The sequence below is a fragment of the Pseudofrankia sp. DC12 genome (genome assembly GCF_000966285.1).
Lineage (GTDB): Bacteria > Actinomycetota > Actinomycetes > Frankiales > Frankiaceae > Pseudofrankia.
The window spans coordinates 1,561,721-1,616,185 of record NZ_KQ031391.1 but is presented as its reverse complement, the minus strand read 5'-3'; the positions used below and the strand labels follow the sequence as shown (position 1 = coordinate 1,616,185).

The 54,465-nt window shown below is 71.8% G+C and carries 58 protein-coding genes, 1 tRNA gene and 1 pseudogene (2 of these 60 only partly in view); 25 read left to right on the top strand and 35 right to left on the bottom strand.

Translation table 11 applies throughout. The features are described from left to right. Positions 1-279, top strand: partial view of a hypothetical protein gene (locus FRADC12_RS06570; RefSeq protein WP_045875975.1) — the end only. Its footprint begins 1,056 nt before the window's first position; only the last 279 of its 1,335 coding nucleotides appear in the window; its start codon lies beyond the left edge, outside the window; the stop codon is at positions 277-279. Between the two features lie 65 nt (positions 280-344). Further along, positions 345-1,199: a patatin-like phospholipase family protein gene (locus FRADC12_RS06565; protein ID WP_045875974.1), complete on the top strand. Its 855-nt coding sequence runs from the start codon at positions 345-347 to the stop codon at positions 1,197-1,199. Between the two features lie 3 nt (positions 1,200-1,202). On the opposite strand, the gene FRADC12_RS06560 is transcribed toward FRADC12_RS06565, so the two are convergent. From FRADC12_RS06560 to FRADC12_RS06525, 8 genes are all read right to left on the bottom strand, one after another. Next, positions 1,203-1,979, bottom strand: a complete 777-nt coding sequence (locus FRADC12_RS06560; protein WP_045875973.1) for a tryptophan 2,3-dioxygenase — start codon at positions 1,977-1,979, stop codon at positions 1,203-1,205. Beyond that, a complete protein-coding gene (locus tag FRADC12_RS06555) occupies positions 1,976-3,322 on the bottom strand; it encodes an FAD-dependent oxidoreductase (RefSeq protein WP_045875972.1) in 1,347 nt (448 codons plus the stop codon). The genes FRADC12_RS06560 and FRADC12_RS06555 overlap by 4 nt, the downstream gene beginning before the upstream one ends. Further along, entirely contained in the window at positions 3,315-4,598 is a 1,284-nt protein-coding gene (gene kynU / locus FRADC12_RS06550) for a kynureninase (RefSeq protein WP_045875971.1), read from the bottom strand. Before kynU ends, FRADC12_RS06555 begins: the two co-directional genes overlap by 8 nt. Next, positions 4,595-5,710 (bottom strand): amidohydrolase family protein, encoded by a 1,116-nt coding sequence (locus FRADC12_RS06545; RefSeq protein WP_232303649.1) that lies wholly within the window; start codon positions 5,708-5,710, stop codon positions 4,595-4,597. The genes kynU and FRADC12_RS06545 overlap by 4 nt, the downstream gene beginning before the upstream one ends. A 9-nt stretch (positions 5,711-5,719) precedes the next feature. After that, positions 5,720-6,241, bottom strand: a complete 522-nt coding sequence (locus FRADC12_RS06540) for a 3-hydroxyanthranilate 3,4-dioxygenase (protein ID WP_045875970.1) — start codon at positions 6,239-6,241, stop codon at positions 5,720-5,722. After that, positions 6,238-6,675 (bottom strand): RidA family protein, encoded by a 438-nt coding sequence (locus tag FRADC12_RS06535; RefSeq protein WP_045875969.1) that lies wholly within the window; start codon positions 6,673-6,675, stop codon positions 6,238-6,240. Before FRADC12_RS06535 ends, FRADC12_RS06540 begins: the two co-directional genes overlap by 4 nt. Then, positions 6,668-7,501, bottom strand: a complete 834-nt coding sequence (locus tag FRADC12_RS06530) for a 2-keto-4-pentenoate hydratase (RefSeq protein ID WP_052710733.1) — start codon at positions 7,499-7,501, stop codon at positions 6,668-6,670. Before FRADC12_RS06530 ends, FRADC12_RS06535 begins: the two co-directional genes overlap by 8 nt. A gap of 182 nt (positions 7,502-7,683) precedes the next feature. Then, a complete protein-coding gene (locus FRADC12_RS06525; RefSeq protein WP_157488731.1) occupies positions 7,684-9,231 on the bottom strand; it encodes a 2-hydroxymuconic semialdehyde dehydrogenase in 1,548 nt (515 codons plus the stop codon). An 84-nt stretch (positions 9,232-9,315) separates the two neighbouring features. Here FRADC12_RS06525 and FRADC12_RS06520 point away from each other — a divergent pair, with 84 nt between their 5' ends. Continuing rightward, positions 9,316-10,272: a LysR substrate-binding domain-containing protein gene (locus FRADC12_RS06520; RefSeq protein WP_084010494.1), complete on the top strand. Its 957-nt coding sequence runs from the start codon at positions 9,316-9,318 to the stop codon at positions 10,270-10,272. 84 nt (positions 10,273-10,356) lie between these two features. Here FRADC12_RS06520 and FRADC12_RS06515 read toward each other — a convergent pair whose 3' ends face one another. The 3 genes from FRADC12_RS06515 to FRADC12_RS06505 all read right to left on the bottom strand — a co-directional run bounded on the left by FRADC12_RS06515 (position 10,357) and on the right by FRADC12_RS06505 (position 13,236). Next, positions 10,357-11,439 carry an ABC transporter substrate-binding protein gene (locus tag FRADC12_RS06515; protein WP_045875967.1) on the bottom strand — a complete coding sequence of 361 codons (1,083 nt, stop codon included), beginning with the start codon at positions 11,437-11,439 and terminating at the stop codon, positions 10,357-10,359. Between the two features lie 67 nt (positions 11,440-11,506). Then, positions 11,507-12,385 carry an ABC transporter permease gene (locus FRADC12_RS06510; RefSeq protein ID WP_045875966.1) on the bottom strand — a complete coding sequence of 293 codons (879 nt, stop codon included), beginning with the start codon at positions 12,383-12,385 and terminating at the stop codon, positions 11,507-11,509. After that, entirely contained in the window at positions 12,382-13,236 is an 855-nt protein-coding gene (locus FRADC12_RS06505; RefSeq protein WP_045875965.1) for an ABC transporter ATP-binding protein, read from the bottom strand. Before FRADC12_RS06505 ends, FRADC12_RS06510 begins: the two co-directional genes overlap by 4 nt. A 176-nt stretch (positions 13,237-13,412) precedes the next feature. Between FRADC12_RS06505 and FRADC12_RS06500 the strand changes: the two genes are divergently transcribed. From FRADC12_RS06500 to FRADC12_RS34005, 5 genes are all read left to right on the top strand, one after another. Continuing rightward, the gene (locus FRADC12_RS06500) at positions 13,413-15,047 is read left to right on the top strand and encodes a sensor histidine kinase (protein ID WP_045875964.1); all 1,635 of its coding nucleotides are present in this window, start codon (positions 13,413-13,415) and stop codon (positions 15,045-15,047) included. Continuing rightward, on the top strand, positions 15,044-15,742 hold the full coding sequence (locus tag FRADC12_RS06495) for a response regulator (protein ID WP_045875963.1): 699 nt from the start codon (positions 15,044-15,046) through the stop codon (positions 15,740-15,742). The genes FRADC12_RS06500 and FRADC12_RS06495 overlap by 4 nt, the downstream gene beginning before the upstream one ends. Positions 15,743-16,193: 451 nt before the next feature. After that, positions 16,194-17,345, top strand: coding sequence for an acetyl-CoA C-acetyltransferase (locus tag FRADC12_RS06490; RefSeq protein WP_045875962.1), 1,152 nt, complete (start codon positions 16,194-16,196; stop codon positions 17,343-17,345). A 34-nt stretch (positions 17,346-17,379) separates the two neighbouring features. Next, entirely contained in the window at positions 17,380-18,189 is an 810-nt protein-coding gene (locus FRADC12_RS06485) for an SDR family oxidoreductase (protein ID WP_045875961.1), read from the top strand. Positions 18,190-18,414: 225 nt separating this feature from the next. Further along, positions 18,415-18,789 carry a ClpX C4-type zinc finger protein gene (locus FRADC12_RS34005; protein WP_045875960.1) on the top strand — a complete coding sequence of 125 codons (375 nt, stop codon included), beginning with the start codon at positions 18,415-18,417 and terminating at the stop codon, positions 18,787-18,789. Positions 18,790-18,848: 59 nt separating this feature from the next. Here the strand turns inward: FRADC12_RS34005 and FRADC12_RS06475 are convergent, their stop codons facing one another. Continuing rightward, the gene (locus FRADC12_RS06475; protein WP_045879172.1) at positions 18,849-19,376 is read right to left on the bottom strand and encodes a VOC family protein; all 528 of its coding nucleotides are present in this window, start codon (positions 19,374-19,376) and stop codon (positions 18,849-18,851) included. A 271-nt stretch (positions 19,377-19,647) separates the two neighbouring features. Here FRADC12_RS06475 and FRADC12_RS06470 point away from each other — a divergent pair, with 271 nt between their 5' ends. The 3 genes from FRADC12_RS06470 to FRADC12_RS06460 all read left to right on the top strand — a co-directional run bounded on the left by FRADC12_RS06470 (position 19,648) and on the right by FRADC12_RS06460 (position 22,073). Continuing rightward, on the top strand, positions 19,648-20,103 hold the full coding sequence (locus tag FRADC12_RS06470; RefSeq protein WP_045875959.1) for a hypothetical protein: 456 nt from the start codon (positions 19,648-19,650) through the stop codon (positions 20,101-20,103). A gap of 64 nt (positions 20,104-20,167) precedes the next feature. Further along, positions 20,168-20,971: a L,D-transpeptidase gene (locus FRADC12_RS06465; RefSeq protein ID WP_045875958.1), complete on the top strand. Its 804-nt coding sequence runs from the start codon at positions 20,168-20,170 to the stop codon at positions 20,969-20,971. Positions 20,972-21,182: 211 nt separating this feature from the next. Beyond that, positions 21,183-22,073 carry a CLIPPER-2 domain-containing protein gene (locus tag FRADC12_RS06460; protein WP_045875957.1) on the top strand — a complete coding sequence of 297 codons (891 nt, stop codon included), beginning with the start codon at positions 21,183-21,185 and terminating at the stop codon, positions 22,071-22,073. Positions 22,074-22,514: 441 nt separating this feature from the next. On the opposite strand, the gene FRADC12_RS06455 is transcribed toward FRADC12_RS06460, so the two are convergent. The 5 genes from FRADC12_RS06455 to FRADC12_RS06435 form a co-directional block, all read right to left on the bottom strand. Beyond that, the gene (locus FRADC12_RS06455) at positions 22,515-23,414 is read right to left on the bottom strand and encodes an enoyl-CoA hydratase (protein WP_045875956.1); all 900 of its coding nucleotides are present in this window, start codon (positions 23,412-23,414) and stop codon (positions 22,515-22,517) included. After that, positions 23,411-24,559 carry an acyl-CoA dehydrogenase family protein gene (locus tag FRADC12_RS06450; protein ID WP_045875955.1) on the bottom strand — a complete coding sequence of 383 codons (1,149 nt, stop codon included), beginning with the start codon at positions 24,557-24,559 and terminating at the stop codon, positions 23,411-23,413. The genes FRADC12_RS06455 and FRADC12_RS06450 overlap by 4 nt, the downstream gene beginning before the upstream one ends. Before the next feature lie 26 nt (positions 24,560-24,585). Further along, on the bottom strand, positions 24,586-25,773 hold the full coding sequence (locus FRADC12_RS06445) for an acyl-CoA dehydrogenase family protein (protein ID WP_045875954.1): 1,188 nt from the start codon (positions 25,771-25,773) through the stop codon (positions 24,586-24,588). Further along, positions 25,773-26,564, bottom strand: a complete 792-nt coding sequence (locus tag FRADC12_RS06440) for an enoyl-CoA hydratase family protein (RefSeq protein ID WP_045875953.1) — start codon at positions 26,562-26,564, stop codon at positions 25,773-25,775. Before FRADC12_RS06440 ends, FRADC12_RS06445 begins: the two co-directional genes overlap by 1 nt. A 260-nt stretch (positions 26,565-26,824) precedes the next feature. Continuing rightward, positions 26,825-27,385: a GNAT family N-acetyltransferase gene (locus FRADC12_RS06435; RefSeq protein ID WP_198152804.1), complete on the bottom strand. Its 561-nt coding sequence runs from the start codon at positions 27,383-27,385 to the stop codon at positions 26,825-26,827. Positions 27,386-27,472: 87 nt separating this feature from the next. Here FRADC12_RS06435 and FRADC12_RS28175 point away from each other — a divergent pair, with 87 nt between their 5' ends. Continuing rightward, the gene (locus tag FRADC12_RS28175) at positions 27,473-27,955 is read left to right on the top strand and encodes a P-loop nucleotide/nucleoside kinase family protein (protein WP_198152803.1); all 483 of its coding nucleotides are present in this window, start codon (positions 27,473-27,475) and stop codon (positions 27,953-27,955) included. Between the two features lie 162 nt (positions 27,956-28,117). Here FRADC12_RS28175 and FRADC12_RS06425 read toward each other — a convergent pair whose 3' ends face one another. Further along, the gene (locus FRADC12_RS06425; RefSeq protein ID WP_502685231.1) at positions 28,118-28,693 is read right to left on the bottom strand and encodes an FAD-dependent monooxygenase; all 576 of its coding nucleotides are present in this window, start codon (positions 28,691-28,693) and stop codon (positions 28,118-28,120) included. 50 nt (positions 28,694-28,743) lie between these two features. On the opposite strand from FRADC12_RS06425, the gene FRADC12_RS06420 reads away from it, so the two are divergent. Continuing rightward, positions 28,744-30,222, top strand: a complete 1,479-nt coding sequence (locus tag FRADC12_RS06420) for an ATP-binding protein (RefSeq protein WP_084010491.1) — start codon at positions 28,744-28,746, stop codon at positions 30,220-30,222. A gap of 151 nt (positions 30,223-30,373) precedes the next feature. Here FRADC12_RS06420 and FRADC12_RS06415 read toward each other — a convergent pair whose 3' ends face one another. Next, positions 30,374-30,847, bottom strand: coding sequence for a DEAD/DEAH box helicase family protein (locus FRADC12_RS06415; RefSeq protein WP_045875951.1), 474 nt, complete (start codon positions 30,845-30,847; stop codon positions 30,374-30,376). Between the two features lie 459 nt (positions 30,848-31,306). Between FRADC12_RS06415 and FRADC12_RS06410 the strand changes: the two genes are divergently transcribed. Next, positions 31,307-32,038 (top strand): hypothetical protein, encoded by a 732-nt coding sequence (locus FRADC12_RS06410; protein ID WP_157488730.1) that lies wholly within the window; start codon positions 31,307-31,309, stop codon positions 32,036-32,038. Positions 32,039-32,129: 91 nt separating this feature from the next. Here FRADC12_RS06410 and FRADC12_RS06405 read toward each other — a convergent pair whose 3' ends face one another. The 8 genes and pseudogenes from FRADC12_RS06405 to FRADC12_RS29325 form a co-directional block, all read right to left on the bottom strand. Beyond that, a complete protein-coding gene (locus FRADC12_RS06405; RefSeq protein ID WP_045875949.1) occupies positions 32,130-32,762 on the bottom strand; it encodes a MerR family transcriptional regulator in 633 nt (210 codons plus the stop codon). A 270-nt stretch (positions 32,763-33,032) separates the two neighbouring features. Then, on the bottom strand, positions 33,033-33,230 hold the full coding sequence (locus tag FRADC12_RS29335) for a DUF4236 domain-containing protein (RefSeq protein ID WP_084010490.1): 198 nt from the start codon (positions 33,228-33,230) through the stop codon (positions 33,033-33,035). Between the two features lie 181 nt (positions 33,231-33,411). Next, positions 33,412-34,092, bottom strand: coding sequence for a class I SAM-dependent methyltransferase (locus FRADC12_RS06400; protein WP_045875948.1), 681 nt, complete (start codon positions 34,090-34,092; stop codon positions 33,412-33,414). Between the two features lie 224 nt (positions 34,093-34,316). Next, positions 34,317-34,823, bottom strand: a complete 507-nt coding sequence (locus FRADC12_RS06395; RefSeq protein WP_232303647.1) for an SRPBCC family protein — start codon at positions 34,821-34,823, stop codon at positions 34,317-34,319. Between the two features lie 53 nt (positions 34,824-34,876). After that, positions 34,877-35,077: pseudogene (locus FRADC12_RS34810) on the bottom strand (aromatic ring-hydroxylating dioxygenase subunit alpha); the annotation flags it as partial. Positions 35,078-35,087: 10 nt separating this feature from the next. Continuing rightward, a complete protein-coding gene (locus tag FRADC12_RS06390; RefSeq protein ID WP_045875947.1) occupies positions 35,088-35,315 on the bottom strand; it encodes an FAD-dependent oxidoreductase in 228 nt (75 codons plus the stop codon). Then, on the bottom strand, positions 35,312-36,826 hold the full coding sequence (locus FRADC12_RS06385) for a GMC family oxidoreductase (protein ID WP_045875946.1): 1,515 nt from the start codon (positions 36,824-36,826) through the stop codon (positions 35,312-35,314). Before FRADC12_RS06385 ends, FRADC12_RS06390 begins: the two co-directional genes overlap by 4 nt. Before the next feature lie 726 nt (positions 36,827-37,552). Next, positions 37,553-38,074 carry a PASTA domain-containing protein gene (locus tag FRADC12_RS29325; RefSeq protein ID WP_198152802.1) on the bottom strand — a complete coding sequence of 174 codons (522 nt, stop codon included), beginning with the start codon at positions 38,072-38,074 and terminating at the stop codon, positions 37,553-37,555. Between the two features lie 157 nt (positions 38,075-38,231). Here FRADC12_RS29325 and FRADC12_RS06375 point away from each other — a divergent pair, with 157 nt between their 5' ends. The 3 genes from FRADC12_RS06375 to FRADC12_RS33770 all read left to right on the top strand — a co-directional run bounded on the left by FRADC12_RS06375 (position 38,232) and on the right by FRADC12_RS33770 (position 40,006). Then, positions 38,232-39,230 carry an IS30 family transposase gene (locus FRADC12_RS06375; RefSeq protein ID WP_045875091.1) on the top strand — a complete coding sequence of 333 codons (999 nt, stop codon included), beginning with the start codon at positions 38,232-38,234 and terminating at the stop codon, positions 39,228-39,230. Positions 39,231-39,548: 318 nt separating this feature from the next. After that, positions 39,549-39,836 carry an SDR family oxidoreductase gene (locus tag FRADC12_RS32900; protein ID WP_052710732.1) on the top strand — a complete coding sequence of 96 codons (288 nt, stop codon included), beginning with the start codon at positions 39,549-39,551 and terminating at the stop codon, positions 39,834-39,836. Positions 39,837-39,877: 41 nt separating this feature from the next. Beyond that, positions 39,878-40,006 (top strand): hypothetical protein, encoded by a 129-nt coding sequence (locus FRADC12_RS33770; RefSeq protein ID WP_255355175.1) that lies wholly within the window; start codon positions 39,878-39,880, stop codon positions 40,004-40,006. 53 nt (positions 40,007-40,059) lie between these two features. Here the strand turns inward: FRADC12_RS33770 and FRADC12_RS06365 are convergent, their stop codons facing one another. The 4 genes from FRADC12_RS06365 to FRADC12_RS06350 all read right to left on the bottom strand — a co-directional run bounded on the left by FRADC12_RS06365 (position 40,060) and on the right by FRADC12_RS06350 (position 44,843). Then, entirely contained in the window at positions 40,060-41,130 is a 1,071-nt protein-coding gene (locus FRADC12_RS06365) for a hypothetical protein (protein WP_045875944.1), read from the bottom strand. A 645-nt stretch (positions 41,131-41,775) separates the two neighbouring features. Then, a complete protein-coding gene (locus tag FRADC12_RS32895; protein ID WP_232303646.1) occupies positions 41,776-42,873 on the bottom strand; it encodes a histidine phosphatase family protein in 1,098 nt (365 codons plus the stop codon). 8 nt (positions 42,874-42,881) lie between these two features. Beyond that, on the bottom strand, positions 42,882-43,592 hold the full coding sequence (locus FRADC12_RS32045; RefSeq protein WP_045875943.1) for an alkaline phosphatase family protein: 711 nt from the start codon (positions 43,590-43,592) through the stop codon (positions 42,882-42,884). 342 nt (positions 43,593-43,934) lie between these two features. Continuing rightward, positions 43,935-44,843, bottom strand: a complete 909-nt coding sequence (locus FRADC12_RS06350; RefSeq protein WP_232303645.1) for an alpha/beta fold hydrolase — start codon at positions 44,841-44,843, stop codon at positions 43,935-43,937. Between the two features lie 457 nt (positions 44,844-45,300). On the opposite strand from FRADC12_RS06350, the gene FRADC12_RS06345 reads away from it, so the two are divergent. From FRADC12_RS06345 to FRADC12_RS06335, 3 genes are all read left to right on the top strand, one after another. Further along, positions 45,301-46,668, top strand: coding sequence for a phosphoribosyltransferase family protein (locus FRADC12_RS06345; protein WP_045875941.1), 1,368 nt, complete (start codon positions 45,301-45,303; stop codon positions 46,666-46,668). A gap of 134 nt (positions 46,669-46,802) precedes the next feature. Continuing rightward, positions 46,803-47,114 (top strand): hypothetical protein, encoded by a 312-nt coding sequence (locus FRADC12_RS06340; protein WP_045875940.1) that lies wholly within the window; start codon positions 46,803-46,805, stop codon positions 47,112-47,114. Continuing rightward, positions 47,111-48,214, top strand: coding sequence for a baeRF2 domain-containing protein (locus FRADC12_RS06335; RefSeq protein WP_045875939.1), 1,104 nt, complete (start codon positions 47,111-47,113; stop codon positions 48,212-48,214). Before FRADC12_RS06340 ends, FRADC12_RS06335 begins: the two co-directional genes overlap by 4 nt. Before the next feature lie 327 nt (positions 48,215-48,541). Here the strand turns inward: FRADC12_RS06335 and FRADC12_RS06330 are convergent. Next, positions 48,542-48,614, bottom strand: a tRNA-Asn gene (locus tag FRADC12_RS06330). Between the two features lie 367 nt (positions 48,615-48,981). On the opposite strand from FRADC12_RS06330, the gene FRADC12_RS06325 reads away from it, so the two are divergent. The 3 genes from FRADC12_RS06325 (at position 48,982) to FRADC12_RS06315 (ending at position 50,015) form a co-directional block, all read left to right on the top strand. Next, complete coding sequence (locus FRADC12_RS06325; protein ID WP_045875938.1) at positions 48,982-49,197, top strand: hypothetical protein; 216 nt, start codon at positions 48,982-48,984, stop codon at positions 49,195-49,197. A gap of 7 nt (positions 49,198-49,204) precedes the next feature. Continuing rightward, positions 49,205-49,588 carry a winged helix-turn-helix transcriptional regulator gene (locus FRADC12_RS06320; RefSeq protein WP_084010488.1) on the top strand — a complete coding sequence of 128 codons (384 nt, stop codon included), beginning with the start codon at positions 49,205-49,207 and terminating at the stop codon, positions 49,586-49,588. A gap of 109 nt (positions 49,589-49,697) precedes the next feature. Beyond that, on the top strand, positions 49,698-50,015 hold the full coding sequence (locus tag FRADC12_RS06315; RefSeq protein WP_045875937.1) for a GNAT family N-acetyltransferase: 318 nt from the start codon (positions 49,698-49,700) through the stop codon (positions 50,013-50,015). Between the two features lie 53 nt (positions 50,016-50,068). Here FRADC12_RS06315 and FRADC12_RS06310 read toward each other — a convergent pair whose 3' ends face one another. The 3 genes from FRADC12_RS06310 to FRADC12_RS06300 all read right to left on the bottom strand — a co-directional run bounded on the left by FRADC12_RS06310 (position 50,069) and on the right by FRADC12_RS06300 (position 51,836). Further along, positions 50,069-50,500, bottom strand: coding sequence for a sulfotransferase (locus tag FRADC12_RS06310; RefSeq protein ID WP_198152801.1), 432 nt, complete (start codon positions 50,498-50,500; stop codon positions 50,069-50,071). Positions 50,501-50,686: 186 nt separating this feature from the next. Next, positions 50,687-50,887, bottom strand: coding sequence for a TetR family transcriptional regulator (locus tag FRADC12_RS06305; RefSeq protein ID WP_198152800.1), 201 nt, complete (start codon positions 50,885-50,887; stop codon positions 50,687-50,689). Between the two features lie 133 nt (positions 50,888-51,020). Then, positions 51,021-51,836 (bottom strand): siderophore-interacting protein, encoded by an 816-nt coding sequence (locus FRADC12_RS06300; protein WP_045875934.1) that lies wholly within the window; start codon positions 51,834-51,836, stop codon positions 51,021-51,023. A 180-nt stretch (positions 51,837-52,016) separates the two neighbouring features. Between FRADC12_RS06300 and FRADC12_RS06295 the strand changes: the two genes are divergently transcribed. Together FRADC12_RS06295 and FRADC12_RS06290 are read left to right on the top strand one after the other, a co-directional pair. After that, positions 52,017-54,149 carry an NAD-binding protein gene (locus tag FRADC12_RS06295; RefSeq protein ID WP_045875933.1) on the top strand — a complete coding sequence of 711 codons (2,133 nt, stop codon included), beginning with the start codon at positions 52,017-52,019 and terminating at the stop codon, positions 54,147-54,149. 262 nt (positions 54,150-54,411) lie between these two features. After that, positions 54,412-54,465 carry the 5' end (the start) of a DUF4389 domain-containing protein gene (locus FRADC12_RS06290; RefSeq protein ID WP_232303644.1) on the top strand. Its footprint extends 741 nt past the window's final position, so only the first 54 of its 795 coding nucleotides appear in the window; its start codon is at positions 54,412-54,414; its stop codon lies beyond the right edge, outside the window.

Below are 54,465 nucleotides of genomic sequence, written 5' to 3'. Positions count from 1 at the left end.
GTGCTGCCGGACCGGCTCACCCCGCTGGACCCGCGCCGCCCGGCCGTCGACCTGCTGGAGGACCTGCTCGCCGGGATCCACGGCTGCTGGCTGCTGTACCGCGAGTTCGCCGACCCGCCGGCCGTCCCGCGCCCGCCTGAGCCGGCCGCCGTCAGCGCCGTCGCGCCGACCGCCGAGACCGTCGCCGCGGCCCGCCGGCTGCGGCGCGAGCAGCTGCGGCACGCGTTCGACGACGAGGTGCGCGCCGCGGCCGCCACCCTGCGCGACCAGCTCGTCTAGCCCGTGGTACGCAGGCATGGCAGTGTTCGGCGAGGCCGGTAGGCCGGCGTAGGAGGCTGGGGCGCATGTCGCGGGCGCTGGTGCTCGGTGGCGGCGGGCTCGCCGGGCTGGCCTGGGAGATCGGGCTGCTCGCCGAGCTCACCAGCGGTGGCTCGGACCTGGCCGCGGCCGACACGGTGATCGGGTCGTCGGCCGGCTCGGTGGCCGGCGCGCTGCTGCGGACCGAGCCGACCCTCCAGACTTCGCTCGCCTTCCAGCTGGCGGCGCACGAGGCGGGCACCGAGCTGTCGGTCAAGCTCGACCCGGAGCTGCTGTGGACCATGTTCGGCGAGGCCGTCAGCGGCGCCCGTGACCTGGAGTCCGCGCTGTCCCGGATCGGCGCGATGGCCCTGGCCACCCCGACCGTCGCCGAGGCCGAGCGCCGCCGCGTCATCGAGTCCCGGCTGCCCAGCCACGACTGGCCGCCGGCCCGGCTGCTCGTGACCGCGATCGACGCGGAGCGCGGCACGCTGCTCGCGTTCGACAAGGACGCGGGCGTGCCCCTGGTCGACGCGGTCACGGCCAGCTGCGCCGTGCCCGGGGTCTGGCCGCCGGTGACGATCGGCGACCGGCGCTACATCGACGGCGGCTCCGGCTCGCCGACGAACGCCACCCTCGCCGCCGGCCACGACGTGGTGCTCATCGTCGCGGCCATGACGATGCCCGCCCGCGGTCCGTTCCTCGGCCTCGACGACGAGGTCCACGAGTTGGAGTCGGCCGGCAGCCGGGTGATGGTGATCGGGACCGACGACGCGGCCCAGTCCGCCTTCGGCGTGAACCCGCTGGACCCGAGCGTGCGCCCGGCCTCGGCCCGCGCCGGCCGCCGCCAGGGCCGCTACCTCGCCTCCACCGTCCGCGCCTTCTGGACCGGCACGCCGTAGCGGTCAGGGCCGGGACCGGACCTGCCAGAGGTCGGGGAAGCTGGGCCGAAAGAGGGTCGAGCGCAGGTAGGCGCTGCCGGCCGAGCCGCCGGTGCCGGCGCGCGGGCCGATGATGCGTTCGACCATCTTGAGGTGGCGGTAGCGCCATTCCTGGATGCCCTCGTCGATGTCGACGAGGCCCTCGCAGACCCCGGCCGGGGCGGCCCGTTCGTCCTGGTAGACCTCCACGAGCGCGGCCTGGACCGCGTCGTCGCCCGGCCATGGCTCGCTTGGGTCCCGGTCCAGGATCTCGGCGGGGAGCTGCCAGCCGGCGGTGGCCAGGTAGCGCAGCAGCGAGTCGAAGACGGACCGGCGGCCCACGATCGCGTCGAGCGTCGCGTCGCCGGTGGGGTGTGGGAAGTCGCGCCGGCCGAGCGTCGCCTCGATCCAGCGGAACTGGGACGACTGGAACCCGCTGGACGAGCCGAGCTCCGGGCGGAAGCCCGCGAACTGGCGCGGGGTCATCGTCTCCAGGACGTCCAGCTGCCCGACGACCGTCTTGAGGATCTTCGCGACGCGCCCCGCGGTGTGCATGGAGCCGACGCCGTCCCCGGCTTCCAAACGGCGCTGCAGCAGGGCCAGCTCGTGCAGGATCTGCTTGAACCACAGCTCGTACACCTGGTGGATCACCACGAACAGCAGCTCGTCGTGCTCGGCGGTGCGCGGGTGCTGGGCCGCGAGCAGCTCGTCGAGGTGCAGGTAGCTGCCATAGGTGAGTTCGTCGTGGCCCGGCCCGGTCATCGGCGCCCGCCGCGGCTGGCGCCGACGACGGTGGCGGCCCCGAGGCCCGCGATCCCGGCCGCGGCCAGCGCCGTGAGCCGGGCCTGCCGGCGCATCCGGGGCGGGATCTCGGCGTAGGGCATCGTGGTGAAGCTGACCAGCTCGTAACGGGAGACGAAGCGGCCGGGCAGCCGGCGCTCCAGCCAGTGCCCGGCGGCGGCCTTCGCCTGGAACGCCTTCGAGCTCACCCGGTCGCGCATCTCGACGAAGTTGTCCAGGGCCATCTCGGCGATCGCGTCGCAGTTCGCCTTGCGGCGGCGTTCGTACGCGGCCAGCGCGCCCGGCCAGCCGTTCCCGCTCTCGGCCAGGCAGCGGTCGATCTCGACGCAGTCCTCGAACGCGCAGTTCGCGCCCTGGCCGAAGAACGGCACGATGGCGTGCGCGGCGTCGCCGACGAGCGCGAGCGTCGCCGCCGCGCCGCCGTGCACCCACGGCCAGGCGCGGATCGTCGCCAGGGAGCCGAGCGGGTTGTGCAGGTAGTCCTCGACCAGGTCCGGAGCCAGCTCGGCGACGTCGGGATAGTGCGCCTGGAAATGCTCGGCGATCTGGGCCGGGGACCGCAGCGCCGCGAACTGCTCGGACGTCCAGAAGAGGGTGCAGGTGAACGACCGGTCGAGGTTGGGCAGGGCGATCATCATCGACTCCCCGCGTGGCCAGATGTGCAGCGCGTCCGGGTCCAGCGCGAACTCGCCGTCCCTGGCCGGGATCGTCAGCTCCTTGTACCGGTGGTCCAGGTAGTCCTGGCCGAACGTGAAACCGGTACGGAAGGTGACCGTGCGCCGTGCCGCGCTGAAGGCGCCGTCGCAGGCCAGCACGAGGTCGGCCTGGGCCAGCCGCGGCCCTTCGTCGGTGGCGAACCGCAGCTCTCCGGTGTCCAGATCCAGGTGGGTGAGCCGGCAGCCGAACGCCACGTTCACCCCGGGGGTCTTCACGGCGACGTCGAGCAGCGCGAGGTTCAGCTCGGACCGGCTGATCGAGTTGATCGCGCGGCGGCCGTCGGCGCTGTACGGCCGGAAGCTGCGCCCGCCCGCCGGGTCGTGGACCATCCGCCCGTGCATCGGCAGCGCCCGGGACAGTGCCTGCTCCCGCAGCCCGACGTGGTCGAGCGCGGCCAGCCCTCGCGCGGAGATGGCCAGGTTGATCGAGCGCCCGCGTTCCGGCGGCGCGGCGCGGGGATCCTCGCGCCGCTCGTAGACGTTCACCTGCATCCCGCGCCGGCCCAGCAGGGTCGCCAGCAGGCAGCCGGCCAGCCCGGCTCCGATGATCACGACCCGCGGCTCGTCGGCGGTGGGCCACTCAGGCATCGAGCACCTCCGCGAGCGCGCCGGCGGCCCGCCAGCAGTCGTGGAAGGTGCAGTACATCGGCGCGGGGGCCAGCCGGATGACGTCCGGGCGGCGGGCGTCGGCGACGACGCCGTGGGCGTGCCGCAGCCGCTCGGTCACTGGGCCGGCCTCACGGCCGCGGACGCGGACCGAGAGCTGGGCGCCCCGGCGCTCCGGTTCGCGCGGGGTGATGATCTCGGCGGCCCGCGCCGCGCAGACCTCGTCGAGCAGCGACTCCAGGTAGGCGGTCAGCCGCACGCTCCTGGCCCGCAGCGCCGTCATGCCGGTCTGGTCGAACATCTCCAAGGAGAGCAGCACCGGGGCCAGCGCGAGGATCGGCGGGTTGGACAGCTGCCACCCGTCGGCCGAGTCCACCGGCGTGACCGTCGGTTCCATCTGGAACCGGCTCGCGGGGTCGGTCGACCACCAGCCGGCGAGCCTCGGCAGCGTCCGGTCGGCCAGGTGCCGCTCGTGGACGAAGGCGCCGGCGAGCGAGCCCGGACCGGAGTTCAGGTACTTGTACGAGCACCAGGCGGCCCAGTCCGCGCCCGCGTCGTGCAGCCGGAGCTCGACGTTGCCGGCGGCATGGGCCAGGTCCCAGCCGGCGACGGCGCCGGCCGCGTGGGCGGCCGCGGTGATGGCGGCGATGTCGAGAAGCTCGCCGCTGTAGTAGTTGACCGCGCCGAGCAGCACGAGCGCGACGCCCGCGCCGTGCGCGGCCAGGTAGGCGACGACGTCCTCCGAGCGCAGCGCGGCCTCGCCCGCGCGCGGTGCCAGCCGGATCACCGCGTCGTCCGGGTCGTAGCCGTGGAAGGCGGCCTGTGACCGGACCGCATAGCTGTCCGACGGGAAGGCGCTGTCCTCGATGACGATCCGGTGCCGCTGCGGGGTCGGCCGGTAGAAGCTGACCATCAGTAGGTGCAGGTTGACCGTGAGGGAGTTCATCACGACGACCTCGCTCGGCAGCGCCCCGACCAGGCGTGCGGCCGGCTCCCTGGCCAGGTCGTGGTAGGGCAGCCACGGCCGGCGCGCCTCCAGATGCCCTTCGACACCGAGGCGGGCCCAGTCGTCCAGCTCCTCGCCGAGCCGGGCTTGCAGCGCCTTCGGCTGCAGCCCGAGCGAGTTCCCGGCGAAGTAGGCCGCCTCGCCGGAACCGTGCGGCGGGATGTGGAACTCGTCTCGCCGGGTCGGCAGCGGGTCGTGGGCATCCAGCTCCCGGGCCTGGCGCTCCTGGTCGAGCAGCGCGAGCGGGCTCACCGCGCGGCTCGATCCGCCGAGGCTGAGGCTGAGGCCGAGGTGGGGGTGGGGGCCGGGCCGCTTTCGGAGGGCGTGGCGAGCCCGAGGAAGGCCCGCGCGTTGCCGTTGAGCAGCCGGGCGCGGGTCGGGGCGTCCAGGAAGTCGGCCGTCCTGACGACGGAGCCGGCCGGCCGCTCGCCGAGCGGGTAGGGATAGTCGCTGCCGACGACGACCCGGTCGGCGCCGATCGTGTCGACCAGCAGCCGCAGCGCGCAGGCGTCGAAGACCACCGAGTCGACGTAGAACCGGCCGAGGTACCGCTCGGGGTGCAGCTCGGACGTGCCGATCACGTCGCCCCGCCGGTGCCAGGCGTTGGCGAGACGGCCGAGCCAGAAGGCGAACGAGCCGCCGCCGTGGGCGAAGCAGATCCGCAGCGACTCCTCGACCCGGTCGAAGACCCCGCCGAGGATCATCGCCAGGATCGACAGGTGCGTCTCGGACGGCATCCCGACCAACCACTGCGCCATCCACCGGTCGAGCCGCGGTGAGGTCGGCATGTCCCACGGGTGCACGAAGACCGGCGCGCCGAGGGCCGCCGCATGCTGCAGGAACGTCACGACGCCCTCGTTGTCGAGGTCGTGGTCGCCGACGTGGTTGCCGATCTCGACGCCGACGTGGCCGGCGGCCAGGCAGCGCTCCAGCTCGGCGCAGGCCGCGTCCGGGTCCTGTAGCGGGACCTGGCACATCGGCAGCAGCCGCCCGGGCGCCGGCTCGCAGATCTCCAGCGCCAGGTCGTTGAGGATGTACGCGATCTTCGCGGCCTGGGCGACGTCGTGGGCGTAGGAGAAGAAGACCGGGGTGGGGGAGACGGCCTGCTGGTGTACGCCGTCGGCGTCCATGTCGGCAAGCCGGAGCTCGGCGTCCCAGCAGTCCGCGGCGACCCGGCGGAACTCCCGGCCGGCCAGCATGATCATGACCTCGGTCTCGGTCTCGAACCGGGCGGTCGGTGTGTCCGGGCCGAGATCCGGCCAGCCGTGCGGCACGTAGTGGGTATGGACGTCGATGACGTCCGGACGGTGGATATCGGCCCGGCGCGCACTGTCACCAGGGTTCGGGGGCTCGGCGGGTCCCATGCGGCCCGGTCAGCCCTTGCCCGGGTGCACGGTGGCGCACTTGGGGCAGGTCCGGGCCTGTTCGTCGGCGTAGAAGGCGCTGAACACCGGCGGGAGGTCCTTGACGATGTCGCGCACCTGTAGCTCCGTCTCGTGCACCAGCGCCGCGCATTCCGGGCAGTACCACTGGAACTTCTCCAGCAGCCCCTCCTCCCGGATCCGCTCGACGACCAGCCCGGCCGAGCCCGCCTCCGGCCGCTGCGGCGAGTGCGGGACTCCCCGGGGCAGCAGCCAGGTCTCGCCCGCCCCGATGTCGATCCGCCGCGGGCTGCCGTCCTCGTCGATGACGTTGACGTGCATCGAGCCCCGCAGCTGGTGGAACCACTCCTCGTACGGGTCGACGTGGTAGTCGGTGCGGGCGTTCGGGCCGCCGACGACCTGGACGATGTAGTCGTCCCCGACCACCAGCGTCTTGTTGCCTACCGGTGGCTTCAGCAGGTGCTGGTTCTCTTTGATCCAGGCGCCGAGGTTGATCGGCTGGGAGAGGCTCATGGCTCGGCCTTTCTCGGGACGTACGCGACGGCCTGCATCTCGATCAGCAACAGCGGGTGCGGGAGCTGGTGGACGGCGACGGTCGTCCGGGTCGGCCCGGTCTCGTCGAAGAACTCGGCCCAGACCTCGTTGTAGCCGCCGAAGTCGTTCATGCTGACCAGGTAGGCCGTGACGTCCACGAGATCGGTCAGTCCGGCGCCCACGTCGGCGAGCAGCGCGCCCAGGTTCTCGATCACGGCTCTGGTCTGGGCCCGGATGTCCAGCGACGTCGTTCCCAGTGGGTCGACCGCCGCGCCGACGAACGTGTTGTCGGGCCGTCGTGAGGACGTCCCGGACAGGTAGACGAAGTCGCCCGCTCGCTTCACCTGCGGGAACCGCCCCCGTGGCGTCGCCTTCCCGGGGACCACGCTGGCTGAGGTGGAGGTTTCAGCCATCGGCCCCGGCCCCGGCCCCGGCCCCAGCCCCGGCCCCAGCCCCGGCCCCGGCCTCGGCGTGCACGCTCGCGGTGCCGAGGCCGAAGATCTCGACGCGCACCGGGCCGGGCCGCAGCGGCACGGCCGCCGTCGCCGCGCCGGCGAGGATCACCTGCCCGGCGCTCAGCGGGAACCCGTACTGGCGGGCGAGCGGGACCAGTGCCCGCAACGCGTTCAGCGGATGGCCGAGGATCTCGCTCGTGGACCCCGCCTCGACGGTCTCGCCGCCGGCGGACAGCTGCACCGGCAGCGCGCCGAGCGTCTGCCGCCACGACTCCGGCATCGGTGGGCACCACGCCCCGACGACGAAGAACGCCGCCGAGGTGTTGTCCGCGACCACGTCCGGCAGGCTGAACCGGAAGTCCGCGTACCGCGAGTCGATGATCTCCAGCGCCGCCGCGACCCCGCCGGTGCAGGCCACGATGTCCACGTCCGGGTCGCTCAGGTCGACGTCCCGGGCGAGCCGGAAGGCCACCTCGGGCTCCACCCGCGGATGGATCAGCTTGGTCAGGTCCACCGAGCCGCCGTCGGGCACCGTCATCGCGTCGGTGAGCTGGCCGCAGATGATCTCGGAGATCCCCATCTGCTCCATCTTCGCCCGGCTCGTCATCCCGAGCTTCGTGCCGACCAGCCGCTCACCGCGCGCCAGCCGCCGGCCGACGACGGCCCGCTGGATCCTGTAGGCGTCGGCCAGCTCCAGGCCGGCCGGCAGCTGGGGCACCGCCGTGACCCGCAGCCGCGCGCGGTCCAGATAGTCGGCCGTCTCCTCGACTGGCTCGTGACCCAACGGCGAGCTCTGTGTCTCTGGTTCGCTCCGTCGTGAGTCCGCTCCGCGGCCGTCCTCCGGGGTTCCTGCCAGATCGACGGAGCCGATCTGGGAGGTCCGCCTCGGACGACCACTCCGCGGACTCGCTCCCGGGGTTCCTGCCGGATCGGTGGAGCTTGCGGAGCCGGTCTGGGAGGTCCGGCTCACAGCGCCACGCACACGTTGGTCAGCTCCGTGTAGAAGTCCAGCGAGTGCTCGCCGCCCTCGCGGCCGATCCCGGACAGGCCGACGCCGCCGAAGGGCGAGCGCAGGTCCCGCAGGAACCAGGTGTTCACCCACGACAGCCCGACCCGCATCCGCTGCGCCACCCGGTGCCCGCGCGACAGGTTCGTCGTCCAGACCGCTGACGCCAGCCCGTAGTCGGTGTCGTTCGCGAGCCGGACGGCCTCGTCCTCGGTGTCGAACGGGACGAGCGCCGCGCACGGCCCGAAGATCTCCTCCCGCAGCGGCGCGTCCTCGTTCGTCAGCCCGGTCCACAACGTCGGGGAGATCCACGAGCCGCCGTCGAGGCCGCCACCCAGCGCCGGCACCCCGCCGCCGACCAGCACCCGCGCGCCCTGTTCCTCGGCTAGCCGGTAGTAGCCCAGCACCTTGTCGCGGTGCTCGGCGGAGATCAACGGGCCGGTGGTGGTCGCGGGGTCGTCCGGCCGGCCGAGCCGCAGCGCCTCCGCCTGCTTGACCAGCCCGGCCGTGACCTCGTCGAAGACCGGCCGCTCGACGTAGACCCGCTCCGTGCACAGGCAGACCTGGCCGGTGTTCGCGAACACCGAGCGGGTCAGGCCGGCGAGGGTCAGCTCCAGGTCGGCGTCCGCGAAGACGATCGCCGCGTTCTTGCCGCCCAGCTCGAACGACACCGGCCGCACCCGCGGCGCGACCGCCCGCATGATCGCCGACCCGGTCGCCGACGAGCCGGTGAACGTCACCCCGTCGACGCCGGGATGCTCGGTGAGGAACTGCCCCGCCGACCCCGGCCCGAAGCCGTGCACCACGTTGTAGACGCCGTCCGGTACGCCCGCCTCGGCGAGCACCTCGGCCAGCAGCGTCGCCGTCGTCGGCGTCCACTCGCTCGGCTTGACCACGACGGCGTTCCCGCAGGCCAGTGCCGGCGCGGCCTTCCAGGTCAGCAGCAGCAGCGGCAGGTTCCATGGGACGATCACGGCGACGACCCCGAGCGGCTTGCGGACCGCGTAGTTCAGCGCGTGCTTCCCGCCCGCGAGATCGGTCAGGAAGCTCGGCTGGCCGGCGGCGGCGACGGTGTCCGCGAACGCCCGGAAGTTCGCGACCGCGCGGGCCACGTCCAGCTCGCGGGCCTGCGCCAGCGGCTTGCCGGTGTCCCCGCTCTCGGCCAGCACGAACTCCTCGAACCGGGCCTCGACCCGGTCCGCGACCCGGCGCAGGAGCGCGGTTCGCTGCGCCACCGACAGACGTCCCCAGGGCCCGTCCAGCGCGGCCCGCGCGGCCCGCACCGCGCGATCCACGAGCGCCTGGTCCGACTCCTGCACCCAGGAGCGGACCGAGCCGTCGACCGGGTCGAGGTTGGCCCAGCTCGCGCCCGCGTCGACCGGGCGGCCGGCGACGACGGCACGCAGGACGGGCGGGTCCGCGCCGCCTGCCGTGGTGGTGGGGGTGGTGGTCCGGGGTGCGGCTCGCCCGGCCGTCGTCGGGCCGGCGGGGACGGTCGCGGATGCCATGCCCTCCAGTGTCGGGCGGCTCGATATGTTCCGCAAATACCGAGCGGGCCTCCAGGCATGCCCGGTCAGGCATATCGTGACGCGGTGGACCGGCCCCAGCTGCTCGACGGGCGCCTCAAGATCCGTCATCTGGTCTACCTCGACGCGATCGCGTCGGCGGGCAGCGTCGTGCGCGCCGCGGAACGCCTGCACGTCACCCAGCCGGTCGTCACCCGGGCGTTGCACGAGGTCGAGGACATCCTCGGGGTGCGCCTCTACGACCGGGGCCCGCGCGGGCTGACGCCGACCGCCTTCGGCGCCGCGTTCCTGGACCACGCCCGCGCCGTGCTCGCCCAGCTGCGCTCGGCGTCGGACCATCTCGCCGATCTCGCCGGCGCCGACACCGGCACGGTCACGGTCGGCACCTACCTCGCCGGATCGAACCTGCTGCTGCCGCTCGCGATCGAGGGGCTCAAGGCGGACCGGCCGCGGATCACGGTCATCGTGCGCGAGGCCAGCCCGGAGACGCTGGCGGCCGAGCTGCTCGCCGGCACCCTCGACCTGGTCGTCGGCCGGCTGACCCTCGGCGACGCCGCCCGCCTGCACCAGGAGACGCTCTACCGGGAGCCGATCCGCCTCGTCGCGCGCTCGGGCCATCCGGCGTGCGCCGCGGGCGCCGCGCGCCTCGCCGACCTGGTCGACTACCCCTGGGTCGTCCCGGTCGCCGAGACGGCGCTGCGCGGCGAGCTGGAGGCGGCGTTCCTGCACGAGTCGCTGCCACTGCCGGCCGACCGGGTCGAGTGCATGTCGATCCTGACGACCCGCCACCTGCTGCTGCACACCGACGCGATCGCGGCCCTGCCCGAGCTGGTCACCCGGGACGAGCTGGGCCTGACCCACCTGCCGGTCCCACTGCCGTCGCTCGGGTCATCCGTGGGCGTCACCATTCCGGTCGGCCGCCAGCACACCCCCGCCGCGCTGGCCCTCGCCGACTGCCTGCGGGCCGTCGCCGCCGACCTGCGCGTGGCGACGGGCCATCCGCGGGAGCGGACCGAGCCGTAGCCGCGCGATCGTTGGGTGGCACCGCACAGCCACACGGCGGCTCCGGATCTGGTCCGGAGCCGCCGCGGGTCCCCTGGGCCGGGCTCAGCCCGCCGCGCCCGCCGGCGTGGTGGTCGTGCTGAAGCCCCCCACCTTGTTCGCCTGGATCGCGAAGTCGTTGGTGAACGTCTTCGACAGGTCGACCGACGACGTCGCCGACCCGATCAGCTCCTCCATCGCGAGCACCGTCTTCGGGCCGCCCGCAGGCATGATGCCGTCCGGCAGGAACTGGCCCTTGTCCTGGTTCAGCGCGCTGATGTAGTCCGCCTTGGAGATGACGCTGTTCTGCACGTAGGCCTGTGGCAGGGCGTTGGCGATGTCCGTCGCGGTGTGGGTGTTGATCCAGTGCATTGTCGCCACGAGTGCGTCGACGACCCGCTGCGTCGCGTCCTTGTGGCCGTTGACCCAGCTGGTGAGGGCGATGACACCCGCGGCGGGCCAGGCGCCACCGAGCGAGGTGGTCGCGCCGGAGGTCGTCGCGAGGTCGATCGCCGAGTAGGCGATCCCCAGCTTCTGCAGGGCGGTGACCGTCGGCTGGGTGGTCATGACGCAGGCGGCCGAGCCACCCTTGATCGCGGCGATAGCAGTGGATCCGGCTCCCACGGCGAGGCGGTGGAAGTCAGTGGGCCTGATGCCCTTCTGCGCCGCCAGGAACTTCGTGAGCGAATCAGTGCCGGAGCCGAGATCGGTGACTCCGAGCGTCTTTCCGGTGAAGTCCGCCGCCGAGTGCACGCCGCTGTTCGTGCCGCACATCTCGCGTTCGCCGGGTGCGCCTGAAAGCTGCACGACGTCCTCGACGGCCTTGCCCTTCACCTGGAAGTCGATCGTGTGGTTGTACCAGGCCCCGGCCATGTCGACCTGGCCGGATGCCATCGCGTCCTCGGCGCCGGTGCCGCCGTTGGACTCGGTGCTCAGCACGACGTTCACGCCGTACTTCTTGTAGAAGCCCAGCTGGTCGGCGAGCTTGTACGGCAGATAGATCTGCTTGTCGATCCCACCGACCATGAGGCGCACGGTCGGGGTGCTCGCTCCAGAGCCGGCTGTGGAGGAACCTGAGCCGCCCGAACAGGCAACGGTTCCTAAGGTGAGGGCACCGACGACGGCGATGGCGGCCACGGATCTGCGCATGGTGAGTCAGCTTCCTTTCGCGGAATGGGTGGGGAGAACGTGGGGGAGCGACCGGGATGGGCGGCGGTCAGACCGCCGCGCTCTCCGTCGGGCTCGGCGGGCGCCAGGACAGGACCCGGTGCTCCAGCAGGGTGATCAGGTACTCGGCGGCCAGGGTGATGACGGCGACGACGAGCATTCCGGCGAAGACGCCGTTCGGGTCGAGGTTGCCCTGCGCGGTGCGGATCACCAGGCCGACACCGTGCTGCGCGCCCAGCACCTCGCCCACGAGCGCGCCGACGATCGCGAAGCCGAAGGCGGTGTGGAGGCTCGCGATGATCCACGTCAGCGCCGACGGGAGCGTCACATGGCGGACGATCTGCAATGTCGACGCGCCGAGCACCCGGACGTTGGACAGGATGGTCCGGTCGACCTCGCGCACGCCCTGGAAGGCGTTGAAGAAGACGACGAAGAAGACAAGCACGGCCGCGAGCAGCACCTTCGGGGTCGTCCCGACACCGAACGCGACGATGAAGATCGAGCCGAGGACGATACGCGGGATCGCGTTGACGACCTTGATGTAAGGCCCGAGGACGTCGGCCAGGAAATGGTTCTGGCCCAGGCTGACGCCGAGGACGATCCCGGCGAGGGCGCCGATCACGAAGCCGAACACGGCCTCCTTGAGCGTGGTGGCGATGTCCGTCCAGAACGACCCGAACTCCGTGCCGTGCTCGAACAGGTCGAGAGTCCGCCGCCAGATCCCGGTCGGCTGGCCGTAGAAGAACGGGTCAACGATCTTCAGGCTGGTGAACAGCTGCCAGCCACCGAGGACGATCACGGCGAAGAGCAGGCGCGCGCCCCACACGGCCAGCCGGCGGCGACGACGGGCCCGGCGGGCCAGGGCCGAGGCCCGGTCCACCGTGGCGTCGGCGGCGACGGCCTCGGCGGGCGTGGCGATGGTGCTCATGCGCTCACCGCCGCGGTGCGCGCGTACGCGGCCTCGACCTCGTCACGCAGCGAGCTCCAGATCTGCTGCTGGACTTCGAGGAACTGCCGGTCGAACCGGAGGTCCTGGACGGCGCCACGCGGGCGTGGCAGGCCGACGTCGTATGAGGTCTTGACCGAGCCGGGGCCTGACGTCATGACGACGACCTGGTCGGCCAGGGCGACTGCCTCGTCCAGGTCGTGCGTGATGAACACGACGGTGGGCCGCAGCTGCTCCCACAGCCTGATCAGCTCGGTCTGCATGATCGCCTTGGTCTGGACGTCGAGCGCGCCGAACGGTTCGTCCATCAGCAGGATGCGGGGCTCGTTGATCAGCGCCGCGGCCATCGCGACCCGCTTGCGCATGCCGCCCGAGAGCTGGTGCGGGTGGTGGTCCTCGAAGCCACTCAGGCCGACCCGGCGCAGCCAGTCGCGCGCCGTGGCCTCGGCCTGCCGCCGGCCGCGGCCGTTGAGGACCGGCCCGAGCGCGACGTTGCCAAGCACGGTCTTCCACGGCAGGAGGGCGTCCGCCTGGAACATGAAGCTGACGCCGTCGGTCAGCCCGCGTACCGGGCGGCCGTCGACCGTGATCGTGCCTTCGCTGGGCTTCTCCAGGCCGCTGACCAGGCCGAGGGTGGTCGACTTGCCGCAGCCGGTGGGTCCGACGACCGCGCAGAAACGTCCGGGCTCGACCTGGAACGTCACGCCCTTGATCGCGGTGAACGCGCGTCCCGCGGGGTCGAGGAACCGTTTGGTCACCCCGTCGAGTTCGATCCTGGCCCCTCCGAGGGCCGCGGGCGCGGCGCTCGCGGTGGCGTTGGGTTTGCTGGCCATCGTGTCGGCTCACCTCCTCGGTCGCCGTGTCGTGGACACGGTCGGCAGCTGTGGTTGGCCGAACGTAAGGTGACCCGGCGATGACGTCACGGTTTCGCGCGCATGTCGGGGTTTTGCGCGTTCTGCTCGTGAATGGTCCGTCGGTCAACTTGCCGGACCCTGTGATCGACTGCACAATGGCGTCCGTGCCACGTGGGACGAACCGGAAGCTGTCCACCCGGATCCTGATCAGCCAGCTGCTGATTCTCGGTGCGACGGTTCTCATCGGTTTCGTCCTTTCCGCTCGGGTCGAGCGGCGCCAGCTGGACGGGCAGTACGAGCAGCGCGCCGCGGCCATCGCGCAGACCACCGCGGGCGTGCCCGACGTCATCGGGTGCCTGGAGGCCCCGAAGCCGGCGTGCTCGGCGCGGGTGGAGATGATCGCGGAGCGGATCCGTCGGGAGACTGGGGCTTCGTACGTCGTCGTCATCGACATGAACCGCGTCCGGCATTCGCACCCGATCGCCGCCCTGATCGGCCAGCAGGTCAGCGAGCCGATCGCGACGACGGACGGCCAGACGCACACCGGCATCGACAACGGGAGCACCGGGCGCTCCGCCAACGGCAAGGCGCCGATCTCCGGCAGCCGGGGGCAGCTGGTCGGCGAGGTGTCGGCCGGCATCCGCGAGAGCTCGGTCTCGCTGGCGCTGTGGCGGTCGCTGCCGGTCTACGCGCTCTGGTTCGCGGTGGCGCTCGCGTGTGGCGCGGCCGCCTCGTGGCTGCTGGCGCGGCGTCTGAAGCGTCAGACGTTCGGGCTGGAGCTGGAGGAGATCGCGCTACTGCTCCAGGAGCGGGAGGCGGCCCTGCACGGCATCCGGGAGGGCATGATCGCGCTCGACCCGGGTGGGCGGGTCTCGATGATCAATGACGAGGCGCGGCGGCTGCTCGGCATCGGGACCGCCTGCGTGGGCCGGCGTCTCGTCGAGCTGGTCGAGCCCGGGCGGTTGGCCGCCGTGCTGACCGGCCAGATCGCCGGTCCCGACGAGGTGGTGCTGACCGACGACTACTGCCTTACGGTCAACCGGATGCCCGTCACCCTCTCCGGCCGGCCACACGGCGCGGTCGTCACGCTGCGGGACCGCACCGAGATGGCGGGGCTGCTGCGGGAGCTCGACAACGTCCGTGGCCTGACCGAGTCGCTGCGCGCCCAGCAACACGAGTTCTCCAACCGGATGCACACCCTCGCCGGGCTGCTGGAGCTGGGGCATGCCGACGAGGCGCTCGGCTACCTCACGGAGCTGCACGCACGCGAGGGCCGGTTCGGGGACGCCCTGGCGGCCCGCATCGCCTCACCGCTGATCGTCGGGCTGCTCGTCGGCAAGGCCGCGGAGGCCAGCGAACGAGGCATCACCCTGTCTATCGGTGAGGAGACCTGGCTCGGCGAGGTGCCGGACCTCGGTGACCCACTGGTCACGATCATCGGAAACCTGATCGACAACGCGTTCGAGGCGTTGTCCACCGCGGACCCGCCGGTGGTCGGCCCACGGGTCACGGTGGAGCTGTTCGAGGACGAGGACGACGTGCGGGTACGGGTGGTCGACAACGGGCCGGGGATACCCGAGGGCGTCGGCCGGTCGGTCTTCCTGGACGGCTTCTCCACCAAGCCCGCGCGGGGGAGCCTTCGCCGCGGCCTCGGGCTCGCGCTCGTCCACCGACTCGTCCAGCGCGTCGGTGGACAGATCGACGTGTCCGACGGCCCTGGCGCGACGTTCACGGTCCGGCTCCCCAGGTCCAGCGAGCCCATGCCTGCGGGAGGGGTGCTCGTGGCATGACGGACGGTCCCATCCGGGTGCTGATCGTCGACGACGACTACCGCGTTGCCGGGATTCACGCCGCGTTTGTCGGCAAGGTGGACGGCTTTGTCGCGGTCGGCTCCGCGAACAGTGCCGCGACCGCGCTGGAGCTGGTCAGCCGGCTGCGTCCCCACGTGATCCTGCTGGATGTGTACCTGCCGGACCGCGACGGCCTTTCCCTCATGCGCGCCCTCGTCGAGCGGGGCGATCCGCCCGACTTCATCGCCATCACCGCGGCCCGCGACGTGAGCACCGTGCGTACAGCCATGCAGCTCGGTGCCGTCCACTATCTGGTCAAGCCATTCCGTTTCGCCGACCTGTGCGACCGACTGCTCTCCTACGCGGACCTGCGTCGGCGGATCACCACCCTCGAGACCGGGGATGCCAGGCAGGAGGACGTCGACGACCTGTTCGGAATGCTGCGCCGTCGGACCGTCACGAAGATCCCGGTACCGGCGAAGGGGCATTCGGCGCCAACCCTGGAGCTGGTTCGCGACGCCGTCGCGGCTGCGCCCGGCGAGGTCTCGGCGGTCGACGTCGCCGCCGCGGTCGGCATCAGCCGCGCCACCGCGCAGCGCTACCTGCGCTACCTGGCCGACCACGGCCTGCTTCGTCTGCACCTGCGCTACGGCGCGACCGGACGCCCCGAGCACCGCTACTTCCCCGCGACCTGAGCCGGAGGCATCCAGCCTGACCGGGTTGGTACCGCCAAGGAGGGCCTCGGAGGTCACGCTGCCGGCCGGCACCGGGCCGTTCCCGAGGGGCGCGACCTTGGCGGTGAGGGTCACCGCTGTGGTGGCCACGGCCCGGATCGCCGACGGCGCGGGAACGGCAGCCGTCGTGGGGGATGAACCCGCGGCGCACCCCACCAGCAGGCCAGCGACCAGCGGCCCCACCAGGACGAGCCCTCGCGCGCGTCAACGCACTCCGCCCCCCTGCCCTTCCTGTTCCCCGCGCGCTGATCGCTAGTCCGCGCGAGGAAGAAGCCTGGCATCGGTGGCCTTCCGGACACCCTTGATCGAGGCCGCGGGCAGCCCAGGACGGTCGGCAGTGGCAGCCTCACCGGGCGGCGGGCAGGGTGCGATCGGTGGTGTACCAAGCAAACGCTTGGTAGCGTCACAAGCCGTGCCAGCGGCCTACATCGTCGAAGCGGTCCGGACTCCCGTTGGTCGGCGCGGCGGCGCGCTGTCGGGGGTGCACCCCGCCGACCTGGGCGCGGCCGCGCTCAGTGCCCTGATGGACCGGTCGGGCGTCGACCCGGCCGCGGTCGAGGACGTGATCTTCGGCTGCGTCGACGCGGTCGGCCCGCAGGCCGGCGACATCGCCCGCACCTGCTGGCTCGTCGCCGGGCTGCCCGAGCACGTGCCGGGCGCCACCGTCGACCGGCAGTGCGGCTCGTCCCAGCAGGCTGTGCACTTCGCCGCGCAGGCGGTGCTGTCCGGCACCGCGGACCTGGTCGTCGCCGGTGGCGTGCAGAACATGAGCGCGATCCCGATCTCCTCCGCGATGACCGCCGGGCAGGCGCTCGGCTTCGCCGACCCGTTCACCGGCTCGCCGGGCTGGCGGGCGCGCTACGGCGACGGCGAGGTCTCCCAGTTCCGCTCGGCCGAGATGATCGCCGAGAAATGGTCGCTGGGCCGGGACGTGATGGAGCAGTTCGCGGTCCGCTCGCACAAGCGGGCGATCGCGGCCCGGGCCGAGGGCCGGTTCGACCGGGAGATCGTGCCGGCGTTCGGCCTCGCCGCGGACGAGGGCCCACGGGAGCCGGACTGGGCGAAGATCCGCTCCCTGCCGACGTTGACCCCGGGCGGCCGGGTCACGGCGGCCACCGCGAGCCAGATCTCCGACGCCTCGGCCGCGCTGCTGATCGCCGGTGAGGCGGCGGTGCGCACCCATGGCCTGACCCCGCGGGCCCGCATCGACCACATCTCCGTCCGCGGCGCGGACCCGGTCTGGATGCTCACCGCGCCGATCCCGGCCACCGCTCACGCGCTGGCCAGGTCCGGCCGCAAGCTCGACGACATCGACCTCGTCGAGATCAACGAGGCCTTCGCCTCCGTCGTGCTGGCCTGGGCCGCCGAGACCGGCGCGGACCTGGACAAGGTGAACGTCAACGGCGGCGCGATCGCGCTGGGCCACCCGCTCGGCGCCACCGGGGCCCGCCTGATGACCACCCTGCTGCACGAGCTGGAGCGCACCGGCGGCCGGTTCGGCCTGCAGACCATGTGCGAGGGCGGCGGCCAGGCAAACGTCACCATCCTGGAACGGCTGGGCTGAGCCGGCGACGAGGCGCGGGAACGGGGTCGGTCTGATGGCGCAGGGCGAGACCGCGGCGGCGGTCGCCGTGGCCGGCAACGCCCCCCGGTACGACGGCCGGGCGGTGATCGTGACGGGCGGGACCCGGGGGATCGGCCGGTCGATCGCCCTGGCTTTCCTCGCGGCCGGCGCCGAGGTGCTCGTCTGCGGCCGGTCGCGGCCGGAGACCCTCCCGACCGTCGCCGGCCGGGAGGCCAGCTTCGTCGCCGCCGACATCCGGGACCCCGCCGCGGCGAAGGCTCTCGTCACCGCCGCGGTGGACCAGTTCGGCCGGCTCGACGTCCTGGTGAACAACGCCGGTGGCGGCCCGGTCGCCGACGCGGCCACGGCCTCGCCCCGGTTCTTCGAGCGGGTCGTCGCGCTCAACCTGCACGCCGCCTTCTACGTCAGCCAGCCCGCCAACGCGGTCATGCAGACCCAGCCCGGCGGCGGAGCGATCGTGAACATCGGCAGCGTCTCCGGCCGCCGCCCGGCGCCCGGCTCGGCCGCCTACGCCGCGGCCAAGGCGGGTCTGGTAGCGCTGACCTCGTCGCTCGCGCTCGAATGGGCACCGAAGGTCCGGGTCAACCACGTGACGGTCGGGCTCGCGAACACGGCCGTCGACGCTGGCGGCTTCTACGGCGAGGCGACCGCCGCGATCGACGCCGTCGTCCCGATGGGCCGCGCCGCGCTGCCCGCCGACGTCGCCGCCGCCTGCCTCTACCTGGCCTCACCGCTCGCCGGCTACGTCACCGGCGCCGACCTGGAGGTCCACGGCGGCGGCGAGCTGCCCGGCTTCTACGTGGCCACCAACAAGAACACCTGACGCCGGCTGCTCGCCTGGGACCTCGGCCATTGCGTCGTTGCCGCGCGCCCGTCCCGCCGGCCGCGACTCGACGTGGTCTTGGCGATCTTCGCGTTCCGCGGGACGCGGCCGGCCCCGCGCGGCACCTGAGGTGGATCGCCCCTGTGTCGCCCTCGATCGCGCGTCCCGCCGGGATCTCGTCAGGGCTTCCTTGACGAGCATGCGCGTCAGGGTTACCTTGACGGCATGGCGGGCTCCGGTTCATCGACCGCGACAAGCAGCCAGCCGTCGGCCGTGCGCTGCTCGTTCTGTGGCAAGGATCAGAACGCGGTCGCCAAGCTGGTCGCCGGCCCGGGCGTCTACATCTGCAACGTCTGCGTCGATCTCTGCAACCAGATCATTCCGCTTCCGGCACCTGAGCTCGGCTCGTGGGACGAGCAGTCCGACGAAGAGCTGCTAGCCAGCCTGGCCCGGATTCAGGCCGCGGTCGCTCAGGTCGACGCCGCCGTCCACCACCAGGTGGAGGCGCTGCGCCGACGAGGTGTCAGCTGGACCCGCATCGGCGAGGCCCTCGGTGTGACGAAACAGGCCGCGTGGGAGCGCTTCTCCGGCGAGGACTGATCCTTTGGGGGCGGCGCGTTCCGCGGAACGCGCCGCGCCTGCCGGGGCGGGCCGCCGAGCTACGGTCCAGATGTCGGCCCCGGTCCTCGGCGGTCCGGCCCCCAGAGCTCCCGGACGGTCGCGAACACCTTCTGGTTGTGGCTGAACTCGACGACGTTGCCGTCCGGGTCGTGCACCGCGCAGATATAGCCGACCGGGTCCGGCATGTCCCGGGGCTCCCACCACAGGCTGCCGTTCGCCCGGGCCTTCGCGGCGATCGCATCGACGTCCGCCCGCTGCGGGACCTCGATGCCGATGTGCGCGAAGGGCCGCATGATGCCCTGCTGGGTGCCCTTCGCCGCGTTGAAGGCGGTCAGGACCAGGACGAACGGCGTCTCCCACTGGCCTGGGTTGGACAGCCAGGCGTTGCGGCCGTCGGGGTCCTCTCGGGTCGCGACGACGACCAGCGGGGTCATCGACGTGTAGAACGCGATCGAGGCGTCCAGGTCGCCGGACGGCAGCGCGATATGGGTCCAGCGGGGCTGGCTGATCTCGGAGTCGCCGGGCCCCGCCGTAGCGGCGGCTGTCCGCGTCGGGTCAGTGGTCACCGGCGTCTCTCCCTCCGCGCTGCCGGTGCTGTGGCCGCACCGGGTTCTCGCCATCGGTTCTCGCCATCGGCGCGGCGGCCGCGCGTCCCTTGACTACTCGTTCTAGCCCCGGGCAGGGACGTCTGCCAGGTCACCGTCCCTCGCCAGCCGGGCCACCTGGCTCGCCGGCCACGTCGCGATGGGGCCTTGGGTGTCGCTAATAGTGTTCAGGTGATGACTAGGTGAGACTTGCGCTATCGGCTGGCGGACGCGGGCCTGAAGGAGTCGCGACATGGTGATGGGACCGAGACCGGCGACGCGGCGGCGCCCGGCGCGGGCCGCGGCCTCCGCCGGCCTGGCGATCGCGCTGGCCGGCGGTCTGGCTGCCTGTTCCGGGGAAGGGTCGGCGCGGCCGGCGGCGGCAGCGGGCCCGTCGGTGCCGGTCTCCGTGCCGACCTACGACCCCGCGAAGGGCGCCGGCTCCGATGCCAGGGCCGGCACCTGCGGCCCGGACAAGGACGGTGGCTGGTCCCTCGCGGGCACCGTGCGCAACTCGGCCAAGAACAAGCGGTCGTACTCGGTCGTCGTCGACTTCGTGACCGACAAGGGCAGCACCATCGTCGACACCCGGGTCGTCAAGGTGCCCGCCGTCGAGCCGGGCGCGACGGCTCCGTTCTCCGTAGCCGGCGCCGCCGGGCGGAGCAGGGACGCCCTGCGCTGCGTGCTGCGCGACGTCCAGCTCAGCTGACGGCCGCGCCGGCTGGCCGCCCCGCGTCGCGCTGAGGCGCGGCTTGTAGGAGAAGGAGAAGGTCGTGGGTGGGGTGGCCTTGGCCCTGGGCCGGTGGCTGGCGCGGCGGTGGGGGCGCGTCGTCGGCGCGGCCGCGGCGGTCGCGGGCCTGGTCACGGCGGTCGTCATGGTCGTGGGTGCTGTGGGAGGGCCGTCCGCCTCGAGCCCGCCGAGCCCGCCGGCTGCCACCGGACTGGCGAATCTCCGGCTGCCACCGGGGGTCACCCTGATCGCGCAGCTTTCCCACGACGTCCCGCGGTACGCCGCTCCGGACCCGAAGAAGGCCGCAGGCGTGGTGCCCGGATCGTGGCTCGGGGCACCGACGGCACTGCCGGTCATCGACCTGCGGCCAGGCTGGCTGCGGGTCCGGCTGGCGCAGCGCCCGAACTTCTCGACCGCGTGGATCCGCACGGCCGACGTGCGCCTCGTGAGCAGCGCCTACCGGATCGTCGTCTCGGTCCGCACCCGTCATCTGCAGCTTTACCAGAACGGCAAGCTGGCGCTGGACGCGCCGGCCGGCGTCGGCACCCCGGATGACCCGACGCCGACGGGCGACTTCTTCCTCGCGCTGTTCGCGCCCCCGCCCGGGCCCGGGTATGGCGACTTCATCCTCGTCACCTCCGCGCACTCGACGAAGATCACGGACTGGGCCAACTCCGGGGACGCCATCGTCGGCATCCACGGACCGCTCGGTGCCGACGCGCAGATCGGCACCATCGGCGCGGCGGTCTCGCACGGCTGCGTCCGGCTGCACCTGGCCGACCTGGCCCGGCTGCGCCAGGTCCCGGCCGGTACGCCCATCTCGGTCGTGGGCAGCCCGGTTCTCTGACGGCTCGGGCGGGCCGGGCACCCGGCCTTCGACACGCCGAGTAGTGCAATGTAGTCATCTGATTACGCTAAGTGACTATGGTGGTGCTCGGCAGTGTTAACCGCATCCCGCCGCGCGACCCGACGATGGCTCCCTCGGGGTAACGGGGGCGGGGAATGCTCGAGGAGCTTATGTGCGCATCGCCGGGAGAGCCGGGTCCAGAACCCGGTCAATGATCATTTGTGCGCGGGTCGCCGCGCCGGCCGCGCTCGCGCTCGGCACGGCCGCCGCGGTCGCGCTCGGCCCGCAGACCGCCAGCGCGGCCCAGTCGTCCACGCTCAGCCTGACGTCGTCGTCGAGTCCTGGCCGGTTCACCGGCCCGGGGCAGACGCTCACGTACAGCTACGTCATCGGCAACGGCGGGACCGCCACGCTCTATAACGTCGGCATCCAGGACTCGCGGAGCGACCTGTCGGCCATCAGCTGCCCGAACTCCGTGCTCGACCCCGGAGCGTCGCAGACCTGCACCGCGACCTACACGACCACCCAGGCCGACTTCGACCAGGGCTTCATCACCGACCTGGCGACCGCCAGCGGCGAGCTGCCCTCCGACGGAGGCACGATCACCTCGGAGCCGGCCAGCCTCACCGTTCCCGACGACAAGGCGGCGCAGGCAGCCGCCACTCCGGTCGGCACACCCAGCGCCACCCCCGGCTTCGTCTCCGACCAGGCCCCCGACGCCTCCCCGGCCGCCACGCCTGGCTTCGTGTCCGACGCGGCGCCCGGCGCGGTCGCGCCCGGCGCGGTGACGCCGGCCGGTCCCGCCCCGGGCTCGTCGGCGGCGCCGCTGGCGCCCGGGCACAACCTGGCCGGTGCGGGCGGCGTGGGCCGCGGCGTTGCCGTCGTGCCGGTGCCGGTGCCGTTCCCGGTGCCGATCAATGGCGCTGGATTCGGCCCAGGCGGAACGGGTGTCGGTGGTGTCGGCGTGGCTGGCGTCGGTGTCGGCGGGGTGGGTGGCCCGGCCGGTGGTGTCGGCCCGGCGGGTGGTGTCGGCCCGGCGGGTGGTGCCGGCCCGGCCGGCACGAGTCCGATCGGCGGTGCCCCGGCGCAGGTCACCGGCTGACCAGGCGCCTACGCCGTAAGCAGCAGGCTCGGCGCGTCCGCAACGGGCGCGCCGAGCCTGTCGGGTGTGCGGCCGACGTCGTCTCGTCCTCGCGGCGGTTGGCCGGTTGGGCGCCGCTGACGGCGACGGTCGTGCTCGACGTGCTCCAGGGGCCGACGCCGACCGGCTGGTCGGGGCGTTGCGCGAACCGTTCGGCGAGACCGACACGTACTGGATTCCGGTCGGGATGGACCGTGACCTCGACGAGGCCATGCGCTGGGCGACCCGCGCCGCGACCAGCTTCCTGGCCACCCGGGTCGGGATGGGCCGCGCGGCCGCGTCGCCTACCTGTCCGCCGCCGCCGACTTCGCGGTCAGCCAGGTCGTCGACGACGTCAAGGGCGTCCACTGCAAGATCCGCAAGAGCGACTTCCCCGGCCTCTGAACCGCGGAGTAGGACTGGTCAGCCGGTGGACTCGGCCGCGCGGCGGGCGTCGCGCATGGAGCGGGCGTCCTGGCCGGCCAGGGAGTCCGCGCCGACCTCGGCGTTGTGGGCGTGGGCGAGGTGGTGCAGGCCGAAGACCGAGTCCATCCCGGCCTGCAGGCCCATCAGGTCCTCGGCCTGGTTCACCGCCTTCTTGGTGAGGGCGAGGCCGAGGCGGGGCATCGTCGCGATCCGTTCGGCGACCGAGGTCACCTCGGCGGCCAGGTTGTCCCGGGGGACCACCCGGTTGACCATGCCCAGCTCCAGCGCGCGGCCGGCGGCGACGCGTTCGCCCAGGAAGAGGAACTCCTTCGCCGCCCGCGGGCCCATCACCCACGGGTGCGCGAAGTACTCGACCCCCGGGATGCCCATCCGCACGACCGGGTCGGCGAAGAACGCGTCGACCGAAGCGATGATCAGGTCGCAGACCCAGGCGAGCATCAGGCCGCCGGCGATGCAGGCACCGTGGACCTGGGCGATCATCGGCTTCGGCAGCTCCCGCCACCGCCGGCACATCCCCAGGTACACCTCCTGCTCGCGGGCAAACCTGTTCTCCGCGCCAGACGCGCCGACGTGGTCCCACCACAGTCCCGCGCGCCGGTCGAACGACTGGTCGACGTCCCGCCCCGGGGTTCCGATGTCGTGGCCGGCGCTGAAGTGCCGGCCCGCGCCGGCCAGCACGATGACCTTCACCTCGGGGTCGGCGGCGGCGCGGTAGAACGCGTCGTCGAGGGCGTAGGTCATCTTCGAGTTCTGGGCGTTGCGGAACTCGGGCCGGTTCATCGTGACTCGCGCGACCGGCCCGGTCACCTCGTACAGCACCACCGCGGGCTCGGCGTCATCGGCCGTCGGCGCCGGCTGGGCGATCTGCTCGGTCATCGCGACGTCTCCTTTCCGGGAGGCGGTATCAGGCGCGCCGAAACGGAATCCGATGGCGCTGGCCGCAGGCCCAGGCGCTCGGCGAGCCGGGCGCGGTGGTACTGCGGGTCGCCGAAGGCGGGAATGAGCGCCCAGGCCCGCTTGGCGAACAGGTGCAGGTCGTATTCGGTGGTGTAGGCGATCGCGCCGTGGCACTGGATCGCCACCCGGGCCGCGAGCCGGGCCGCGTCCGCCGCCAGCACCTTCGCGACGCTCGCCGCGTCCCTCGCGGCGGCCGGATCGTCGTCGGGGGAGTAGGCCAGCCGCCACCCGGCGGCGAGGACCGCGGGGCGGGCGAACTCGGTCGCGAGGTGCGCCGACGCGCACGCGTGCTTGACCGCCTGGAAGCTGCCGACCGGGACCCCGAACTGACGGCGGGTCCTGACGTGGTCGACGGTGATCGCGAGCAGGCGGGCGGCCAGGCCGACGAGGACTGCCGACGTGCCGACCGCCGCCCGCCACCAGGCCAGGCGGGCGGCGTCCGGGTCGTTGGTCAGGACGGCCCCCGCCGCCGGGAACGAGGTCAGGCGGGCCAGCCCACGGGCACCGTCGACGGTCCCGACCGGGGCGAGTTCCAGCTCGCCGGCGGCGTGGATCCGCAGCAGGGCGGCGCCCGTCGCCAGGGCGTCGAACGCGTCCGTCGCCGGCCGGCCGGGCCACGCGGGTACCGGGACGATGACCAGGTCGGCATGCTGACCGTGTGGCACGACGATCTGGCCGGCCGGGGTCCGGGTGGCGACCGCGACGAGCGCGCGGCCGGCGACGACGTCGGGCAGCGCCGGATGGCCGGCGGCGGCCAGCAGCGGCGCCGCGAACGTGACCGTCTCGACGGCCGGCACCGGTAGGCCGGCCTGTCCCACGCGCTCCAGCAACGGGACGACGTCCGAGATGGTCAGGCCCAGCCCACCCGCACTCTCCGGGACCAGCGCACCGGCGAGACCGACGTCGGCGAGGGTCGCCCAGACCTTGCGTACCTGCTCCAGGCCAGCCGCTCCGGTGCCGGTCGGCCAGGCGGCGCGGATGAGGGCCGTGGTCGCCTCGGCGTCGAGTACCGGCATGACCGCCTCGACGAGGGCGGCCGCGTCAGGGTCGAGTTCAAAATCCATGCCGTCTCCCTCTCGCGGTCCCCGGGTCAGGCTCTGGGCAGGCCGAGGAGACGTTCGGCGACGACGTTGCGCTGGATCTCGTTCGTGCCGGCGTAGATCGGGCCCGACAGCGAGAAGAGGAAGCCCTTGCTCCACGGGCCGTCGAGCTCGGCGCCGGTGCCCAGCAGGTCCAGGGCGGTCTCGTGGATGCGGACGTCCAGCTCCGACCAGAAGAGCTTGTTCAGGCTCGACGCCGGCCCCGGCTGGCGGCCGTTGAGCAGGCCGCTGACCTGGTGCAGCGTGAAGAGCTGGTAGGCCTGCGCGTCGATGTGCGCCTGCACCACGCGGTCGCGCGCCGCCGCGGGCAGCCCATCGGGAGCGGCCCGGGCCAGCTCGACGAGCCTGTTCGCCGTCGCCAGGAACCGGCCCGGTGGGCGCAAGGTGAGGCCGCGCTCCGAGCCGGTGGTCGCCATCGCGACCTGCCAGCCTTTGTCCACTCCACCGAGGACGTTCTCGGCGGGAACGAAGACGTCGTCGAAGAAGATCTCAGCAAAGCCCTCGTCGCCGTCGAGGCGTTCGAAGCCGCGAACCGTCACCCCCGGTGCGTCCAGCGGCACCAGGAAGTAGGTCAGCCCCTGATGCCTGCCGGCGGGCCGGCCCGGACGTGACCCGGCTTCCGCGTCCGAAGCCGGCTCAGTGGTCGTACCAGTGCGGAACAGGCCGAAGATGTGGGTGCAGAACGCGCCCCGCGTCGTCCAGGTCTTCTGGCCGGACAGGCGCCAGCCGCCCTGTTCTGCATCCCAGACGCCGGTGGAGCGCAGGCCGGCGAGGTCGCTGCCCGCGCCGGGCTCCGACCAGCCCTGCGCCCAGGTGTCCAGGCCGGCGGCCATCCGGGGGAGGATCCGGTCCTGCTGCTCGGGGGTGCCGAACTCGAAGACGGTCGGGGCGAGCAGGAAGATCCCGTTCTGGGTGACCCGCTGTGGGGCACCGGCCCGGGCGTACTCCTCTTCGAAGACCAGCCACTGCCAGAGGCTCGCGTCCCGGCCGCCGTAGCGCCGCGGCCAGGAGACGACGGCCCAGCGAGCCTCGAAGAGCTGTCGCTCCCAGTCGAGATGGGCGGCGAATCCCGCTCGGGTGTCCCCGGACGGCAGCGGCGTCGCCGGCACGTTCGCCGTCAGCCACGCCCGCGCCTCGGCGCGGAACGCCTCGTCCTCGTCCGACCAGGTCAGGTCCATCAGCCGTCGCCCTGGTCGGCCTTCTGACTGGTCCCGTTCGAGGCCGGGCCGGCCTTCGGGGTGGCGCCGAAGCCGGAACGGACCTCGTCGGCGATGCCGGCCAGGTTGAGCTCGAAGGTGAACCCCTGCTCGTAGCGGTAGCTGCGCTTGACGTCCCACGGGTCGATCCCGTTGAACGCCTCCTTGGCCATCCTGATCACCCGCGGGTCCTTCGCGGCGATCTCAGCGGCGACGGCCCGGGCGGCGTCCCGCAGCCGGGCTCGGGGGACCACGGTGTGGACCGAGCCGAACGCGTGCAACTCGGCGGCGGTCGCGGTGGCCGAGGTGTACATCATCGCCCTGGCCTTCAGCTGCGGGACCAGCCGCGACAGGTGCGTCGCCGCGCCGAGCGCGCCCCGGTCGACCTCGGGCAGGCCGAAGGTGGCGTCCTCGCTGGCGACGATCACGTCGGCGTTGCCGACCAGCCCGATCCCGCCGCCCAGGCAGAAGCCATGCACCGCGGCGACCACCGGCACCGCGCAGTCGTAGACCGCGGCGAAGGCGGCGAAGCAGCCGCGGTTCGCGCCGATGAGCGCCCGATGGCCCTCGTCGCGCTGGATCTCCTTGATGTCGACGCCCGCGTTGAACCCGCGCCCCTCGGCGCGCAGGACGACGACCCGGACGGCCGGGTCGGCGCCGGCGGCCAGCAGCTCGTCCGCGAGCGCGAACCAGCCGGCTACCGGGAGCGCGTTCACCGGCGGGTAGTCGACGACGATCTCGGCGATCCCGCCGTCCACCACCGTGGTGATCATCCAACCTCCAGGAGGGAGCCGGGAGCACTCTAACAAGCGCTTGGTTGGCGAACCAGTACTATCCGCGTCCTCGTGGCCTCCTACAATGTCGATCAAGATCGAAGACGCGTGACGGACTCGGAGCTGACCGCGGTGCACTGACGCGCCGAGCAGAGGCCCTACCTGACAAGCGCCCCAAGGCTGGGCAGGACGGCCAGGTCCCGGAGCCGGACCGGCGTCGGGGCAGGACCCCGCGTCCAGGGGGGCCTGGCTCTCCAACCTCAGTGAGCGTGCCCCGCCGCGACCTCGTAGACGAACTCCAGTCCGTCCTCGTCGTCCCACTGCTCGCCGACCTTGCGGAAGCCGTACTGGGCGACCAGCAGGTAGGACGGGGCGTTGTCGGGCCGGATGCTCGCGCGAACCGTGCACACGCGCGGTTCGGAAGCGGCCCTGGCCAGCAGCACCTCCAGCGCGGCCCGCGCATAACCGCGTCGGCGGTGCCGCGGATCGACGGCATAGCCGACCTCGACCGTTCCCCGGTCGTCCGGCGGCCCGTGATAGCCGGCCCGCCCGACGGCCAGTTCGTCGCGCCTGTCCCAGATCACGCCGGTGACCCAGGCCGGGCTCTCCGGGTCCTCCTCGGCCTGCCGTGAGCGTCGCCGCCACACCCCCTGGCTTTCCGGGCCGGCCAGAAACGCGGAAAGGGGAACCGGACTCGTGCGGTTGGCCTCGGCGAGGTCGCCCCTCGCCAAGGCTACGAACGTCGTGCCGGTCAGATGGACGATCGAGACATCCCTTGGGGCACGCACGTCATCGGCGTCACCACGCCCGTTGTTGATCACTACGAGAGTGTAGGGCCGCCTCGTCGATCGTGGCGTCGGAACCGCCAGATGACGAGACGGGCTCACGTCGCCGTGGATCCAGAGATCATGACCAACCAACTGATCATTTTGGTGTCCGGTCCCTCGGCTGCCGGGAAGACCACGCTGGCCACCGCTCTTGCCCGCGCCCTCGAACTTCCCTTGATCTGCAAGGACGACATCAAGGAGACGCTGGTCGACGCCCTGGGCCGACCAGTCGACGATCTGTCCTGGTCCCGTCGCATCGGGGGAGCCGCGATGGAGCTGCTCTGGCGCCTGGCCCAGCGCTGCCCAGCCGCTGTTCTCGGGGCCAACTTCCGCCTGCACAGCGACTACGAACAGACGCGGCTGCGGCAGTTGCAGGCACATCTAATCGAGATCCACTGCGTCTGCCCCGCCGACGAACTGGCCGCCGCTTCGCCGCCAGGGCGCACACGTCCTACCCCGCTCACCCGCTCACCGCGGACCTGCTCGCCGAGTACGACCGGCCCATGGGCGCCGGACACCGCATCGAGGTCGACACAACCCGGCCCGTCGACCTCGCCGACCTGACAGCCCGCGTCACGAATCTGATCGACCAAGCCCAGCTTCGCTGACCACCCGCTGGACACATCGTGCAGAAGTGCCATCGGAACCCGGTAAGTCAGCTCTGCGCCTAGTGACACTGAGGCTGGGCCCTACCTGCGCGACCGATTGGAAGATCAACCGGGGAACCTACAGCCAGCGTCGGATCGGGTGTGCCGAGTGTGAAGGTGTCGGCCCGCTGGGCGGATTGGTCGGCTGTGAACCAGCCGGCCGGGCGCCGTAGCTGTTCTGGAGTGCGGGCCCGGCGTGTCCGCGCAGGACGGCTGCGAGTTTCCAGGCGAGGTTGTGGCCGTCCGCGATGCCGGTGTTGGCTCCGCTCGCCGCGAACGGTGGCATGACATGTGCGGCATCGCCCGCCAGGTGCACCCTGCCGGCGGAGTACCGGTCGGCGACCAGCATCTCCGCCTGCCACGGGAGGACGCTCAAGATCTGCAGATCGGGTGCGCGGGTACCCCGAGCGCGGTGCGCAGCAGACCGGGCCAGTCGCGATGGGCGTCCCCGCTGTGGCTCATGAACACCCATCGCCGGCGACCATCGACCGACGCGAGCCCGCCCGGTGCGTCGGGGTGTTCGATCTGACAGAGGTTGAACTCCCGGCCGCGCACGACCGAGCCGAGGTCGGCCTGGAAGTAGACGTTGACGCTTGGACCGCCGATCGCGCCTCGTCCTGACCGGGCGATGCCCAGACCCCCGGCCTGTGGTCACGGTCCCCGCCACCACGGAGGTGCCGAGCGAGATCAGCCTCGTAGCCTGCGATGGTCGTAGCCTGCGATGGTCGTAGCCTGCGATGGTCACAGGTAGGATGGAGTGACAGACTCACTACCAGGGGTGGGGCAGTGCGTTTCGTCAACCGGGTCAAGGAGCTGTCCCTGCTCGACGAATGGTTCGAGCGGCCCGGACCACAGCTTGGCGTTGTCTGGGGGCGGCGGCGGGTCGGGAAGTCTCATTTGCTGGCCCATTGGGCGGCAGGCAAGCGTGCCATCTACCACGTCGCGCGCAACCGGGCGCCGGCCCAGGAACTCGCCGCGCTCTCGGCAGCTGCCGCGCCAGCGCTCGGGCTGAAGGATCGCGACCTGGTCAGTCGCCCGTTTCGGGACTGGGACGAGGCATTCGAGATCTTCAGGCGAACGGCGGCAGGAGCACCGCTGGTCGTGATCATTGACGAGTTCCCCGAGCTGGTTCAGAGCGAGCCGAACATCGAGAGCGCGCTGCGCGCGATCTGGGAGGGTATGGGCGACCATCCCGTCCGCCTGGTCCTGTGTGGCTCGGCGGTACGGACTATGGAGGCCCTACAGGAGGAACGCGCCCCGCTCTACGGCCGGGCCACCCTGCGTCTGCAGGTCCGCCCGTTCCTACCGAGCGAGGCGGCGTTGATGTTGCCTGGCCTCGCACCGGCCGAGCGCGCCAAGGCCTGGGGCGTCTGCGGTGGCACACCCTTCTACCTGGACCTCTGGGACCAGTCGGCGCCGTTCCGGGACAACCTCGCGCGACTGGTCGCAAGCGAACATGGGCTACTGCTCAATGAGGGCCAGCTGATCCTCGCGACCGAGGACTTCGCTGGCGGGCGCCGTGAACGTATCCCAGAGCAGGTGCTTCGGGCGATCGCCGCCGGACGCACCAGGTTCGGCGAAATCAAGGGCGCGTTGGGCATCGATCCGACCCGGGCGCTGGGTGCGCTGGCCGACCTCGGTCTGATCCAGAGGGTGCTTCCGGTCGGGCGCAACGCTGACCCGCGACGGGCGTACTACCGGGTCGCCGACAACTTCCTGGCGTTCTGGCTTGCCATAGCGGAGCCTCGTCGGGCCGGCATCATCCAGGGCCTGGGCACTTCGGTGGTCGGTGTGATGGAGAGTCAGTTCGACAATTTCATGGGAGACCGCTGGGAGGACGCGGTACGCGCGCACCTCGTGCGAACCATGGCCGATGATCCCAGACTCGCGCCCGTGGTCGAGGTTGGCCGCTTCTGGCACCAGCACCGGCCCGACCCGGCGGAGATCGACGTCGCCATGCTCAGCGAGCCGGGAGGGCGACTCAGCCTCGCCGCCGAGGTGAAGTGGGCCCGGCACGAAGAAGGAAGCCGCGTCCTGCGCACGCTTGTCCGGAAGGCGCACGCCTCCCATCTCGTACGCCCAACGGACCCGGAACCCCTGTACGTGATCGCGGCACGGGAATTAGTGACCGGCGACCTTCCGAGCGACGTCCTGCGCGTTACCGCTGCCGACGTCTTCGCCTGACCCAGGTTTCGACGCGATCCATTCCCAGCGGGCGCCGGTGATGTCCATTCTGTCCTTGCGCCGTCGTCTCCACGCCCGCGGCGGACGGGGATCAGCCGAGGGCATTGGCGGCGCACTCGGCGGCGTCCGCCGTCGCCGACACCGCCTTGCTCTACCGCCTGGCCGATGACCTGAGCGGACTCGACACCGAGCCGCTGCTGACCGCGCACCTCATGGCCGTGCTGCCGTCCCGGGCCGGCCAGGGCGTCGCGGTCAGGCCGACGACCACCGGGTCCGCGACCGTGAAGACGTGGTCGAGCAGGGCTTCGTAGCTGGGAGCGACCGCGTGGTGGGCCTCGTCGATGACGATCACGCAGGGCCGCCCGGTGAGGAACCGGCCGAGTCGTTTCCGCGCGGCCGCCGCCGCCTTTCCGCCGGTCACGCTGGCCCGGGTGACGACCACGATGTCGTTGTCGGCGTCGACGAGGGTCGTCGACGCGCTCGCCATCGAGTGGATGCGGCGCAGCTTGCGTTCGAACGTCACAGGAAGGGTGGTGGCGAGGTCGACGAACGTCCGCGCGGCCTGTTCCACCAGTTCCTGCTGGTCGGCGATCCACAGCACCCGCAGCCGCGGGTCGGCGCCCAAACTAACGGGCGTACCAACGCAGAGCCCCCGAAGTCCTTAAAACGGACTTCCGGCAACCGGACCATCCGCGATCACCGGTCCGTGGACCCGCCCCGCTCGCCAGCCCGCCCGATGCGCTCTCCACACCCCACCTGGCCAGGGAGAACACCCCGGCGTCGACCCGATAACGGTCGCGCAGCCAACCCACAGGCTTCGGTGATCAACGCTCAGAGATACGAGCGACACCCTCTACACCGATCCCGTCGGAGCCGGCCCGGCCCGCGGATGTGACAGAAATGGGCGCTGAATGTTCGGTTTCGGACCTGGAAAGCCCGCGGCCACACAACCTCCGGTACATGTCAGAAATGCGACTGGACCGGTGTCGACACGCCCTGTCGTTGGATTGACTGCGCGAACCGGTGTCTTTAACGCAAGTTGTTCGCACAATTGCTCTACTGACGGTGGGGGAAGGATCTGGCGATGGCTGCGCAGCGACGTGCTAATTTTCGGCCCGGCCGCTCGCGTGCCGCCTCCGGAGGCGCCGGCAGGACGGGGCCACGCGGGACGGGCACCGGCCGGGCCGTGCTCGGGGGCCTCGTGGCCGGCGCTCTGCTCGTCCCGCCCGTCGCGGTCCTGACCGCCAGCCCGGCCGAGGCGGCCGGGATGACCCGGCCGCTTTTCGACCATCCGCTCGACATCCACGTCAACATCGGGCCGTCGGCGGCCCCGCAGCCTCCGGCCGACCTCGGCGGCGTCTTCGGTGAGATCAGCCGGGGAATCGGCGGACTGCTCGCCAGCGGCGGCGTGCCGACCAGTCCTCCCGGCCATCCGGCCGGCCGTGCCGGGCCCGGGCCGGGTTCTCGCGGCGGCTCCGGTCCCGCGCAGGGCGGCGGTACTGCCACGCATCCCGCCGCGTCGGCGACCCCGGCGCCGGGCGCGGGCCTCGGCGACGCGTCGGCGGCCCCGCCGACCGTCGAGCCCACCGAGTCCCCGCTCACTGCCGGCCAGGCGACGCAGGCTGTGCCGACACCCGGGCCCACCGCCGCCCCGGCCGGCTCCGGGCAGCCGGCGGTCGTCCACAGCCAACTGATCTCGTCCTCCGACGGGGCTTCGATCGTCGCCCTCGACACGCTGGCCGTCATCCTGGCCGGTGTCGGTCTCCTCGGGCCGCCGTCCGCGGTCGTGTTCAGGCGCCGCCGCGCCGCACGCTGACACCCGTCCGCGACACCCCGCGCGTCTCGCATCCCGGCCCGGGGCCGATTTCCGGACTCAGGCGGGGAGGCGAAAACCCGGCCGGCGATCGTCACTCATGGGCGGCGGCCGGTCGTCGGTGAAGGCCCGGACCGCGATCGGAGGGCCCCGGCCGGGGCCGGGCGTCCTCGCGGCTGACGAACCGGAGGATGGCCTCGCGGTCCGGGGCCGCGTGCGGACGCCGCCCCGAGACCGGCGACCGCGGCGCGGGCATTCCGGCATCGGGGGAACCGGACAGGGGGACTGTCCCGTCGAGGACGAGCTGGCCGGGCCGACGGTCGCCTTCCCAGCCGCCGTCCGGATGGCGGATGAAGAGCTCACCGGCCACGACGGCGAACCGCGCTTCCTGGGACGACGGGCCGTCGGGCGGCCCGAACCCACCGGAGAGCGGCTCGAATCCCGGCTCGCCGCCGCTGGCCGGCCAGCTCGCCCGCAGCCGGTCCGCCGCGGCCCGGATTCGGGCCACGCTGATGCCCGCTCGCCGCAGCGCCGCGATCGTCCGCGCCTGGGCCAGGTCGTTCACGCCCGGGCGCAACAGCCCCGACCGCCGCCAGTAGGCGATCTGGCGCTCGGTGGTGAGGCCGGCCCGCGCGCTCCTCGTTCGGCCCGCGCCGGCCGGCGCAAGCCCGTCGCCGACCCCCGCGTCCCGCGTTCCGGCGGCCGGTAGCGGCGAACCGCCCGTCATGGCAGCAATCTACGCCCACTGTTCATCGCTGCCACCCGGTTCGACCGGCCGCCGGTGCCGGCCCAGGGCTGCGGCAAGATAACAGTCCGGATTGATCAAACTACGCTTCCAGTCTGGTCGGGCCTGGAGAAGTACTTTGAGTTGATCCGGAAACCCAGTAACCACAGGCGGTTCACGTCGCTGCCGGCCTATCCGTGCCGACCGAATCCGACTACCTTGAGTTGCCATACGCTACCGAGAGCGATCTCGCCGCAGCCCTGGTGCCGGCCGCTACCGGCGGGAGCGGCCCTCGCGCCGGTACGAGAACGGACCGGGAAGGTCGACGCTGGAAAGACCGCTGGTGCGTTGCTTGGACCAGACACGCCAGGAGACGCGGCCGAGCTTGAGCGTGACCGAGGAGACTCCGTGCTCGCTCACGTTCAGGTGAAAAGGGCCGATCCGGGGGCGACGGGTATAGCGCAGGCCCATGTCAGTGCTCCAGAACTGTCAGTGAGGTGTTCCGCGGAACACGCGCCGGGCTTTGGCGGCGATGATCGACAATTTCCCCCGTTTCCACCAAGTCAACCCTTTTGGTGCGGACGGCTGCTCGGCCGCCGGCCTGTCCCGGTCGAGCCTGCGACGGGCCCGCGAACCGGCCGGCGGGAAAAGCTCAGTGCAGCCGGCGGGCGCGCAGGACCAGGTCGTCGGCGTGATGGGCGCCGGCGCCGCCGTCGGGTGCGACGCGCGGGCGCTCCTCGTGCAGCTCCACCTTCCAGCCGTCGGTGAGGAGCGCGGCGACCATGGTGGGCCAGACGTAGTCGGCTGGATCGAAGGCGCCGTCGGGCGGCTGATGGGTGTCCATTCCCGCGTGATGCACCACCAGTAGCAGGCCGCCGGGCGCGACCGCGGCGAGGAGCGCGTGCTCGGCCGCGGCGTCCGGGGTGCGCAGCAGAGCGGGGTACTGGGCGGAGACGAGGTCGAAGGACGCCGGCGCGAGCTTCGCGTGCGTGAGCTCGGCATGTACCCAGCGCACGGTGACGCCGGCGTCATCCGCGTGCCGGGCCGCGCGTTCGAGTGCCACGCCCGAGACCTCGAGCGCGGTCACGTCCCAGCCGTGGCTCGCGAGCCAGACGGCGTCCGCCCCCTCGCCGCAGCCGACGTCGAGGACACGGCCGGGCGTGAGCCCGGCGACCTCGGCCACGAGCGCGCCGTTGGGCTGGCCGCTCCACAGCTGCTCGCGGTCGGCGTAACGCTCGTCCCACCTGGCCGCGACCGTGCGATCTCCCACGTAGCCGTCGGCAGACGCGGCGGCGTCGGGTGCGGGCGGTCCTGGCGCGATGTCGTCGATCACCTGGCTATCGTTGCCTATCGGGCGCCAATATCGCCAATCCCGTTGCCGATCCGGCAAACGGGGCGCCCGGACGGTCCGGGCTCACCGGGGCCGGTGGAGATCTCGCCGGCGAGCTCGGGCTGGCGGCCACGACCGCGGACCTGGCCACTGTCGACCCGGCTCTGCTGGCCCTCGCCGGCGATGCCGTCGCCGCCACGATCATCGAGCGGGCCGAGCGCCTCGGGTCAGGCCTGTAGGCGCTGGACCCAGTCGTGGAACGCGCGCAGGTGGTGCTCGCTGGGCACCAGCACGCCGCCCGCGGAGTACGCCCGCGAGGCCATGGCCGGCTGGCAGCGTTCGCAGGCGTCGAAATCCTGCCGGTTGACCCGGTCGAACAGCTCGACCGAGCGGTCGAGACCGGTGCCCGCCGCCACCACCTCCGGCAGGAACAGCCAGTCGCACTCGACGAGCGTCCGGTCGGCCGCGACCGGGAACATGCGGTGCAGGATGACGTGGTCGGGGACCAGATCGACGAAGACCTGCGGGCGGATCGTGATCGCGTAGTAGCGGCGGTCCTGGGCCGAAGCCAGGCCGGGCAGGCGTTCGACGCCGGCTGACCCGTCGACGGTGAAGCCAGCCACATCCGGGCCGAACTCGGCGCCGTGCCCGACGTAGTACTGCGCGGCGAATCCCCGCGCGAACTCCGGCAGCACGCGCACCAGCTCCGGATGGATGGCCGGGCCTCGGCGCACAGCCGCGCGCCCCGATGCTGGCACACGTTGAGGAACGCGTGCACGGACCCGTCGAGCGCACGGGTGATCAGCACGTTCTCCCGGCCGATCGGCACGGTGCGGAACTGGCCGGGCTCGGCGATGTCCGAGCCGTGGACCGCGCACGTCCACAGCCGCTCGAAGATGCGTTCCTGCTCGCGGCCGAAGACCTCCGCCGAGGTGTACGCGGCGCCGGGCAGGGTGGGCAGCAGGCTCGGACCGGCCGGGGTCGTCATCGGGGTGCGGTCAGGGCGGCGCGCGCGGGGTCGAACAGGTGTACCGGGCGAAGCCGGCCATGGCCCGCGACGGGTTCACCTGGAACACGAGCCCCGGCGCGTGTGACGTCGAGCCGCCGGTGCGGAACAGCGGGCCGCGGTCGAGCACCGTGACGTCCGTCCAGCCGCGCATCGTCAGCTCGTCGGCGAGCGCGCACCCGACGATGCCGGCTCCGACGATCACGACCCGCGGGCTCATGTCACCAGGTCGGCTGTCGCCGGGCCGGCCGTCATCAGGTCGGCGCAGCGCTCGGCGACCAGCAGCACCGTGACCATCGGGTTTACCGAGGGGAGCGTCGGGAAGACGGACGCGTCGGCGATCCGCACGTTCGCGAGCCCGCGCAGCCGCAGCTGCGGGTCGACCACCGCCAGCGGGTCGCCGGGAGCGCCGATCCGGCAGGTGCCGGCCGGGTGGTAGACGGTGTGGTGGGCGGCCCGGCCGTACGTCGACAGCTCCTCGTCGGTCGTCAGCGCCGGGCCCGGCGCGATCTCGCGGGCGATCCAGTCCCGCAGCGGCGCGGCGCGCGCCACCTCGCGGGCGATCCGCAGGCCCTCGACGACGGTCCGCTCGTCGTAGCCCTCGGGGTCGGTGAAGTACCGGAAGTCGAGCAGCGGCTTGGTGTCGGGCCGGTCGTCGGCCAGGGTGAGCCGCCCGCGGCTGCGCGGCCGGGGCACGTTCGGCGTCAGCCCGAAGCAGTTGTCGACGACCGGGTAGCCGAGCGGCTCGGTGTTGACCGTGAACGGCAGCTGGTAGATGTGGAACATCAGGTCGGGCCGGTCCTGCGCGGTGTCCCGCCGGACGAACAGCACGGCGTCGGCGTCCATCGCCGCCTCGTCCGGCAGCGGCCGCGTCGCCTCCCACATGATGATCGACTCGGGGTGGTCGAGCAGGTTCGCCCCGATGCCCGGGAGATCGATCGTGGTCCGCCCGCCCAGGTCCGCGGCCGGCCCGATGCCGGCGAGCAGCAGCAGCCTCGGGGTGTCGATCGCTCCAGCGCAGAGCACGAACTGGTCGCCGCGGATCTCGCCGCGGCTGGTGGCGACCGAGACGGCCCGGCCGCCGTCGACCTCGATGTCGTACGCCCAGGTGCCCGTCAGCAGCGTGAGGTTCGGATGGTCGAGGATCGGGTGCAGGTACGCCACGGAGGACGAGCTGCGCACCCCGGTCTCCGGGTAGTAGCCGACCGGGGCGAACCCCGCGCCGTCGGCGAACGGCTTCGCGTTGAAGTCCTCGACCACCGGCACGCCCAGTGCCTCGGCGGACGCCGCGACGAAGGCCTCCGTCAGCGCGTTGCGGTGCCGCGGCGCCACCGGCACGATGTTGGTCCGCAGCCGCTGGAAGAGCGGGAACAGCGAGTCATACGTCCAGCCCGCCGCTCCGGCGGCGACCCAGTCCGCGAAGTCGGCCGGCGGCGGCAGGAAGCTGATCATCGTGTTGTGTGACGAGCAGCCGCCCAGCACCTTCGCCCGGGAATGCCGGATCCGGCTGTTGCCCCGCGGCTGCTCGGTGATCGGGTAGTCGTAGTCCAGCTCGGACTCGAGCAGGTTGATCCAGTTGCGCAGCCGCAGCACGCGCTCGTCTCCGACGTCGCTCGGCCCGGCCTCGACGAGGCACACCGTCGCGCCCCGCTCCACCAGCCGGGCGGCGACCACGGCGCCGGCCGTCCCGCCGCCGACGATCACCACGTCGTACCCGCCGCGCGTCTCCATCAGCAGCCCCGTCCGTCCCTGCTGTTGCGGATAGCACAACTTGCTGCCCCTGCCGCAACAGGATCAGGCGGCGGCCTCCCGGTGGTCAACGGCCCGCCGAAGGTGTTTACCGGCGCGAAAACTCCTGGATCTAAGCGAGATGCCCGACCGCCGCGTCGATGTCCGCCGCGGCCCTGCGCACGGCGGCGGCGACGTCGGCGAAGATTTCCTTGGGCACGCAGGGCCCATCCTCGGGCCGCCGCCACCACGAGCAGGACGGCCACCAGGGGTGCGCCGAACAGGACGGCGAGCCCGAACCCGATATTGGCGCCGATGACTCCGGCGGTTGCGACGTGGTACCCGAAGCCGGCGGTCACGCCCACTGCGACGAGCGGGCCCACGACCTGCCACCGGCGCCGGCCGGCGGTGCCGCGGTGGCCCGCGCGCCCGGGCCGGATCGGCACGGACGGCGAGCAGAGGTGCGTGGACCGACGAACAGGTTTCGTACCCGGTGTCCGCCGCCGACATCCGCGGCGGCATGACGGACAAGCTCGGCGTGCCGGCATGGAGTCTGTGCCTGGCCGCCGACACCGCTGATGGCCGCGCAGCCTTGCAGGGCGGGCTGCTCGCCGCGGGCTGCGCGCACTCCGCCGTACCTCCGCCTTCACGTGGCTGCTTCACGCGTTCCGCGACAAGCGGTGGCCCGCAGGCCACCTTTGGGGCGATAAGCCTCAACGCGCCGGCCTACTACTTTCTTGATTTTTCGAGGACCCATTTGCCGGCGGTCTTGATGGCGTCATATATGACGTTCGCAACGATATTCGACCACAGGCCCGACAGGCCCGACCACGCCCTGTGCCACCAGGAAGGTTCCGGGCCGTCCGAGACGTGCAGTGTGACCGTGCTGTTGCGGGTGGCTGCTCCGTTGAGCGCAACCAGATCCGACTGGAAGATGTCGCCCGCCGAATAGTCTCCGTTGTGCTGCTTGATTACCTGGATCTGGAAACCGCATGCGCTCAGGTCATCGGCCGCGTGGTTGGCGGGCTCGCCAACCGATGCCGGCGCCTCGACGGCTGGATCGACGACCGAGAGCTTGACGGTCGCACCCGGCGCGACCTCAGTGCCCACCGGCGGCTGTTGGGCAGAGACTGATCCGACCGGCGTCGTCGTGCATGTCTTGTCGGCTGCCCTGTCCACTTTCAGCCCGCGGAGCGTGAGGAGCTGCTCGGCTGTGCCGGCGACAGAGCCGACGAGATCCGGTACCGTCACAGGCGCCGGCCGATTTGGCGCCTTGGCCGGCCCGCAGGCCGTCGTGCCGGTGACGACAACGGCGGTGAGGGCGACTAGCGCAAGCAGGGCGGCATCAAACGGTCGTAGCGACGCCCCGATAGGATGATCGCGATGGTGTCGAGGGGCTGGATGGTGGATGGGCGTACGGGAGCGGTTGACGGTGGAGGACCGCGAGGTCATCTCGCGGGAGTTGAGTCAGGAGCGTTCGGCTCGGTATATCGCCGCTGTGCTCGGTCGTCATCATTCGGGGATCTCCCGGGAGATCGAGCGTAACGGCGGTGCCGCGGCGTATCGGGCGGTGGATGCGCAGGCACGGTGTGATCTGATGTGCGCCCGCCCGAAGGAACGGAAACTCGTCGCGTCGAAGGAGCTGCACGACGCGGTGAACACCGGCCTGGTCGAGAAGTGGTCGCCGAAGCAGATCAGCGAGAGACTGCGCACGGACTTTCCCGACGACGAGAGCATGCGCGTGAGCCACGAAACAATCTACGAGTGCCTCTACCTCCAGGCGCGCGGCGAGCTGCGGACGGAACTGAAGATCGCGCTGCGTAAGGGCCGGGCCAGGCGGGTCAACCGGTCGCGCAGCACCCTGACCAGGGGCGGGATCGTCGGCATGGTCAACATCAGCGAGCGGCCGAAGGAGGCCGAGGACCGCGCCGTCCCCGGTTTCTGGGAGGGCGACCTGATCATCGGGAAGGGCAACAAGTCGCAGATCGCCACGCTGGTCGAGCGCACGACCCGGTTCGTGATGTTGGTGCGAATACCGTACGACCGTAACGCCGACAAGGTCGCCTACCTGCTGGGCAAGAAGATGGAGACCCTGCCCGAGTTCATGCGGAACTCGGTGACCTGGGACCAGGGAAAGGAGATGGCCCGGCACGCCGATTTCACCGTCCGCACCGGTATTCCCGTGTATTTCTGCGACCCGCACTCACCGTGGCAGCGCGGCTCGAACGAGAACACCAACGGGTTGCTGCGCCAGTACTTCCCGAAGGGCACAGACCTGTCCTTGCACACACAGGAAGAACTTGATATGGTGGCCACGCAGCTGAATGGGCGGCCACGGCAGACGCTCAAATGGGCGACGCCGCTCGAGGTCTTTACCGAGCTGCTGGAAAGTCATGTGTCGCCATGACCGCTTGATTCCGCCCAGTCTCGTCGCTGGTGCCATGCGGCCCACTCGCCCATCCTCGCGGGGGCGTACCAGGCGCGGTGACATAACGAAACTCAGCCCAGATGGCAGTGGCGTAGGCATTGATTTCCCCCGTGAGTACTGCTGCGACCGGAACCGCCGCACCCCGGACAACGGCACGCGTAGGCGGAAGCAAGAGCGCGTATTCGTTGTTTGGGAGCAAGCCGGATCATTGCGGTTCTGGGTGACATTGTGGCCCCGGCCGGGTGTTCCGCCAGCAGTGAAGCGAGATGTGACCATCATCACATCTCGCGGTGACAGTTGCCCGCGCAGGCCGCCGCCTCGATCGGCGCCGAAGCCCTGATCGGCGACCTGACCGACCCCGGAACCTCCGCGCGGATGGTGGCCGTCGCGGGAGACCGGGTAGATCTGCTCGTCCTCAATGCCGGGATCAACTCCGTCGGCAAGGACCCCGCCACTCTCGACCTCGACCGCTACCAGGCCGTCGTCGGGGTCAGCCAGCACTCCGTCGTCTATGGCCTGCGCGCCGCACTGCCGGTCACGCGCCGGCAAGCGCCGTCTGTCCCGGGCTCGTCGACACCCCGCTGACCGCGGGAGCCCGCGATCACTTCCGGGCCGCGGGAGTCCCCATGCTCACCGCCGACGAGGTCGCCGCCGCCATCGTCGACCTCCTCCGCACCGGCGAGCCCGGCACCGAGCTTGTCCTCAACCCCGCCCACGCACCCTTCCGCTATGTCCCCAGAGCCCTTCCGAGCTGACCTGGCGATCCAGGTGCCGCGGGCCGGTGGCCGGGCCACAGCGGGCCAGCAGGTCAGCTGCCCGGCGGCGGTGTCATCGTCGCCGACGGGACGTCGAAATAGCCGATGATGTCGGCTCCGCGGATAGCCAGGTCGCGGTCGGTGAACCCGTCGAGCCGTTCGGCGTCGCGGGCCAGTACCGTCGCCCCGCCCTTGTCGACCAGCATCATGTAGATCCGGGTCGTGATCCCGGGGTAGCCGGGGTAGCCCATGACGGCGCGCGGCCCGCGAAAGCAGAGCTGGTCGGAGACCGTGAGCACGTCCCCCGGGTAGTAGCGGCCGTTGCCCGGGTTGTGCCGGGGCGTCGAGTCGGTCGTGCCGGGATCGGCCCAGCTGGCGCCGACGAGTTCCTTGCCGGCCGGTACCGGGGCCGACAGCCGGCCGCCCACCTCCAACGACGGGTTCCAGGAGGCGTAGTAGGTGTAGGAGGCCTGGGCGACGCGGACGCCGTACTGGTCGGCGCCCCGCTGTTCGACCGCGGTCGCCGTCGCCCTGAGCGGCAGGTTGTAGCAGCCGTGTGGGCCAGACCCGGTGCGTGGGGCCTGCGTGGCGGTGGGGGTGGTGCCGCCGCCGAACAGCAGCGCGCCCAGGCCGATGCCGGCGCCGAGGCCAACCCCGAGAAGACCGGTCGCCGCGCCGACCAGCACCCGGGCCGATGGCGCCGGCCGCCTCTCGGCCGGCCGTGCCGGGCGGGACTCGGCCGGATCGGTGGGCGGCGGGTCGCCGGCGACCGTCGCCGGCGTCTCGTTGGTGCGGCCGCCGGCCTCGGGTGCGGTTCCCGTTCCGGCTGCGGCCGGGCCGGCTTCCGGTCCCAGCCCGGCCGTGCGCTGCACTCGGTCCCAGGCGGCCAACCAGGCTGTGCGGCGGGCAGGGTCGAAGGCCTCGACGATCCGGGTCACCGAGTGTTCGGTCAGCCGACGGCGCCCGTTCCGCAGGTCGTTGATGGTGGTCTTGGACAGGCCAGTCCGTGACTCGACCGACCGGTCGTTGGACCGTCCCCACAGGTCGGTGATCGTTTTGTGCAGGTCCTGGTAGCTGGAGACCCGGGTCGGGTCCTCCGGCGATGTTTCCCCCGTGTGCGACATTGCTTCCGTTCCCCCCGGTTCCGCCGCGGCCTTCCCGCGGCGTTGTCCGTCCACTTCATTACGGCGGCAATTCTTGCCGTTTCGGCCGTCCCGGCGGGACAGGACAGGACATCCGGTACCGATCAGGCCGGTGAACGGTGGCGACGGGCGCCCCCGCCCCGGCTACGTTGTGGCCCGGCCCAGCCAACGGGGGGCTGGGCCGGGCAACCTCAAGGACGCGGAAGCGGCCAGCTGGCAGAGTCACCCCGTCGTCGAATTCGACGACGGGGTGACTCTGGCAGTTACGTCAGCGTTGGCAACCTGCCCGGTAGCCCGGGCGCCTCCTCGCGGCTTTCGGCAACCGAGCGCGCTTGCCTGCCTTCTTGCCCTCAGAGAGCTCCCACCGGATTTCGAGTCCGGGTATCGGCGTGCGCTCGGGCTATCAGGCACCGGCCTGGCGGACGGGGCCCTCACCCGTTCGTCAAGGGCACGAGGGAGTGACGGGCTTGCCGGCGAAGCGGTCGGCGAGGTAGGCGGTCACCGCGTCGATGTGGTTCCAGGCCTGGCCGCCTACACGACCGACCCGGACCTCGTCGTCGAGGATCTCCGCGAGTTCTTCGGCAGCCTGCGCTAGAACGGCTCCCGTCGAACTGGTCGGGACGGCGGCTACCCGGCCTCGCGAGTCTCCGAAACGGCCTCGAGGACCGGGGCGCCGGTGACATCGTGCGCGACGACATCGGGCAGCGCGGCCGCGCCCATCGGCTCGGACTGCCACCGCACGAGGTCCCAGCCGGTCGACAGGCCGCCCTCCAGCAGGACCATTCCGGTGTTCGCGAGCCAGAGATCCTCGACGGACCCGACGCCACGGACCCGAATGCCGACCCAGGCCCGGATCGCGGCGCCGTGACTGACGACCAGGACGGCGTCCTGGTCGGCGTGCGCGGCGGCGACGTTCGCGATGGCGGCGTCATACCGGTCGACGAAGACGCGGCCGGTCTGGCCGCCGGGCATCGCGCGGCCCAGATCGCCGCGGATCCAGCTGCTGACGACGTCTAGGTAGGCCGAGATGGATTCCTTGCCGCTGTGCAGCTCAAGGTCGCCCGCGACGATCTCCTCGATGCCCTCCTCCACGCCGACCGTCAGCCCACGGGCCTCGGCGAGGGGAGCCGCGGTGAGCTGGCTGCGGACCAGGACCGAGGCGTACATCGCCGAGATCTTCTGGCCGCCGAAGGCCGCGGGCAGTGCCCGTGCCTGTGCGTGCCCGAGGGCGGTCAGCCCTGCTCCCGGACGCCCGGTGTCCAGGGCGCCGGCGACGTTGTGAGGAGTCTGGCCGTGGCGGAGCAGCATGAGGCGCATCGCGGCCGAGTCTAGCGGCCGGTAGCAGGTCAGCCGTCCGATGACGGCGTCGGTGTGATCCCGCGAGGCGACAGGGTCCCACCGTGACGGGCGGCGGGACCCGGTCCCAGTCCGGCGGGCTGTTACTGGACGCGTCCCGCGGAGCGACGGGTGAAGCCGTCGGTGGTGTTGGCCGTGAAGATCACGTCGTAGTAGCCGTCGGCGTCGACGGGCCAGGTGATCGTCGTCCGGGCCGTTGTAGGCGATCGGGACGGTCTCGGTGCTGCCGGCGTAGTCGTTCGGGGTGATGGTGTAGATGAGCGCTGTCTGGCCGGCGTTGCCGAGTGAGATGTTCAGGGACGCGGCGCCGCCGGACGTGGCCGAGGTGACCGGGGTCGCCGAGGCCTGCGGGATGGCGCCGGTGGTCACGCCGGCCTTCACGACCGTGCCGGCGAACGACCGGACGAACCCGTCGGGGCCGTAGATCGAGAAGGCTGGTGGTAGCCGTCGCAGATGGTGAAGGCGTCCGCGAGCGCATAGTTGAACGGCAGGTCGGCGCGGGTGAAACAGCCCATCGACTGCTCGCCCTTGGCCTTGACCCAGTTGTTCCACGGGCCACTGTTGCGGGCGCTGTGGTCGCCGGACCAGGAGTGGTCCAGGTCGCCGGCGTTCATCGCGTTCATCGCGTTCATCGTCGTGGAGTTCATCCGCCACGGCAGCAGGTAGCAGAGGTCCTTGCGGCCCGTGTCCGGCTGCTGGAAGACCGTGTTACCGCTCTGCCACTGGAGCGCCTGCTTGTCGCCGAAGCCGCGGACGCCCTGCAGGCTGCCGTAGTAGTGGTCGAAGCTGCGGTTCTCCTGCATGAGGATCACGACGTGCTTGAGGCCCGCGATCGTCCCGGTGGAACTGGCCGCGCGGGTGGCGGCCACGGCCGGCGTGGCGCTGGCCAGTCCGCCCGTGTTGGCCAGTCCGCCCGTGCTGGCCAGTCCGCCCGTGCTGGCCAGTCCGCCCGTGCTGGCGAGGGCGGCCGTGCCGGCGACGGCCCCGCCAAGCTGGAGGAACCGGCGACGGTCGACGGAAGCCCGAAACGGCTGCGGGCTGCGGTAGTCGGTGCCTGGACCTGGCTCGTCGAACCTGGGACCGCTCATGCTGTTCGCGTCCTCCGACGGAGTTCTTGGCGAATCGCGGGAGCCAGGGACGGCGGCGGCGCCAGCGGACGTCGTCCTGCTGCTCTCCGGTGGACCGGCGGAGTTTGGCTGCGGAGACGCTACCGACGCACTCAGTCGATGTCGGGATCGTTTCGGTGGAACCCGAGGAACGCCGCGTTTCCGATCCTGGGCGTCGTGCGCGCTGATCTGGGACCGGGGTCGGCGCAGCGAGGCGGTCTGTGATCGTCCGACGATCAAGGAGATAGCCCTGACCCGCGAGCAGCCGAACGCAAGGCGCGCCGCAGGGCCGGTCAGTTCTGAGCCGCGTCTTCAGCGGCACGCCTACAGGGTTTTCAGCCAGTTCACGAGGAGGCGGTTGGCCTCATCGGCTCGTTCCTGCTGAACCCAGTGGCCGCAACCGGGGAGGATGTGGCTGCCGCGCAGGCCTGGCAGGGTGTCGGGGAAGCGGGCGATGGCTCGGCCTCCCCACTGGGTCGGACTGTCCTGCTCGCCGGCGATGAAGAGGGAGGGAACCCGGAGGGGTGCGCCTCTCCAGGGCTGGAGGTCCTGCCAGTCCCGGTCAACGTTGCGGTAGCGGTTGAGGGCTCCCCGGAACCCGGTCCGTTCGAACTCCTCGACATAGAAATCCAGGTCGTTCTCGGTGAGCCAGGCAGGGAGGCGGTCGGGGGTGGGAAAGCGGTCCCGCATCATTTTTCCGCGCGCCACGGTGATGGCGGTCTTTTCGGCCGGCGTCGATGCCTCCCCGTCAGCTGACGACGCGATGTAGCAGCCGAGCAGCCAGGACCGGACGTCGATCTCGATCTCGCGCTCGGCCCGTCCCGGCTCCTGGAAGTAGTTGATGTAGAACTCCTCGTCCGGGCCGGCCAGCCTCCCTATCTCGGCGAAGGCATCGGTGGGCCGACGACCGCCCGGCGGGCTGTAGGGGACGCTGAGCAGCGCTACCGCCGTGAAGATGTCCGGCCGCAACAGGGCCGAGTGGGCGGCGATGGGCGCCCCCCAGTCGTGGCCGACGATGATCGCCGGTGAGCCCCGGCCGGTGAGCCGCTCCACGACCCCGAGGTTGTCGTTGACGTGCTGGAGCATTCCGTACGCCCCGATCTCAAGGGGGGCGGAGGACCTTCCGTACCCTCGGACGTCGATCGCCACAGCGCGAAAGCCGGCCGCGGCGACCGCCGGCAGCTGGTGACGCCACGAGTACCACGACTCGGGGAACCCGTGGACGAACAGCACTAACGGCCCGGACCCCTCCTCGACACAGTGGATCCGCGTCCCCCGGGCGTCTACAACCTGATGCCTCACGGGACCAGACGATAGGTGAAGGAACCGCGCGACACATCCCTCCAGGGGTGACTACCGGCCCGCCGTAGCTGACGTCCTGCACGTCACCCGAGGCCCGCGGACAGCGCATGGCCGGCGCCGCACCACGGCCGGCGGCCACGTTGACGCTGGAGCTCGACAGGCGTTGCCCCGCCAGCCCCGGGTCGCGCGGCGCAGATCTGATCGCCGCGAGTGTCGGCGCCCGGGAACTGGGGACGACCACCTGAGGGGTGTCTGGCCGGCATGGGCAGGTCAGAAACGTCCTGACTGCCGACCCGTCCACGGTCGCGGGCAGGTCATACGACCTGCGGCGGCCGGGGAAGCGGCCGGTACCTGGTGGCAGAACATTCGGCGGTGAGAGGCGTGGAGCATGACTTTCCGTGACCGCGTGGACGCCGGTCGGCAGCTCGGCCGGAGGCTGGCGTATCTGCAGGGGCAGGATGTCGTTGTTGTCGGGCTGCCTCGTGGTGGCGTCCCTGTCGCCTACCAGGTCGCGCGGGCTCTGGGTGCCCCGCTGGACGTCATCCTGGTGCGTAAGCTCGGCGTACCCTTCCAACCCGAGCTCGCGATGGGCGCCATCGCCGAGGGCGGCATCCGGGTGGTCAACGACCAGGTCGTGCGGCTGGCGGACATCACCTCGCAGGAGTTCTCCGCCATTGAGGCGCGTGAGCGGGAGGAACTGGACCGCCGAGCCCGCCGGTTCCGCGGCTCCCGTCCGCGTGTGCCGCTGGCCGGCCGCGTCGTGATCGTGGTCGACGACGGGATCGCCACCGGGTCGACCGCGTCCGCGGCCTGTCAAATTGTCCGTGCCGTCGGTGCGGCCCGGGTCGTGCTCGCGGCTCCGGTCGCGCCACCGGACCGGATCGGCCAGCTGCGCCGGGACGCGGACGAGGTCGTCTGCCTGTACACCCCGGAGGCGTTCTTCGGGATCGGCCAGTTCTATGACGACTTCTCCCAGACCCCCGACGACGAAGTGGTACACCTCCTGGACCTGGCCGCAGCGACGGCACCACCCGCTCCCATGGCCGCTGCGGCTACGGCCCCTGACCCTCCTGCTCCTGCCACCGTGACCCGTTCGCCCGTCCGGAACGTCGAGGTCGACATCCCGGCTGTCCCGGTCCGCCTGGCTGGCCGGCTCACCGTTCCCGGCGGAGCCCGCGGCGCGGTTGTGTTCGCGCATGGCAGCGGCAGCAGCCGGCACAGCCCCCGTAACCGCTACGTCGCCGACGTACTGGCCGCCGCCGGGTTCGCGACGCTGTTGTTCGACCTGCTCACCCCGGCCGAAGAGGTTGACCGGGCCAACGTGTTCGACATCCGCCTGCTCGCTCACCGGCTCGTCGACGTGACCGGCTGGCTGCGCGGCCAGCCCGACGTCGGCGGTCTGCCGGTCGGCTACTTCGGGGCCAGCACCGGCGCCGCCGCTGCGCTGTGGGCTGCCGCCGAGCCCGGCTCCGATATCGCTGCCGTCGTCTCCCGGGGCGGCCGGCCCGATCTTGCCGTCTCGCGACTGGCGGCCGTCCGCGCCCCGACCCTGCTCATCGTCGGTGGCGACGACGACCTCGTCCTCGAGCTCAACAACCAGGCCCAGGCGGTACTGCAGTGCGAAAGCAGGGTCGCCGTCGTCCCGGAGGCCACCCACCTGTTCTCCGAGCCGGGCGCGCTGGAGACCGTAGCCGACCTCGCCCGCGACTGGTTCATCCACCACCTCGGCCTCGTCGGGGCCCATCGCGGCGGCTGACCACCCGCGGATCGTCGTCAACCCGTTATCCGCGCCTCGGCCACGGCTGGCCGGGTTCACCGCGCCACGGATGAGGGCATGGTTCCAGGTACCCCTGACGGCTACCCGGCGTTACTGACTCAGGTGAGGCAGCCATGCGGCAGATGACCCCGCTCGGCGCTCAGTTCCTCGCGTGGGAGAACGGACGCACCTTCGGCGACGTCGCAGGCCTGGCCCTGTACGACCCCAGCGGGGCAGGCAGCGAGCTCACCGTCGGATGGCTGTTGGATCATGTCGCCGAGCGGCTACCGCTGGTCCCGCCGCTGCGGGAGCGGCTGGTTGAGGTGCCTCTGGGCCACATGGGAATCTTCCCGGCTGATGGGGCGTCCGGGAGGCGGCCGGTAGCGGCGGCCAGGCGCGAAGTCCTTGATGGCGAGTGCTGCGTGCTGACGAAGGAGCCGCCGTGAAACTGTCCTTCCTCGACCCGGTCTACGCACGACCCGGCCCCTACGCCTGTGCCTACCTGGACACCTCCACTGACGTCGACGACCCGCGCAAGGCCGTGGAGCTGCGCTGGCGGCACCTGCGCGACGACCTGCGGAGCCAGGGCGCCGACCCGGCAGCGATCACCGCCGCCGCGGCGGCGGTCGGCTGCGACCTGGAAGTATCCGGCCGGCACGGCCAGGCGATCGTCGCGGCGCAGGACCGGCTCGCGCTGGTCGAGGAGCTAGCCGAACCGCCGGCGCGGGACAGCGCCCGGTACGGTCCTCTTCCAGACATGATGCGGCTCGCGATCGCACATGCCCCGGACATCCCCTACGTGGCCGTCCTGGTCATCCGCAGCCAACGGGGCGCGACCAGGCAGGCAGAGACCTGCATCGACGTGGAAGTCGAGACCGGTCGCTGGCCCACGAGCGCGGCCTCGCCAGGCCTACGCTGCCGCTGGCAGCTACAGGCCGCCCAATGGCGCTCCCGGGCCGCCGAGGTCGTTGCCCAGCTCGAGGACCTGGCCGGTGCCCACGGCAGCGAAATGATCGTCCTGGCCGGGGACATGTGGGCACGTCGCGACCTGCTTCACCAGCTACCGAGAGTGTTGCGCGCCGCGACGGTCGAGGCCGACGCCGAGTTCGCGGGAACCGCGGGCGGCCGGGCGCTGCTGGAGGACACCCTCCGGGACGTGTTCCACGGCCGCCTGGGCCATCGAGACCGGACGATGGTCAACGTTTTTCTGGCGCAGCGGGCGCGACATCCCCAGGCCGTCGAGGGCATGGCCGCGACCGTCGCCGCACTGCGGCGCGGCCAGGCACAGGCACTGCTGGTCAACCCTCCCGCAGCGTTCACCCGGCCGCTGTGGGTAGGACCGGAGCCGACGCACCTTGCCCTCACGGCGCAGGACCTGCGGTCCATCGGGGTGGGCCATCCCCGCGAGGAACCAGCCGACGCGGCGCTCATCCGCGCGACCGTAGGGACTGGCGCCGAACTGGTGGCCGCACCGCCCGACGTCGTAACACTGGCCGGTGGCGTCGGGGTACTTCCGCGCTACGTGGACGCCAGCGCGGCGGCCTGATCCACACCAGGGCCTGGTGGCCGTTTCAGTTCACGGACCGCCACTCCAGCAGGCCAGCGGGCGATCGCAATCCGTACACCACGTCCATGGGCGCCACTCGCGTCGCGCCCGTCCGGTGCGCCCTTCGCGACGTCGCCGACGGCTCGCGGGGACCTGTCCGCGGCGCCTCCCGGCCCATGATCAGATAATGCGGCGCGTGCCACAAAGGGCGCAGCGGTGGTGCTCGCGCAAGATCGTGAAAGGTGCCGACGACGGGTGCTGGCCGACGAACAAAGCGGTACCCGCATGATCAATGACTCAAAGAATCATACAAACGTGCTGGTCAGGCTCCTGCGATAGGACTCGAACCTATAACCTGCCGGTTAACAGCCGGCTGCTCTGCCAATTGAGCTACGCAGGACCGTTCGCGTCGATTCTACCGATGCGTCCGCCTCCGGGAGGATCTTGCGGAGGGATCTTGCTTCGGCCTGGGTCGACGTCAGTCAGCTTACCGGAGGTTCGGGCGGTTCGGTGGTGGGGTAGGTGCGCGTTGACGGCTCGTTGCCGGGCTGTCGGTGGCCGGTGTCCTCGACGGGGGCCGACGATCGGGCCTGGAGTTGTCGGTGCAGGTGGGTAAGGTCCGTTGTGGTCGGGGTGGGCCGCGCGCAGGCTCGACCCGTCCCGTCCGGGTGGAGGTTGTACGCAGGCCAGCTGACCCGGTCGACGTCACAGGGCTCCACCGAGCTCAGCGTCGCCTACCTTGCTCGGCCCAGTCCTCGGGAGGCAGCATGCGGATCCGCCCCACGGTTGCCGTCGCGTTCGGGCTCGGCTACGTGCTCGGCACGCGCGCGGGCCGCGAGAGCTATGACGAGATCACCCGGCAGGCCCGCCTCGTGTGGGATCGCCCGGAGGTGCAGAGCGTCGCTGGCATCGTCTCCGCGCAGGCGGGTGGCGCCTATCGGCGGGCGAGAACGCTGATCGGCAGCCACCCGGGCGGCGCGTGAGCGGCTGGTGAGTCGATCCACTTCGCGCCCGGCGCCGGAGAACCGGTCGACGGGCAGTTCCGATCTGCCCTTGGCCGTGCTGCTCGACCTGCTCGGCCGACGGCACAGTCTGATGATCTTCTGGACCCTGCGGACGGCGCCGCGGTCGTTCCGGGCGCTCGAATCGCTGCTCGACGCTCCGTCGGCGCAGCTCACCCAGCGGACCCGGGAGCTACGGGAGGCGGGGCTGCTCGAGGTTGACGAGGCCGGCGACTACCGGCTCACCTCGAACGGCCGCCGGCTGCAGGGCCTGCTCGAACCGCTGTCCGACTGGGCTGAGGGCTGGGCGGGCCTCAGCGCCCGCCAGCGCCTTCCCCGCAACTCCGCTACTCGAGCCCGCGACGAGCCCTGACCGGCTGGCGCCCACCCGGCCCGAGCGATCGGTGCTCGACCGGACGTCACGAACGGGCCTGGGCATGGGACCGTGGGGCTGCCGGACCCGTTACCGAGGAGGGGCAGCCATGCCTGGTAAGCGCAGGTTGACCGATGTGACCGCGCGGCACCGGTTCGAGCTGGACATCGATGGCGCTCTGGCCGGGTTCGTCACCTACTCGCTGCACGCAGGGATCATCGCTTTCAACCACACGGAGACACTTCCGGAGTTCGCTGGTCAGGGCGTCGGAGGTGACCTCGCCCGCGGTGTGCTCGACGAGGCGCGTGCCCGCCACCTGAAGGTCTGGCCGCGTTGCCTCTTCATCAACGCCTGGATCGGCAAGCACCCCGACTTCGCGGACCTTGTCGACCCCGAGTGGAGCACCGAGCGCGAACCAGCAGGCTGAGGCCACAGGTAGCCGGCCGGCCAGCGTGACGCGGGGCTCGCGCCGAGCGTCGGTCAGGTTTCGGTCGGGACGGCGTAGCGACTGGTGTAGCCGGCGAACTCGGCGGTGAGCTGCGGGTAGGTCCAGTCGAAGTCGGTCGGCGTGTACCGGTGGCGGCCGTGGGCGTCCTGGGGGACCTGGGCGAGCCAGGCGCGCATGCGGCCGGAATGCAGGTCCCAGACGGTCAGGCCGAAATGTTCGTAGAGACTGGTGACGGCGCCGACCGGGTCGGCCATGAGCTGGTCGGAACGGACGTGGACACACCAGCCGGGCGGGCTGGCGGCGTCGAACGCCATCGCCGCGCTGATTGCCCGGCGAGCCTTGCCCTTCCATTCCTCGGCCGTCGGACGCGGGTCAGCGCGGCTGGTCAGCGGGCGCTGAGCGGCGTTGTTGAGGCTGGCCAGCGCGGCGAACACGGGCGCCGGGTCACGATGGGTCCAGATCACCCGCGCATCTGGATAGGCCCCGCCCGAGCTGGATCGCTGCGGTCCCGAGCCCGCTGGCACCGGCATGAACCAGCAACGTCTCGGCGGGCGTCAGCTGGGCCCGGTGCAGCACCGCGAGTGCGCCGGTGTGGAACGGCAGCAGGAAGGCCGCGCATCGGCGTCGTCGAGCCCGGGTGGCGCCTCGAGTTACCCGTGCCCGGGCCCGGCGAGGTACGCATCCGGGTCGGGGCGGGTTCGCTCGACTTCAACGACCCGGGAGATGCCGGCGCCACGGGCGATGTCGGCGGCGGTCGTCCGGGTGACGTCATGCCGGACGAAGCATTCCGCCGCCGCCGACAGCACCGCGTTCCTGGTGGCCGGGTCCGTCGCGATCACTGCCCGCGGCATGAGACGGATCATGTAACACGTCTCAGTTCGACTCAACCCTGCCGTTGGCCCCGGGGAACGGCCGGGACCCGCCGTCGCGAGGTTGGGAACGGATCAGCGCCGACGCTGAGTTCGTCACTGGTGCGCGGGTTGGCTAGTCCTCGCCGTAGTCGTGGTCCGGATGGTCGGCCGCGCCGAGGCGCCAGTAGCCCCTGGATGTGAGGGCGGTGCGGGGCCACTCTCGCTCCGTCAGGAAATGCGTCCGCAGCTGGCGGACGGCACCTGCCTCGCAGGCGACCCAGACGTGCGTGCCCGGCGGCGGTGCCGCGGACCGTGCCGCCGCGGCGAGATCGGCGCCCCAGGCGTCGGCGACGCGGCGATGGTGCCAGGTGATCGTGGCACCGGCCGGGGCGGGCAGCGCAAGCTCGTCCTCGGCGCCGGCCACCTCCAGATGGACCTCGGCGGTCGCGGTGTCGGGAAGTGCCTCCAGCAGGGTCGCCACGGCCGGGATCGCGCTCTCGTCCGCGCCGATCCACCAGTGCGGCACGCTCTCGTCGAGCGAGAACCGGCCGCCGGGACCGGCGACGGCCACCTGGTCGCCGACCGCCGCCCGTTGCGCCCAGGTCGACGCCGGGCCCGCGCCATGCAGCACGAACTGGACCTCAAGGGTGTTGGTGGCCGGGTCGTAACGACGTGGCGTGTAGGTGCGCATCGTCGGCCGCTTCCCGGGCGGCATGACCAGACCGTCGGGACCGGCCTGCGGCAGCGCGAGTGCGCCGTTCTCGTCGGGAAGGAAGACCTTGATGTGGGCGGTTGGCGCTGGCGTGGGGAAGCCCGCGAGTCCGGTCCCACCGAAGTGGACGGCGGTCAGGCGCGGGGTCAGTCGTTCGACCCCGACGACCTCGACCTGGCGCGGCGGCGGACGATGGCCGCGGCGGCCGGCGGTGCCCCGAGTAGATGGTGTCGTCATGGTTGCTCCTCGACCCTCGATGACCGTTTCGAGCATATCCCGATATATCGAGATAGGGCTCCGGTCGGGTCGGCTGGGTCCCGCTCGTCCCGCGGGCCTGTTCCAACGGAGAAACGGACCCGTTCCACCGTGGACAGACGGTCGTGGTTCGCTCTCCTGGGCGGAGGAGGCACGAACGGCGTGGCGAAGGTGACGGGGCACGTCATCGTCTGCGGGCTGAGCGCCCTGGGTTCACGGGTGGCCGAGCAGCTGGTGGCGTCTGGAGTCGAGGTCGTGGTCGTCGACGACCGCGACCCGACGGGGTCGCGGCGGCGGCTGGAACGCAGCGGCGTCCGGGTCGTCCCGGAGAGCGCGCACAGCCCAGAGGCGCTGCGCGAGGCGGACATCGACACCGCTCTGGCCGTCGCGGCCTGCGGGGACCTGGATCTGGACAACCTGCAGACCGCGATCGCCGCCGCCGAGGTCGCCCCGGACACGCGGCTGGTCGTGAGCATCGACAACGCGCAGCTCGGGGACCAGCTCTCCGCCGCGATCCCGGCCGCGACCGTGATCAACATGGCGGACCGGGTCGGGCCGAGCTTCGTCGAGGCCTGCATCCGGTCCGACGTGGTGCACGCCTTCACCTTGTTCACGGACTCCGCGTTCACGGACTCCGCGATCAGCCGTGAGGAGCAGGCATCCGAGGTCTTCGCGGTCGTTGACGCCACCGTCGACGAAGCCGACGCGTTCCGGGCCCGCTATGGCGACCTCACCCCGATCGCGCTGCGTCGGCAGGCCGACCGGGACCCAGTGCTCTGCCCACCGAGAGACATTCCGCTGGCGCCGGGGGACCAGCTGACGATGCTGGGGCGTCTCGCCGAGTTCGACGCCCGCGGGCTGACGGTTGCCGGTATGCACGACGCCCGCACGTTCGCTGAGATCGCCGCTGTTGCGCGCAGGCGCCAGGAACGGTCCGGCACCGTCACCCTCCAGCAGAGCGACGTGGGCCAGGGGTCGCATGGCCGGTTCCGGGCGCTGGTCTCGACCGTGCGCGGCGAGTTCGACGGGCCGTTCCGCTGGGCGCTCGGCACCGTGTTCACGATCGTGGTCCTCAGCACCGTCGTCCTGCGGCTGACCTACGCCGCCAACGATCCGGCGGCGCCCCGCGACTTCGACGCTTTCGACGCGCTCTACCTGACGGTCGAGACGATGACGACGGTCGGCTATGGCGACTTCAACTTCGGGGCGGCGAGCCATGCGCTCCAGGTGTTCGGCATCTTCTTGATGCTGGTCGGGGCGCTGTCGATCGCCGTCATCTATGCCTTCATCACCAACGTCATCATCAGCCGGAGGCTGGAGAAGGCGCTCGGTCGCGGCCAGGCCGGGGCGCTGCGCGGCCATGTGGTGCTCTGCGGGCTTGGCAAGATCGGTACGGCGACCATGGAGGGGCTGCTGCGGGCCGGCCGTGACGTCGTGGTGATCGAGCGAGAGGAACACAACCGGTTCCTGCCGGTTGCCCGTGAGCGTGGCGTCCCGGTGGTGATCGGCGACGCGACGGTGCGGACGACCCTGCTGCAGGCCGGGCTCGGTCGCGCGACCGCGATCGCGGCTCTGACCAGCGACGGCGTCGCCAACCTGGAGACTGCGCTGTCCGCCCGTGACGCCTACGAAGAGCTCGCCCAGGCCCGCTACGAGCGGGTGGCGGCCCGCCACGCGGCCAGCAAGGCGGGCGGCCGGTCCTACCAGCGGCATGCCCGCGGCGGGGCCGGCCCGGCGCCGGATGCCGCCCACGACGAGCCCGCACTGCGGGTGGTGCTGCGCGTCGCCGACTCGTCGATGACTTCCGAGGTCGAACGTCGCTTCGACATCCACACCGTGCGCAGCGCCGCGGCGCTCGCGTCGCCCTACTTCGTCGGGGCAGCGCTCGGTTACGACGTCATCAGCACCTTCTACCTCGAACGCACCCCGTTCCTGGTAGCTCGCATGGTCGTCCGGCGGGGTGCCGCCCTGGTCGGCCCGACCCTCGCGGAGCTGGCCACCGGAGCCCGCATCCTCGCCGTCACCGCCGCGTCCGTGGCGGAACCGGGCAAGACCGGCTCCAACGGGAAGACTCCCGGCCGGGCGGTGAATGGCACCGAACCAGGCCGCCCCAACCTGCGGCCCAGCCGCCACACGCGGCTGCGGGCGGGCGACGAACTGCTGGTCGTCGGCCCGGTGACCGAGGTCGTCGACATGATCCGTCGCAACCAGCGTCCCTCCGACGCCCTCGCATCGGAGTGGCTCGCGCCGGCAGCCGCCCGCGGGGTGGCTGAGCCGGAACGGCGCGACCGCTGACGTTTCCGCCGTCTCATCCGGCCTGCCACAGGTCGTGATTGTCGCCGGTGGCGCCGCAGCCCATCCGCCCGCCGCCCGAGGTGGGCCGCCTGGCTGGTCCGGCGGTCGTTCTTTCGGCTGATTTCTACCATCCGGCCGATCCACCGGTCGTTCTTTCGGTGGACCCGGCGCGGGACAGCTGGGGGCTAACGGCAGGGACCCCAAACGCGCCCAAAGCGGGGATCTTGGAGTCAGAACGTCACCCGGTGCACAAGGAAAGCGAATGTCGATGCCAACCGAGCCCTACCCGGACTCCCCGCCCATGTCCGCCCCTTTG

Bases quoted from the DNA above. Each gene is read 5' to 3' on its own strand.
- FRADC12_RS06420 (WP_084010491.1), top strand. From the start codon at position 28,744: ATGGTCGTAGCCTGCGATGGTCGTAGCCTGCGATGGTCACAGGTAGGA.
- FRADC12_RS06345 (WP_045875941.1), top strand. From the start codon at position 45,301: ATGACTTTCCGTGACCGCGTGGACGCCGGTCGGCAGCTCGGCCGGAGG.
- FRADC12_RS06515 (WP_045875967.1), bottom strand. From the start codon at position 11,439: ATGCGCAGATCCGTGGCCGCCATCGCCGTCGTCGGTGCCCTCACCTTA.
- FRADC12_RS06405 (WP_045875949.1), bottom strand. From the start codon at position 32,762: ATGACGGGCGGTTCGCCGCTACCGGCCGCCGGAACGCGGGACGCGGGG.
- FRADC12_RS06560 (WP_045875973.1), bottom strand. From the start codon at position 1,979: ATGACCGGGCCGGGCCACGACGAACTCACCTATGGCAGCTACCTGCAC.
- FRADC12_RS06510 (WP_045875966.1), bottom strand. From the start codon at position 12,385: ATGAGCACCATCGCCACGCCCGCCGAGGCCGTCGCCGCCGACGCCACG.
- FRADC12_RS06470 (WP_045875959.1), top strand. From the start codon at position 19,648: ATGGTGATGGGACCGAGACCGGCGACGCGGCGGCGCCCGGCGCGGGCC.
- FRADC12_RS06555 (WP_045875972.1), bottom strand. From the start codon at position 3,322: ATGCCTGAGTGGCCCACCGCCGACGAGCCGCGGGTCGTGATCATCGGA.
- FRADC12_RS06305 (WP_198152800.1), bottom strand. From the start codon at position 50,887: ATGCCGCGGGCAGTGATCGCGACGGACCCGGCCACCAGGAACGCGGTG.
- FRADC12_RS06500 (WP_045875964.1), top strand. From the start codon at position 13,413: ATGGCGTCCGTGCCACGTGGGACGAACCGGAAGCTGTCCACCCGGATC.
- FRADC12_RS34005 (WP_045875960.1), top strand. From the start codon at position 18,415: ATGGCGGGCTCCGGTTCATCGACCGCGACAAGCAGCCAGCCGTCGGCC.
- FRADC12_RS29335 (WP_084010490.1), bottom strand. From the start codon at position 33,230: ATGGGCCTGCGCTATACCCGTCGCCCCCGGATCGGCCCTTTTCACCTG.
- FRADC12_RS06365 (WP_045875944.1), bottom strand. From the start codon at position 41,130: ATGTCGCACACGGGGGAAACATCGCCGGAGGACCCGACCCGGGTCTCC.
- FRADC12_RS06410 (WP_157488730.1), top strand. From the start codon at position 31,307: ATGGCTGCGCAGCGACGTGCTAATTTTCGGCCCGGCCGCTCGCGTGCC.
- FRADC12_RS06375 (WP_045875091.1), top strand. From the start codon at position 38,232: ATGGGCGTACGGGAGCGGTTGACGGTGGAGGACCGCGAGGTCATCTCG.
- FRADC12_RS06535 (WP_045875969.1), bottom strand. From the start codon at position 6,675: ATGGCTGAAACCTCCACCTCAGCCAGCGTGGTCCCCGGGAAGGCGACG.
- FRADC12_RS06315 (WP_045875937.1), top strand. From the start codon at position 49,698: ATGCCTGGTAAGCGCAGGTTGACCGATGTGACCGCGCGGCACCGGTTC.
- FRADC12_RS06390 (WP_045875947.1), bottom strand. From the start codon at position 35,315: ATGAGCCCGCGGGTCGTGATCGTCGGAGCCGGCATCGTCGGGTGCGCG.
- FRADC12_RS32045 (WP_045875943.1), bottom strand. From the start codon at position 43,592: ATGAGCGGTCCCAGGTTCGACGAGCCAGGTCCAGGCACCGACTACCGC.
- FRADC12_RS33770 (WP_255355175.1), top strand. From the start codon at position 39,878: ATGCTCACCGCCGACGAGGTCGCCGCCGCCATCGTCGACCTCCTCCGC.
- FRADC12_RS06440 (WP_045875953.1), bottom strand. From the start codon at position 26,564: ATGATCACCACGGTGGTGGACGGCGGGATCGCCGAGATCGTCGTCGAC.
- FRADC12_RS06505 (WP_045875965.1), bottom strand. From the start codon at position 13,236: ATGGCCAGCAAACCCAACGCCACCGCGAGCGCCGCGCCCGCGGCCCTC.
- FRADC12_RS06525 (WP_157488731.1), bottom strand. From the start codon at position 9,231: ATGGCATCCGCGACCGTCCCCGCCGGCCCGACGACGGCCGGGCGAGCC.
- FRADC12_RS06455 (WP_045875956.1), bottom strand. From the start codon at position 23,414: ATGACCGAGCAGATCGCCCAGCCGGCGCCGACGGCCGATGACGCCGAG.
- FRADC12_RS06340 (WP_045875940.1), top strand. From the start codon at position 46,803: ATGCGGCAGATGACCCCGCTCGGCGCTCAGTTCCTCGCGTGGGAGAAC.
- FRADC12_RS06445 (WP_045875954.1), bottom strand. From the start codon at position 25,773: ATGGACCTGACCTGGTCGGACGAGGACGAGGCGTTCCGCGCCGAGGCG.
- FRADC12_RS06325 (WP_045875938.1), top strand. From the start codon at position 48,982: ATGCGGATCCGCCCCACGGTTGCCGTCGCGTTCGGGCTCGGCTACGTG.
- FRADC12_RS06540 (WP_045875970.1), bottom strand. From the start codon at position 6,241: ATGAGCCTCTCCCAGCCGATCAACCTCGGCGCCTGGATCAAAGAGAAC.
- FRADC12_RS06545 (WP_232303649.1), bottom strand. From the start codon at position 5,710: ATGGGACCCGCCGAGCCCCCGAACCCTGGTGACAGTGCGCGCCGGGCC.
- FRADC12_RS06565 (WP_045875974.1), top strand. From the start codon at position 345: ATGTCGCGGGCGCTGGTGCTCGGTGGCGGCGGGCTCGCCGGGCTGGCC.
- FRADC12_RS06495 (WP_045875963.1), top strand. From the start codon at position 15,044: ATGACGGACGGTCCCATCCGGGTGCTGATCGTCGACGACGACTACCGC.
- FRADC12_RS06385 (WP_045875946.1), bottom strand. From the start codon at position 36,826: ATGGAGACGCGCGGCGGGTACGACGTGGTGATCGTCGGCGGCGGGACG.
- FRADC12_RS06460 (WP_045875957.1), top strand. From the start codon at position 21,183: ATGATCATTTGTGCGCGGGTCGCCGCGCCGGCCGCGCTCGCGCTCGGC.
- FRADC12_RS06485 (WP_045875961.1), top strand. From the start codon at position 17,380: ATGGCGCAGGGCGAGACCGCGGCGGCGGTCGCCGTGGCCGGCAACGCC.
- FRADC12_RS06300 (WP_045875934.1), bottom strand. From the start codon at position 51,836: ATGACGACACCATCTACTCGGGGCACCGCCGGCCGCCGCGGCCATCGT.
- FRADC12_RS06450 (WP_045875955.1), bottom strand. From the start codon at position 24,559: ATGGATTTTGAACTCGACCCTGACGCGGCCGCCCTCGTCGAGGCGGTC.
- FRADC12_RS28175 (WP_198152803.1), top strand. From the start codon at position 27,473: ATGACCAACCAACTGATCATTTTGGTGTCCGGTCCCTCGGCTGCCGGG.